Here is a 57,017-nt window from a genome sequence, read left to right on the forward strand (position 1 = left end):
ATCCAGCGGTCGGCCTGCGACAGGTCTTCGGCGTTCGGCTTGTCGGATGGCCGCACCCCGCAGTCCTTGCCCTCGGTGTTCATCAGCACGAAGCGGGTCGCGTTCCACAGCTTGTTGCAGAAGTTGCGGTAGCCTTCGCAGCGGCCGAGGTCGAAGTTGATGTTGCGGCCCAGCGAGGCGTAGCTGGCCATGGTGAAGCGCACGGCGTCGGTGCCGAAGGCCGGGATCCCTTCCGGGAATTCCTTGCGCGTGGCTTTCGCGATCTTCTCGGCGGCCTTCGGGTTCATCAGGCCGGTGGTGCGCTTGGCCACCAGCGACTCGACGTCGATGCCGTCGATCAGGTCGATCGGGTCCAGGGTATTGCCCTTCGACTTCGACATCTTCTGGCCGGAGGAATCGCGCACCAGGCCGTGCACGTAGACGGTCTTGAACGGCACCTTGCCGGTGAAGTGCGCGGTCATCATGACCATGCGCGCGACCCAGAAGAAGATGATGTCGAAGCCGGTCACCAGCACCGACGAGGGCAGGAACAGTTCCATCTCCCTGGTCTGTTCCGGCCAGCCCATGGTGGAGAAGGGCACCAGGGCCGAGGAGAACCAGGTGTCGAGCACGTCCTCGTCGCGCCGGAGTTCACCGGTGATGCCGGCGGCCGCGGCCTTTTCGCGCGCTTCCTCGTCGCTGCGGGCGACGACGATCTCGCCGTTCGGACCGTACCAGGCCGGGATGCGGTGGCCCCACCACAGCTGGCGCGAGATGCACCAGTCCTGGATGTTGTTCAGCCACTGGTTGTAGGTGGTGGTCCAGTTCTCGGGCACGAACCGGATCTCGCCGCTGGCGACTTTTTCCAGCGCCACTTCGGTGATCGATTTGCCCGGGTTGAAGCTGCCTTCCGGCGCCGGCTTGCTCATCGCGACGAACCACTGGTCGGTCAGCATCGGTTCGATGATGACGCCGGTACGGTCGCCGCGCGGCACCATCAGCTTGTGCGGCTTGACCTGTTCCAGCAGGCCCTGCGCTTCGAGGTCGGCGACGATCTTCTTGCGCGCTTCGAAGCGGTCCAGGCCGCGGTAGGCTTCCGGGGCATCGTCGACGATCTTCGCGTCGAGCGTCATGATGCTCGGCATTGCCAGGTTGTGGCGCTGGCCGACGGCATAGTCGTTGAAGTCGTGCGCCGGGGTGATCTTCACGCAGCCGGTGCCGAAGGCCTTGTCGACGTAGCTGTCGGCGATGACCGGGATCTCGCGGCCGGTCAGCGGCAGCTTCAGCATTTTGCCGTGCAGGTGGGTGTAGCGCTCGTCGGTCGGGTCGACCGCGACGGCGACGTCGCCCAGCATGGTTTCAGGACGGGTGGTGGCGACCGTCAGGTGGCCGCTGCCGTCCGCCAGCGGATACTGGATGTACCACATCGAACCGTCTTCTTCTTCCGACACCACTTCGAGGTCGGAGACGGCGGTGCCCAGCACCGGGTCCCAGTTGACCAGGCGCTTGCCGCGGTAGATCAGGCCCTGTTCGTACAGGCGCACGAAGACTTCGGCCACGGTCTGCGAACGCGGCTCGTCCATCGTGAAGTATTCGCGGGTCCAATCGGCCGACGCGCCCAGGCGGCGCATCTGGCCGGTGATGGTGCTGCCCGACTTTTCCTTCCACTCCCAGACCTTCTCGACGAAGGCTTCGCGGCCGAGGTCGTGGCGCGAGATCTTCTGCGCGTCGAGCTGGCGCTCGACCACGATCTGGGTGGCGATGCCGGCGTGGTCGGTGCCCGGGATCCAGGCGGTGTTAAAGCCACGCATGCGGTAGTAGCGGGTCAGGCCATCCATGACGGTCTGGTTGAAGGCGTGCCCCATGTGCAGGGTGCCCGTCACGTTCGGCGGCGGCAGCTGGATGCTGAACGAAGGCTTGTCGGCGTCCATGGTGGCGGTGAAGTAACCGCGCTGTTCCCATTCGGTACGCCAGAATTGTTCGATGTCGGCTGGCTCGAAAGACTTGGCTAATTCCATGATATGGCTTTGGTATCGGGGATGTTGTATGCGAAAACGATCATTATAGATTAGATGACGGCGGAGAAAAAAAAGGACGCCGGAGCGTCCTTTTGCCATACCGTAGGGTGGGCGGCCTCCGCCCCCGCGTGACGCCGGCATGATGCGAACCTCACGCATGGGCACGGCGTGCCCACCCTGCGTAAAAAGGCGCCCGCGCCTTTTTATTTGCCGCAGCCCAGCGACTTGATGCGGTCGTAGGCAGCCTTGGCCTGCACCAGGCCGTAGCCGTACTTGGTGTCGCGGCCGGCAGTGCCCAGGTCCAGCGCGCTGTTGTTCAGCGAGGTGCGGATCTGCGCGCCGGTACAGGTCGGGAAGTAGCTCCACACCAGGGCAGCCACGGCCGACACGTGCGGGGTCGCCATCGAGGTGCCGTCGAAGTAGGCGTAGTTCGATGCCTTGATGCCGACGGTCGCGCTCTGGCCCAGCTGGCCCTTCAGGGTCGCGCCCTCGGTGTCGGAAGCGCCGACCGACGGGATGGTGGTGACGGTGGTGCCCAGGGTGCCTGCCAGCGGGCCGGCCACGTTGTTGTACACGACCGCGCCGACGCCGCCGCTGTTCTGGCAGTTGGTGACCTTGGTCGCGAAGTCCACGGTGCCGCGTGCGATCAGGCAGACCTTGCCGGCGACGGCGGTGTTGACGGTGTCGCCGATGCCGAAGTCGGCCAGCGGCGCGGTCGCGGTCTTGACCGGCGAGCCTTCCATTGCCGTCGGCGCATAGGTGGTCGAACCGACGGTCAGGAACGGATCCTGGCCCACGCCCATCGGCACGGTCGACAGCACCGAGACGCCCGGACCGGCGATCTCGACGTCGCTGTTGTACTGCGAGAAGGAGGCGACGACCTTGTTTTCGTCGACCGCGGCCACCGACATCACGCTGCCGTAGCCGGCCGGGTAGGAGGTGGTCGCGTTGCCGTCGTTGCCGGCCGCGGCGATGCTCAGCACGCCCTTGGTCTGCAGGCTGTCGAAGGCGCGCTGCTCGGTCATGCTCTTGGCGCCGCCGCCCAGCGACATGGTGATGATGTTGGCGTTCGCCGCGCCGCACTTGTTGGCGGCATTCGCCAGGGTCGACGAATAGGTCCAGGCGCCGTTCGCGCCGAACACCTTCACGATGTGCAGCTTCAGGTTCCTGTTCGGGTTCACGCCGACCACGCCCAGGCCATTGTTGACGCCGGCGATGGTGCCGAACACGTGGGTGCCGTGGTGGGTTTCGTCGGTATACCACCAGCCGGTGCCGGAGTCGTACTCGCCGGTGACGTTGGCGCCGTTGTCCTTCAGGTCTTCATGGCTGAAGTCGACGCCCGAGTCGATGATGCAAATCTTGCGGTTGCCGGTGTTGGCGTCCGACAGCTGGTCGGCCTGGACCAGCTTGATGCCATAAGGGACCAGCTGGCCGCTGGTATAGGGGGTGCCGGTCGACGGCGTGGTCAGCGAGAACGGTTTGCGGATCACGTCCTCTTCGACGTATTCGACGTTCGGGTTGTTTTCGAGGCCCTTCAGCGCCACGGTCGGCACTTCGACGGCCATCGCGTTCATGTTGAAGATTTCCTGCTTGACCGAGCCCTTGGCTGCGGCCACCTGCGCCTTGATGTTCGCTGCCGCGCCCGGCTTGAAGGCGACGATCACGCGGGTGGTGCCGGGCGCGGCCGCCGAGGCGCTACCCGAAAATGCAATGGCCAGCGCCGCGGCGCAGAGGCCGAGGACAGGAACGAACTTTGATGCGCGAGTTTTCTTCTGATTCATCGGTGTTTCTCCGTTAAGTTTCTCGTTATTCGCCGCAGACTCGTGATCCGCGTGCTTTTTGATGTCACTGCTTTTAACAACAGATACAAGCACAACCGATACATCGCTGCCTTCCAGGGGCCGGGCCCAGCCGTCTGTAACAACAGCGGATTAAGTGTATTGAGGGAACTTATACAGATGCAATGGATTTTCAATCGTGCACAGGAAGTGTTGCGTGATTGTTTGTGCACATGTTTCAATTGATAAAAATCTAGATTTGTTACAAATCTACGTGCTATATTTTTGGCCGCCGGGACCCGGAATTGTGAAGACTTCGTGAAGTTCGGTGCTCCACTCCCTTCCGCTGCGAGAAAGTATCCAGAATGAGCGCGCCTGCTTCTTCCCGCCGACCGATCCTGCTGGTCGACGACGACCCCCTCCTGCTCGACTACATCACCACCGTGCTGCAGCATGCGGGCTACGACACCGTCGCCGCCGCTTCCGCGCCGGAGGCGCTGCAGCGCATCGCCGAGCGTCCCGATTTCGCGCTGGCCCTGCTCGACATCACCATGCCCGGCATGTCCGGCCTGGACCTGGCGCGGCGCCTGAAGGAGCACACCGAGGTGCCCTTCATGTTCATCTCGTCGGTGGAAGATGCCGAAACCGCGCGCCAGGCCGCCAGCCATGGCGCGGTCGGCTTCGTGGTCAAGCCCGTCGATGCGGCCCGGCTGCTGCCGGCCTTCGAGTCCGGACTGGCGCGCGCCGACGAGATCCGCCAACTGCGCCGCACCGAGGCCAACCTGAACGCGGCCCTGGCCGCCGGCCGCGAGACCAGCCTGGCGGTGGGCCTGCTGATGGCGCGCTACCAGACCGATCGCAACACCGCCTTCGAGGTGCTGCGCGACCATGCGCGCGCGAGCCGCCGCAAGGTCAACGAGGTGGCCGAGCAGATCGTGGCGGCCGAGGAGCTGCTGAACAGCCTGCACGGCGCATTTGCGGGCAGGCTGCGCGGCAAATGAGCGCTAGTCGTGCCTGGCGGCGGCCACACCGGTCGTGGCAAAGCGCTCGCGGTACAGCATGGGTGCGATGCCCATCCGCTTTTGAAAGGCGCGCCGCATTTGCGCCTCGCTGTTGAAGCCGGCGCGCGCCGCCACGGTCTTGAGCGGCAGCGCGACGTCCGCCAGCAGCTGCCTGGCGCGTTCGAAGCGGCAGGCGGCAATGAATTCCTGGGTGCTGAGGCCGACTTCCTGCAGGAATACACGGGCGAAGTGGCGCTCGCTCATCATGGCCTTTTGCGCCAGCTGGGTAACGCTCAGGCGCTCGTGCAGGTTTTCCAGGATCCATTTCTGGATCTCGCGGATGCCGGGCCGCGCCGTGCGTTCGCTCAGCAGGTGCGAACTGAATTGCGACTGCCCGCCCGGCCGTTTCAGGTACACCACCATGTCGGTCGCGACCTGGAGCGCGAGTTCCTTGCCGAAATCCTCTTCGACGAGGGCCAGCGCCAGGTCGATCCCGGCGGTGACCCCGGCCGAGGTCCACAAGTGCCCGGCGCGGACGAAGATGGCATCCGCATCGACCGCGATGTCCGGGTGGCGGGCTTGCAGGCGTTCGGCCACGCTCCAGTGCGTGGTCGCTGCCTTGCCGTCCAGGACCCCGGCCGCGCCGAGAAAAAATGCGCCTGAGCACAGGGCGGCCAGCCGCTGCAGGCGCGGGCTGGCGGCGGCGACCCAGTCGACGATGGCGCCGCCTTCGGCCAGCGCGCGATGGATGTCGCGCGCGCCGACGACGATCGCCGTATGCGGCAATGCCAGCAGGTCCAGGGCCTTGGTGGCCTGCAAGGACATCAGGGTATCCGAGGGTACATGGCCTTCGCGTATGGAGGCGATGCGGACATCGTAGCCGTCCGGCTTGCCGCTGTGCCGCAGGTGCACGTTGGCATACTCGAAGACGGACATCGGACCGATGGCTTCCATGGCCTTGAAGCCGGGATAAACAACGATGTCGACGGACAATGCCGGTGGCGCGGGCCTGTTCTGCATGGGGCTGGAGCGGTTCTTGACGGCTGACAAATCCGGTCATTATTGCACCAATTCCGGCCATCCAAGGGAACGCCTATTGGTCGCGGCGCAGCTTGTGGGGATAATGGCGGGATTGCACAACCACGTCAGGAAAGATTCCATATGAAAACCAAGGCAGCGATTGCATGGCAAGCGGGTAAGCCGCTGACGATCGAAGAAGTCGAACTCGAGGGTCCGAAGGCGGGCGAGGTGCTGGTCGAGGTCAAGGCCACCGGCATCTGCCACACCGACTGGTACACGCTGTCCGGCGCCGACCCGGAAGGCATCTTCCCGGCCATCCTCGGTCATGAAGGCGCGGGCGTGGTGGTCGACGTCGGCCCCGGCGTCACCAGCCTCAGGAAGGACGACCACGTCATCCCGCTGTACACCCCGGAATGCCGCCAGTGCAAATTCTGCCTGTCGCAGAAGACCAACCTGTGCCAGGCCATCCGCTCGACGCAAGGCCGCGGCCTGATGCCGGATGCGACCAGCCGCTTTTCGCTGGACGGCAAGCCGATCTACCACTACATGGGCACCTCGACCTTCTCGAACTACATCGTGGTGCCGGAGATCGCGCTGGCGAAAATCCGCTCCGATGCGCCCTTCGACAAGGTCTGCTACATCGGCTGCGGCGTCACCACCGGCATCGGCGCCGTCATCTTCACCGCCAAGGTGGAGGCGGGCGCCAACGTGGTCGTGTTCGGCCTGGGCGGCATCGGCCTGAACGTGATCCAGGCGGCCAAGATGGTGGGCGCCGACAAGATCATCGGCGTGGACCTCAACCCGGGCCGCGAAGCGATGGCGCGCAAGTTCGGCATGACCCATTTCATCAACCCGAGCGAGGTCGACAACGTGGTCGACGCCATCGTCCAGCTGACCGACGGCGGCGCCGACTACTCCTTCGAGTGCATCGGCAACGTCACCACGATGCGCCAGGCGCTGGAGTGCTGCCACAAGGGCTGGGGCCAGTCGATCATCATCGGCGTGGCCGAAGCCGGCAAGGAGATCGCGACCCGTCCGTTCCAGCTGGTGACCGGGCGTGTGTGGAAGGGCTCGGCCTTCGGCGGCGCCCGCGGCCGCACCGACGTGCCGCGCATCGTCGACTGGTACATGGAAAACAAGATCAACATCGACGACCTGATCACGCACCACCTGACGCTGGACCAGATCAACGACGGTTTCGAGCTGATGAAGAAGGGCGAATCGATCCGCTCCGTGGTCGTGTACTAAGCTCTGCACGTCGCCCCCGACCTCGCCGGCCGCCTTGGCCGGGGGCCAATTTAGCCGGCACCATGCCGGCTTTTTTCCATCCACTCCCGCAATTGTGCAGCCTGTCGCATCAGGCTGTCACCCATCCTCGTCTCTACCTATCCTGCCTTCATCGCTTCTTCATCCGAATATAGAAAAAAAGTTCTAGACAAATTTTTCTAGCTAACCTATTCTGGCCCCGTCGAAAGGAATCCGCATGCATCCTGCCCACCATCCTTCACGCGAAAGACAGGCGCCATGAGCGCCGCAAGCTGGATCGCCGGCCTGGCCTGGGCGCTGCTGGACTTCGTCTGGCAGGGCGCGCTGGTCGGCTGCGCCGCCGCCGTGCTGCTGGGCCTGATGGGCAGGGCGCGTCCGCAGTGGCGCTACCTGGTCGCCTGCGCCGCGCTGCTGCTGTGCGCGGCGTTGCCGCTGGCCGGCATGCTGGCGCGGGTGGCGGGGCAGGGGGCGGATGGCGCCGCCATGATGCTGCCGTTCACGCTGCCGTCCGGCGCTGCGCATGATGCCGCCTCGTCGCTGGCCGACAGCGCCGCGCTGCCGGCCGCCTGGAACGTGGCCGGCTGGCGCGAGGCATTGCAGCCGCGCCTGCCGCTGGTGATCCTGTGCTGGTCTGGCGGGGCCGCCCTGATGGCGCTGCGCCTGCTGCTGGGCCTGGCCTGGGTGCGCCGCCGCAGCCGGCCCGGCGCCTACCGGGCGGATCCGGCCTGGCAGGCCGTGCTCGACCGCCTGGCGGTGCGCATGGGGCTGGGCCGCAAGGTCATCCTGGGGCTGGTGGACGACCTCGCCAGCCCCGTGACCGCCGGCTGCCTGCGTCCACTGGTGCTGGTGCCGGCCGCGCTGGCCACCGGCATGGCGCCGCCGCTGCTCGAGGCCCTGCTGGCGCACGAGCTGGCCCATGTGCGGCGCCACGACTACCTGCTCAACCTGCTGCAGAGCGCGATCGAGATCCTGCTGTTCTATCACCCGGCGGTGTGGTGGCTGTCGCACCGCATCCGGGTCGAGCGGGAACTGGTCGCCGACGATGTGGCGGCAAGCGCGCTGGGCGAACCGCGGCGTCTCGCGCTTGCATTATCCGAGCTGGACCTGCTCCAGCTCTCCACCCCGCAACCCGCCCCTGGGGCATCTGGAGTAGGAGGTAATCTCATGTCTCGCATCAAACGCCTGGTTCGCCCGCAAGCGGAACCGCTCAGCGCATCCTTCGGCTGGAAGCTGGCCCTGCCGGCGATCGGCCTGGCCCTGACGGCCGCCATCCACGCCCACGCCGGCACCGCGCCGGAGCCTTCGGCCCAGCCGAAGCCCGGCTTCCATCACATCACGCTGCGGCCTGGCCGCGAGGATGGCTATGCCCTGGTCGGCGACGGCGAAAAGGGCGCCGCCATGACCGGCAGCAGCGCCGACTGGGACGCCATCAAACAGCTCAGGCGCAGCGTCAAGGGCGAATTCCTGTGGTTCCGCGACGGCGGCAAGTCCTGGATCGTGCAGGACCCGGACACGCTGGCGAAGGCGCGCGCAGCCTGGGCGCCGGTCAACAGGCTGGGCGAACAGATGGATGTCTACGGCAAGGAGATGGACCGGCACGGCAAGGTCATGGAAGCGCTCGGCAAGGAAATGGAGCAGGCGGCCGCAGGCATGCAGCCGGACCAGCGCCGCGTGCGCGAGGTGCAGCGCAAGATGGACGAGGTCGGCCGCAAGATGGGCCGCGTGGGCGAGCAGCTCGGCAGCGCCGGGGACAGCGAGCGCCCCCGCCTCGAAGCCGAGATGGCGGGCCTGGAAAAACAGATGAACGCACTGGGCGAGCAGATCCGCGCCGCCACCGAAGACGACATGCAGCGCCGCGAAGCCCATGCCGGCATGCGGGACATCGGCCGGCGTATGAAGGAGGCCGGCAAGCCGATGGATGCGCTGGGCAAGAAGATGGACGTGCTCGGCAAGCAGATGGACCAGGAAAGCAGGGCCGCCGACCAGGCCATGCGCGGCCTGATCCGCGATGCGATGGCGCGGGGCCTGGCGCAGCCGGCGCCGACGCAGGGCTGAGCGGCGCCGGGCCGCGGCGGCAAGCTCGATATTGCCGTGCCGGGCGCACTATGGCAGCATACGTGCTTAATCTTTTATAAAGCCTCTGCCATGCGCCCAGCCCGCTTCGCTGTCCTTGTTTCCCTCGCCGGCGCCGCTGCGCTGGCGACTGCCCAGAATGCACCCGCCGCCGCACCGGCGGCCGCGGCTGAACGTCCCGCCACCGAATTCCCTTACACGCCCGGCCTGAACCCGGCCTCGATGGACCGCAGTGCCGACCCCTGCGTCGACTTCTACCAGTACGCCTGCGGCGGCTGGATGAAGAACAACCCGATCCCCGCCGACCAGGCCCGCTGGTCGGTCTACAGCAAGCTGGCGCAGGACAACCAGCGCTTCCTGTGGGGCATCCTCGAAGACCTGTCGAAGCGCCAGGACGGCCGCAACGCCAACCAGCAGAAGATCGGCGACTACTTCGGCGCCTGCATGGACGAGCGCGCCATCGAGGCGCGCGGCGCCGCGCCGCTCAAGCCTTACTTCGACCAGATCGCGACGCTCCGTTCCAGCAAGGACCTGCCGCGCGTGCTGGCGCGCCTGCACCTGGCGCTGGCCGACCAGGGCCTGTTCTTCGGCTTCGGCTCGAGCCAGGACTTCGGCGACTCGACGCGCGTGATCGCCTTCGCCAGCGCCGGCGGCCTGGGCCTGCCGGACCGCGATTCCTACCTGAAGACCGACGCCAAGTCGAAGGAGATCCGCGCCAGGTACGTCGCCCACATCGCCAACACCTTCAAGCTGCTCGGCGACGCCCCGGACCAGGCCCGGCGCCAGGCCGATCGCGTGATGGCGATGGAAACCGAACTGGCCAAGGCCTCGCTGTCGCGCGTCGACAAGCGCGACCCCTACAAACTGTTCCACAAGGTCGATGCGAAAGGCCTGCAGGCGCTGACCCCGGGCTTCGACTGGCATGCCTACCTTGACGAGCTCGGACAGGGCAAGCAGACCGTCTTCAACGTCACCGAACCGGCCTTCTTCAAGGCGCTGGCGAAGATGTGGAAGAGCACCGACATCGAGGCGACCCGCAGCTACCTGCGCTGGCAGGTGGCGCGCGACCTGTCGCCGGCGCTGGCCTCGAACTTCGACCAGGAACACTTCGACTTCTTCAGCAAGACCCTGCGCGGCATCCAGCAGCAGCCGCCGCGCTGGAAGCGTTGCGTGGCCCTGGTCGACCGCCAGCTGGGCGAAGCGCTGGGCCAGGAATTCGTCAGCCGCGCCTTCTCGCCGGAGCTGAAGGCCAAGTCGCTGCACATGACCCGCCAGGTCGAGGAAGCGATGAAGAAGGACATCGATTCGCTCGACTGGATGAGCCCCGCGACCAAGCAGCGCGCGCAGGAAAAGCTGGCCGCGATCGTCAACAAGATCGGCTATCCGGACAGGTGGCGCGACTACGGCGCCTACACAGTGAAGCCGGGTGACTTCGCCGGCAACGTCGAGCGCGGCAATGTGTTCGAGTCGCGCCGCCAGCTGGCCAAGATCGGCAAGCCGCTCGACCGCGGCGAATGGTCGATGACCCCGCCGACGGTGAACGCCTATTTCGATCCGCAGATGAACGACATCAACTTCCCGGCCGGCGTGCTGCAGCCGCCGCTGTTCGACCCGAAGATGGACGATGCGCCGAACTACGGCAACACCGGCGGCACCATCGGCCACGAGCTGACCCACGCCTTCGACGACGAAGGCCGCCAGTTCGACGCCAAGGGCAACCTGAAGGACTGGTGGACCAGGAAGGACGCCAAGGAATACGAAGAGCGCGCCGCCTGCATCGTCGACCAGTACGCGCAGTACACGGTGGTGGACGACGTCAAGATCAACAGCAAGCTGACCCTGGGCGAGGACATCGCCGACCTGGGCGGCCTGATCCTGGGCTGGATGGCGTGGAAGACCGAGATGGCCGGCATGCCCCAGAAGGCCCAGCCGCAGGGCGAGCTGCGCGACGGCCTGAGCCCGGAGCAGCGCTTCTTCGTCGGCTACGCCCAGTGGGCCTGCGAAAACGACCGCCCCGAGAACCTGCGCGTGAAGGCGATGACCGACCCGCACTCGCCGGGCCGCTACCGCGTGAATGGCCTGGTGGTGAACATGCCGCAGTTCCAGCAGGCCTTCCAGTGCAAACCGGGGCAGCCGATGGTGAAGGAGAAGCGCTGCCGCGTGTGGTAAAGGCTAGCGGCGCCTGATCTGGTCGCTGGCCTGGGCCTGCATGTGCACCAGGTTCGCCTCGAACGACTGCATCTGCAGTCCGATGTCGCTCATGTCGGCATTGGACTGCCGCAGCCGCGGGAACAGCTGCTGCTCTTCCTCGTCGATGTGGCTCAGCACCGCATTCAGCATCTCGCGCATCATCGGCTCGGCGCGCGGGGCGTCGAGGGCCATGCCCTGCAGGGTGGCGAGCAGCTCGTCGACCTTCAGGTGGTCCTGTTCGAAATGGCCGACCAGGCCTTCGTCGATGCAGCGCACGTTCGGATAGAAGATCGATTCTTCCAGTCGCGAGTGGGTGTGGATGGCCTGCAGGAGCTGGGTCGCAGCCTGCTTCTTGACAGCCATGTCCTGGCTGTTGAGGTAAGTGTTGGCCAGCTTGCGCACCAGGTCGTGGTCGCGCACCAGGGCGTCGATCGGATCGTCAGCATTGTCCATGATTCGTCCTCCTGAAAAAGGATTGTCATCCTACGCGCGCGGCCAAGGAAGCGGCGATACGTTTAGGCGCGGCAAGCCGGAGCGGGGGGCAAAAAAAAACGCCGCCCGCAGGCGGCGCTTGCACGAGCCGGAGCCCGCTCAGTGCTGGGAGACGCTGCCGCGCCAGGCGCCGCTTTCCTTGCCGCGCGATTCCAGCATTTCCTTGAACTTCTGCAGGTTGCCGCGCAGTTCCATGCGCACGGCGCCGAAGGCGTCGCCCACTTTTTCCAGTGCGCCTTCCGGCTGGTAGTCCATCTGGACGGCTACCCGGCACACGTTGTCGGAAATCTTGTGGAAGGTCGCCACGCCGCCGTTCGGCACGCCGCTCGTGCTCTGCCAGGCGATGCGCTTGTCCGGGATCTGTTCGGTGATCTCGACGTCCCATTCCTTTTCTTCGCCGGCCACGTTGGCCTTCCAGTGCAGGTGCTTGTCGTCCAGTTGGCGGATTTCATGCACGCTGGCCATGAATTGCGGGAAGTCCTCGAACTGGGTCCACTGGTTGTAGGCGGTGCGGACCGGCACGTTGATTTCGATGGTCTCGACGATCGACGAGTCCATGCCGGAAGCACGGTTTTTCATTTTCTTCGACAGCATCATGCCGCCGACCGCGAGCGCGGCCACAGTAACGACTCGATTCAGCATTATTGCCTCCTTGTCACAAATTGAGCGTAAGTTGCGATGGTCATCCTTGGAAACACATCTGCGCTTAAATTACGATAAGACCGCTTAAGGTGGCGCTAGCGAGCCGTGAGGCAACTGTTGTGATACTGTATATATGCTCAGTAGATTTGCGGCCGAAAGCGGCCGAAGCCCCATCCCGACGTTTATAATGCCCGCATGAATCTCCTCGACAATCTGAATCCCGAACAGCTCGCCGCCGTCACGCTGCCGTCCCAGAGCGCCCTGATCCTGGCCGGCGCCGGCTCGGGCAAGACCCGCGTGCTGACGACCCGGATCGCCTGGCTGATCCAGACGGGCCAGGTCTCGCCGGCCGGCCTGATGGCCGTGACCTTCACGAACAAGGCGGCGAAGGAAATGCTGACCCGCTTATCGAGCATGCTGCCGGTGAACACGCGCGGCATGTGGATCGGCACCTTCCACGGCCTGTGTAACCGCCTGCTGCGCACCCACCACCGCGACGCCGCGTTGCCGCAGACCTTCCAGATCCTCGATTCGCAGGACCAGCTGTCGATGATCAAGCGCATGCTGAAGGCCCTGAATGTCGACGATGACAAGTACCCGGCGAAAGACCTGATGTACTTCATCAACAACGCCAAGGACAACGGCCTGCGCGCCAGCCAGGTCGAGGCCTACGACCATATCCAGCGCCGCATGGTCGAGCTGTACGACGCCTACGACCAGCAGTGCCAGCGCGAGGGCGTGGTCGATTTCGCCGAGCTGCTGCTGCGCGCCTATGAACTGCTGCAGCGTAACCACCCGCTGCGCCAGCATTACCAGATGCGCTTCCGCCACATCCTGGTCGACGAGTTCCAGGATACCAACGACCTGCAGTACAACCTGCTGAAACTGCTGGCGGGGCATCACGAGCCGGGCGGCGGCGCGATCTTCGCGGTCGGCGACGACGACCAGAGCATCTACGCCTTCCGCGGCGCCAACGTCGGCAACATGCAGGCCTTCGAGCGCGAGTTCGAGGTGAAGAACCTGATCAAGCTGGAGCAGAACTACCGCTCGCACGGCCATATCCTCGACAGCGCGAACTACCTGATCGCGAATAACACCAAGCGCCTCGGCAAGAACCTGCGCACCGATGCGGGGCAGGGCGAGCTGGTGCGCGTCTACGAAGCATCGAGCGACCTCGAAGAAGCGCAGTGGATCATCGAGGAAGCCAAGAGCCTGATGGCCGAGGGCATGCCGCGCAGCGAAATCGCGATCCTGTACCGCTCGAACGCCCAGAGCCGCGTGATCGAGCACGCGCTGTTCGCGGCCGGCCTGCCCTATACGGTGTACGGCGGCCTGCGCTACTTCCAGCGCGCCGAGGTCAAGCACGCGATCGCCTACCTGCAGCTGATGGACAACCCGCACAACGATTCGGCCTTCATGCGCGTGGTGAACTTCCCGACCCGCGGCATCGGCGCGCGCTCGATCGAGCAGTTGCAGATGGCGGCCGACAGCTATGGCGTGTCGCTGTACGCGGCGGTGCCCTACATGACCGGCAAGGCCGGCAGCGCGCTGGGCAATTTCGTCAAGCTGATCGAGAGCGCGCGCTTCGAGACCCAGCAGCTGCCGCTGCCGGAAATGGTCAAGGTGGTGCTGGAGCGCAGTACGCTGCTGAGCCACTACGAGAAGGAAAAGGAAGGCGCCGAGCGCATCGAGAACTTGCAGCAGATGGTGAGCGCCGCCACCCACTTCGTGCAGGAAGAGGGCTTCGGCATCCAGGCGCCGGCCCACCTGGGCCCGCAGGCGCTGCCGAGCAGCGGCGACGCGATCGTCAACGCCGACGGCGTCGAGGTGCTGGATGCGGACGCGCCGCTGGCGGCCGTGATGTCGCCGCTGTCGGCCTTCCTGGCGCACGCCTCGCTGGAGGCCGGCGACGCCCAGGCCCAGGCCGGCCAGGACGCGATGCAGCTGATGACGGTGCACTCGGCCAAGGGCCTGGAATTCGACGCCGTCTTCATCACCGGCCTCGAAGAAGGCCTGTTCCCGCACGAGAGCAGTTCGCGCGAGCTGGACGGCGTGGACGAGGAACGGCGCCTGATGTACGTGGCGATCACGCGCGCGCGCAAGCGCCTGTACATGAGCTTTACCCAGCAGCGCATGCTGCACGGCCAGACCCGCTTCAACATGAAGTCGCGCTTCTTCGACGAACTGCCGGAGGAATCGCTGAAATGGCTGTCGCCGCGCGTGCAGACCAACTGGTTCAGCAACCGCAAGTCGACCACGGCCTGGGACGACGCCAGCTTCCGCGAGGGCGGCAGCGACAACCAGATCGCCAAGCAGATCACCCAGAAGTCCAGCAGTGACAAGGGCATCGGCTGGCGCATCGGCGAGGCGGTGTCGCATTCGCGCTTCGGCGAGGGCGTGATCGTCAACATCGAGGGCGGGGCCGGCAGTCCGCGCGCCCTGATCAACTTCGGCGGGGCCGGCATGAAGATGCTCGACCTGTCGGTGGCCAAGCTGGAGAAGATGGCGCGCTGAAGGCGCTTAGGCCGGCTGTGCTTCCTGCACGGCCGGCTTGCCGAAGATATCGCGGTAGCCGGCGTAGATCGCGCACTGCAGGAACATGATAAACAGGAACATCACCCACATCAGCACCACCTGGGCCAGCGCGATCGCGCTGACCAGGTTCACCACCACGAAGGTGATCGCGGTGAAGATGCCGAACCAGGACAGCAGCAGCACGCCGAACACGCGCGCCGAGCGCACCACGGCGAAGAAGCTGTAGAAGGTGGCCTTGCCCGGCCCCATCCGCTTCCAGTAGGTGAGCGGGGCGGCGAAGCACAGGGTCAGCAGCGAGACGCTTTCGAGGATCAGCAGGCCGAACACGGCCATCACGTCGCCGAAGGTGAAGGGCAGCTTGTCCTTCGGGTCGAGCTTGATATTCGCCGGCAGCTGGCGCAGCGATTCCGGCGTGACCAGCAGCGCGACCAGGGTCAGCACCAGGAACACGCCCAGGTAGATCACCCCGACCTTGCACAGGCTGCCCAGCGCCGGCTTGCGGAAACCGGTCAGCAGTACGCTTGGGGTCACGCGCTCGCCGTTGTCGATCATCAGGCAGGCCTGCATGAAGGCCATCGAGAACGACGGGATCAGCACCACCACGACGATGGGGCCGATGAAGGGCACGGCGCTGATGCCGATCGCCAGCAGGATGCTGGCAAACAGCAGGGTCGTGAGCGCGGCCGGCTGCTTGCGGAACAGGCCGACGCCGCCCTTCAACCACTCCCAGCCGGTACGTGCGGGCAGTTTGTTCATGCAGTCAGGCTCGGCGCGGGAACCGCGATGCGCTCGCGCAGCACGCGTTCGAAGTGGGTCGGATCGTGCGGCGTCAGCATCTCGGCTTCGCGCGGACGATGGAAGTCGTACAGGCGCGACAGCCAGAAGCGCAGCGCCGCCGCGCGCAGCATCGCCTGCCAGGCCTGCGCTTCGGCTTCGGTGAAGGGGCGGACGGCGTGGTAGGCCCGGGTCAGGGCGCGCACCCGCTCCTGGTCGAGGCGGCCGGTGGCGAGGTCGATGCACCAGTCGTTGACGGTGACGGCGATGTCGAACAGCCAGCTGTCCCAGCCCGCGAAATAGAAGTCGAAGCAGCCGCTCAGGCGTTCGCCGACGAACATCACGTTGTTGCGGAACAGGTCGGCGTGCACCGGACCCTGCTCCAGTCCGGCGTACACCGGGCCGGCCGCGAAGGCGCGCTGGAACGCCAGTTCCGATTCCAGCAGGGCGGCTTCATCCGCACCGAGGAAGGGCAGGACCTTGGGCACGGTCTCGATCCACCAGTCCAGGCCGCGCAGATTCGGCTGGCGCAGCGCGAAGTCGCGCCCGGCCAGGTGCATCTTCGCCAGCATCGCGCCCACTTCGGCGCAATGCACGGGCTGCGGATCCATCTGCGAACTGCCGTCGAGCTTGCTGACCACGACGGCCGGCTTGCCGGCAAGCGCGACCACCAGCTCGCCCCGGTCGTTCGGCACCGGCGCCGGCACCGGCACGCCGCGCTCGGCCAGGTGCCGCATCAGCTGCACGTAGAAGGGCAATTGCTCGAAGCTGAGGTTCTCGAAGATCGTCAGGACGAATTCGCCGCGCTCGGTCGTCAGGAAGAAATTACTGTTCTCGATGCCGCTCGAGATGCCCTGGAGGTCCAGGGCTTTACCAAGGGGGAACTGCTTGATCCACTGGCTCAGGTCGTCCAGTGTGACCGAGGTGAAAACTGCCATCGTTTACGTATTTAGTCGTTGTAACAGCCGCCCGGAGGCGGCCGGCTCATTTCTGGGCTGGGCCTGCGCTGGCGTTGGCCGGCAGTGGTGGCGGCGGTGGAGCATCCGCGGTGGCCGGGGTGTTGGCGCCGGTCTCGTTGGCGGCCTTGCGCCTGCCCGAGAGGTCGAATTCGCCGACCTTCCATTGCGCCCCGGTGACCTGGTTGCCGGTCACGCTGCCCGGTACGGCATTGCCTGGCAGGTTGTTTGGTTTCAGATAATAGTGGCTGCCGCTGCTGTTGACTTCGACTTCCGTTACCTGGCCGGCATCGCGCGTTTCCTTGATCTGGGTGCGCGTGCGCGAGGGGATGTTGGTGGCCGGCACATCGCTGCCCGGCTCGACACGTTCGAGTTTCGGCGGCGCCTGGTTCGGCGCCGGCTGCTGCTGAGCTTGTGGCTGAGCCTGCTGCTGAGCCTGGGCCGACGCCGGTCCGGCCTGCGCGGCCAGCAGCAGCGTCAGGCTAGATGCGAGGAGGGGCAGGCGGGAGAAGATGCGTGGCATGGGGTTCACCTTTGTCGTTTAGTCCATTGTAACAAACGCCGCCGCCCGCCAGTAAAAAGCATATGAAAAGCGTGAACCGGCCCCATATGGAGAGCATTCCCGATTCTGCGATAATGGCACGCTCGCCGTGCCTGATTGCGTCTTCCGCGGCCCCTTTTTGCTCATTCGATCCCCATACATGGACAATACCCTGCTTCTCGTCGACGGTTCCAGCTATCTGTATCGCGCCTTCCACGCGCTGCCCGACCTGCGCAGTCCCGACGGCCACCCGACCGGCGCGATGCACGGCATGGTCAACATGCTGCGCCGCCTGCGCGCCGATTTCCCGGCCGCCTACATCGCCTGCGTGTTCGACGCCAAGGGCAAGACCTTCCGCGACGAGCTCTATCCCGAGTACAAGGCCACGCGCGCGTCGATGCCGGAAGACCTGGGCAAGCAGATCGAGCCCATCCACGAGGTGGTGCGCCACATGGGCTGGCCGATCCTGATGGTCGAGGGCGTCGAGGCCGACGACGTGATCGGTACGCTGGCGGCCCAGGCCACCGCGCGCGGCATGAACACCGTGGTCTCGACCGGCGACAAGGACCTGGCCCAGCTGGTCAACGACAAGGTCATGCTGATCAACACGATGAGCAACGAGAAGCTCGACGAAGCCGGCGTGCTGGCCAAGTTCGGGGTGCCGCCGAACCGCATCATCGACTACCTGACCCTGATCGGCGACACCGTCGACAACGTGCCGGGCGTGAACAAGTGCGGCCCGAAGACGGCCGTGAAGTGGCTGGCCCTGCACGGCTCGCTGGACGGCGTGATCGAGAACGCGCACACCATCGGCGGCGCGGTCGGCGCGAACCTGCAGGCGGCCCTGGAATGGCTGCCCAAGGGCCGCGAGCTGATCACTGTGAAGACCGACTGCGACCTGGCGAAGCACCTGGTGTCGATCGAGGAAACGCTGGTGGGCCGTCCGGAAGACAAGGACGCGCTGCGCGACTTCTTCCAGCGCTACGGCTTCAAGACCATGCTGAAGGAACTCGGCAACGGCAACCCGGGCAGGTTCGTGTCGCCCGGCTCCGCCCCTGCCGCACCCCTGAATTCGCCGGAGGGCGCGGCCGGCGAGAACGGCACGCTGCCGGGCATGGCCGTGATCAAGGGCGAGTACGAGACCGTCACCACGATGGAACAGCTGGAGCGCTGGATCGAGGCGATCGACAAGGCCGGGCTGACCTCGGTCGACACCGAGACCACCTCGCTCGACCCGATGACGGCCCAGATGGTCGGCATCTCGCTGTCGGTGGAAGCGGGCAAGGGCGCCTACATCCCGCTGGCGCACCGCTATGCCGGCGTGCCCGAGCAGCTGAACCGAGAGGAAGTCCTGGCGCGCATGAAGCCCTGGCTGGAAAACCCGGACAAGCCCAAGCTCGGCCAGAACCTGAAGTACGACACCCACATCTTCGAGAACCACGGCGTCAAGCTGCGCGGCATCGTCCACGACACCCTGCTGCAGTCCTACGTGTTCGAATCGCACAAGCCGCACGACATGGACACGATGGCGATGCGCCATCTGGGCTACACCACGATTCCTTTCGTCGACGTGTGCGGCAAGGGCGTGAACCAGATCTGTTTCGACCAGGTCGAGCTGGGGCGCGCCACCGAATACGCGGCCGAGGACTCGGACATCACGCTGCGCCTGCACCAGGCGATGATCGGCCATGTCGAGAGCGACGAGGGCCTGAATTTCATCTACCGCAAGATCGAACTGCCGACCTCCGTGGTGCTGCAGAAGATCGAGCGCAACGGCGTGCTGATCGACACCGAGCTGCTGGCCACCCAGTCGAACGAACTGGCCGTGCGCATCGCCGAGCTCGAACAGCAGGCCTATGAACTGGCCGGCGGCCCCTTCAACCTCGGCTCGCCGAAGCAGATCGGCGAGATCTTCTTCGGCAAGCTGCAGCTCCCGGTGATCAAGAAGACCGCCACCGGCGCCCCGTCCACCGACGAGGAAGTGCTGCAGAAGCTGGCCGAGGACTATCCGCTGCCGAAGATCCTGCTCGAACACCGCGGCCTTTCGAAGCTGAAGTCGACCTACACCGACAAGCTGCCGAAGATGGTGAACCCGAACACGGGACGCGTGCACACCAACTACGCCCAGGCGGTCGCGATCACCGGGCGCCTGGCTTCGAGCGATCCGAACCTGCAGAACATCCCGGTGCGTAACGCCGAGGGACGCCGCATCCGCGAAGCCTTCATCGCCAGGCCGGGCAGCGTGATCGTGTCGGCCGACTATTCGCAGATCGAGCTGCGCATCATGGCCCACATCTCCGGCGACGAAGCGATGCTGCGCGCCTTCGCGCAAGGCGAGGACATCCACCGCGCCACCGCCGCCGAGATCTTCGGCATCGCGCCGGAAGAGGTCGAGAGCGAACAGCGCCGCTACGCCAAGGTCATCAACTTCGGCCTGATCTACGGGATGAGCGCCTTCGGCCTGGCGCAGAACCTCGGCATCGAGCGCGGCGCCGCCGGCAACTACATCGAGCGCTACTTCGCCCGCTTCGCCGGCGTCAAGCAGTACATGGACGAGACCCGCCTGCAGGCCAAGGCGCGCGGCTACGTCGAGACCGTGTTCGGACGCCGCCTGTGGCTGCCGGAGATCAACTCGCCGAACGGCCCGCGCCGCGCCGGCGCCGAACGCGCGGCGATCAACGCGCCGATGCAGGGCACGGCCGCCGACCTGATCAAGCTGGCCATGATCGCGGTGCAGGACTGGATCGAGAAGGAAAACCTCGCCACCCGCATGATCATGCAGGTGCACGACGAACTGGTGCTGGACGTGCCGGAAGCCGAGCTGGAGCTGGTCAAGCAGAAGCTGCCGGAGCTGATGGCCGGCGTCGCGACGCTGAAGGTGCCGCTGGTGGCCGAGACCGGAGTCGGACCCAATTGGGAGCAGGCGCATTGAGTATGCGCCTGCGCGCATCGAGTATGCGCCTCCACGGATCGGGCCCGGGGGTGTACTAGCGCCTGGGCGTCCTGCCACCGCGCCGCCGGGCCAGGCCAGCCAGCAGCGCCAGCCCGGCCACGCACATCGATGCCGCCGACGGCTCCGGGACCGGCGATGTGAAGGCGCTCGATGCACGTCCATATACTGTGATGAACATGGCGCCGCTGGCGCTCTGCGCGCCGCTCTCGCCGCTGACCGAGACAAGCCCGCTGGCCGGGCGGTCGCCGGCTTCGAGCGCGCCGCCCGTAAAACTGATGGGAACTTCGCCTGGTACCGGGTCGATCATACCCGCCAGGCCCGCCCAGCCGGCGCCGAATCCGCCCGGCTCGACCGATTTCGCGATGGTCGCGTCGGCAGAAAAGATGACGCGGGTATTCGGCGAAAGCGTATAGAAGCCGAGGTTCTCCATGTATGCCTCTCCCGATCCCGCCACGATGCGCATGTCGAGGGTCACCGCATCCAGCGTGACCTGGCCGCTGAGCGTACTGCCGCCCATGGTCAGGTTGACGGGTTGGGCGTCCCGGTTGTCGTTTGCCGCGTACAGGCGGGTCCAGTCGGGCTGCGTGTACAGTGCGCCCTTCGGCGATAGACCCCAGTTGAACTGGATCGACGGGCTTACGCCGTCGTTGGGCGTAAGGTCGATCAGCTGATACCGGAAGTTGGTGACCGAACCGGACACCGTGACCGTGGCGGCAAAGGCGGTGCCGCTCCCGATGGCAAGCAGGGCGGCGACGAGGGATGGGACGATGCGCATGACTTCCTCCGCTGGTAGAAACTGCATCCTTCAGCAATCATCCTGCGCCGGAATCCGGTCCCAGCCAAGCCTGGCACGCCATTACCTGCCGCCAGTCGCTCCCTTACAACGTTCAATAAGCATCAGTAATGTTGCATCCTGTCTTATGCCGGAAGTCATGGACACGCTGCGTCAACATAATGATTGCCTTACGGAATGTATGTTGAATGCACCATACCCGACCGGCACCGTCGGGTACGCAGGCGCCGAGATCGCGAGGGCGCCTGTACGATCGCCGGCCTGCCGCGGGTGTTCGCTTCCGGCACCACCGTGCAGCCGGACGTGGGCAAGTACCGTGTCGAGGCTTCCGGCACCGGCTACACGGCCAAGCCGATCGACGCGGTCGACATCTCGGCCGCCAACGCGACCAAGGTCGACTTCACGCTGGCGCCCTGAATCCGGGCCTGAGGCGGGGCAGCAGGAGCAGCAGTCCTGCGAGCAGCATGGCGGCGTGCGCCGGTTCCGGGACCGGCGTCGTCGGCGGTGCGAGACTGCTGGCCCCGGCCCGGGCGACGACCGTCATATAGCCGCTGACCGGATCCGCACCGCTGGTGACGTCGACTTCGACCCAACGCTCCCGCGATCCCGGCTGGTTCGTGAACAGCATGTCATAGATGTCGGTTTCCGGGGTCGCCGAGCCGGCGAAGCGCTTGCCGGAGAGGCCGGCGTCGGCGTAGGCCTGCTCGCCGGCACCCACGGCGGTGCTGCCTGTGGCGTAGGCCAGGAACTCCAGCCGGGTATTCGGCGACAGGTCGAAATAGGCGAAGCTGGACGCTTCGGCGCGTCCCGAGCGGTCGCCGATCCCGACCGCGGCATGCCCGTTCTGCAGCGTCATGCCGGCGCTGGCCACATCGTCTCCGAATTGCACACTGACGTCCCCGTCGTCATGACGGAAATGCTGGACGAGCTGGTTCCTGTAGGCGGTATCGCTGAAGATGATCGCAAAAGGGTCGCTCGACCAGGTACCCAGCCTGAGCGAAGGCGTCTGGCCGTCGTTCGGCGTCAGGTCGATCAATCGGTAGCTGAAGTTGCCGATCGTCGCGGAAGCGGTCGCGGGGCCGGTCGCCGCGGTCGCGGGCAGGGCGGTGGCAAGGAAGAGGGCGGCCAGGCCGCCGACTGTGCGTGGGTTCATCTTGTTCTCCCCATCAAGCCGCGTCGGCGCAGCGCCATGGCGGCCCCTGCAGTATCCATCGGCTTGTGACCGGCAGGCGCACGCGTGCGCGGCTGAGTCGCGTCGGCGCAACCAGGCGCCCACTGCTAAGATAGCGGTCCTTTGTTACCCCGACCGGAGGATTGCACATGAACGACACCGTACGAGACCAGGACCGCGCCGGCTTCGCCGCCGCCACGCTGCCGGTCGCGGCCCGGTCCGTGATCACGACCGATACCGCGGGCCTGGATGCGGGCACCGTCAGCCTGACCGTGAACGGCCAGGCCTTCCCCGTCTATCATGCCCGGCCCGAGGGCAAGTCGACGCTGCCGGTGATCCTGGTGATCTCCGAGATCTTCGGCGTGCACGAGCACATCGCCGACGTCGCGCGCCGCTTCGCGAAGCAGGGCTACCTGGCGCTGGCGCCGGACCTGTTCGTGCGCCAGGGCGATCCGTCGACGATCGCCGACATCCCCACGCTGCTGAAGGACATCATCTCGAAGACCCCGGACGCCCAGGTAATGGCCGACCTCGACGCCTGCGTGGCCTGGGCCGCGGAGAACGGCGGCGATACCGGCCGGCTGGGCGTCACCGGCTTCTGCTGGGGCGGACGGGCCACCTGGATGTACGCGGCCCACAACCCGGAGGTCAAGGCCGGCGTGGCCTGGTACGGCCGCCTGGCGGGCGAGGCGACCGCGAATACGCCGAAGCACCCGGTCGATATCGCCGCCGGCCTGACGGTGCCGGTGCTCGGCCTGTACGGCGGCAAGGACACCGGCATTCCGCTCGACACCGTCGAGAAGATGGAGGCCGCGCTCGCGCAGGGCGCGAGCGGCTCGCAATTCGTGGTCTATCCGGACGCCGGCCATGCCTTCCATGCCGACTACCGTCCGAGCTACGACGAGAAGGATGCGAAGGATGGATGGACGCGCGCGCTGGCCTGGTTCCGGCAGCACGGCGTGGCCTGATCGCGCACGCCCCACGTAGGCAAGCCGGGCGCGGTACAATGCCCGGCTTGCGCGCCATCCGCGCGAACCAAGAATAACAAGAGGCTTCACGATCGATCCCGTTCTCATTTCCATCCTGCTGGCGACTGGACTGGCAGGCGTCGTCAGCATCACGGCTGCTGCGGTGTTTTCGTTTACCGTGCTCTCGAAAGTCGTCGAGCGCATGGTCAGCCTGTCGGTCGGCATCATGCTCGCGACCTCGCTGCTGCATGCGCTGCCGGAAGCCTTCGAATCGCATGTCGACCCGCGCGCCCTGTTCGGGACCCTGCTGGGCGGGCTGCTGGCCTTCTTCCTGCTGGAGAAGGTAGCGCTGCTGCGCCATTCGCACCACCACGAGGGCGACGGCCACCATCACCATCACGGGCATGACGCGCACCAGGCGGGCAAGGCTGGATGGATGATCCTGATCGGCGACGGCATGCACAACTTCACCGACGGGATCCTGATCGCGGCGGCCTTCCTCGCCAACCCGCAGTTGGGTATCGTGACCGGCGTCGCCATCATCGCCCACGAGATCCCGCAGGAGATCGGGGACTTCATCGTGCTGCTGAACGCGGGTTTTTCGCGTACCCGCGCCTATGTCTTCAACCTCTTGTGCAGCCTGCTCGCCGTGGTCGGCGGCCTGCTCGGCTACTACACCCTGGACCGGGCCAGCGGCCTGATTCCCTACGTGCTGGTATTCGCTTCCTCCGGCTTCATCTACATCGCCGTGAGCGACCTGATGCCGCAGATGCAGCGCCGCGCCACCGTGCGCGAGTCGATTCCCCAGGTGCTGTTGATCGGTCTCGGCGTGGTGATCGTGCTGTTCCTGACGCACGGGCATTGACGAAACTTGCGCTTGCAGCCTATGCTGGGCCATCCCTACATGGAGGAAGCATGGCAAGGCTGGTCAATCAATTGGTTGTGGCGCTGCGCGAAAAGCCGATCCGGTTCGGCTATGTACTCTGCGTGCTGGTGCTGTCGGTCGTCGTATTTACGCTGGCGGACTTCCTGCCGGCGCCCTACGATTTCAGTCACTGAGTCTCACTGAGTCTCACTGGGCACCCGTCGCCACCGGCCGCGCCGCGTCGGCGCTCCATTCGCTCCACGAACCCGGATACAGGGCCGCGCCCGGCATGCCGGCCACTTCCAGCGCCAGCAGGTTGTGGCAGGCCGTGACGCCGGAGCCGCACTGCATGATGGCGTTTTGCGGGTCGCCCACCGCCGCCCCCAGCTCGGCCTTCAGCTGATCCGGCGCCTTGAAGCGGCCGTCGGGCTGCAGGTTGTCCTTGAAGAAGCGGTTCTTCGCGCCAGGGATGTGGCCGCCGACCGGGTCGATGGTCTCGTTCTCGCCGCGGAAGCGGTCCGGCGCGCGCGCGTCGACCACCGTGCGGCCGCCATGTTCCACGTTGTGCAGGACCGTATTGACGTCCACGGACGTCACCAGCGGCGCGCGTGCGGCGATCGTGCCGCGCGCGCGCGGGGCAGGCGCGTCGATCGATACCGGCAGCCCGGCCGACTGCCAGGCCGGCAGGCCGCCGTCCAGCACCGCCACCGCTTCGTGTCCGACCCAGCGCAGCATCCACCACAGGCGGGCCGCGAACATGCCGCCGTGCGCGTCGTAGGCCACGACCTGCGTGGCATCGTTCACGCCCCAGGCACGCAGCAGCTCGACGAAGGCGTCCTTCTCCGGCAGCGGATGGCGGCCGCGGAAGGCGCCGCCGGCGTCGCGCTTGGTGCCGGAGAGCTCGTGCTCGATGTCGGCGAAGACCGCGTTCGGCAGGTGGCCGCCCGCATAGGCGTCGCGCCCGGCAGCCAGGTTCACCAGGTCGTGGCGGCAGTCGACGATCAGCCAGTCGGCGTCGTCGGTATGGGCGGCCAGGGCGGCGGGGTCGATCAGGGTCGTGTACACAGGCTTCTCCTTACAGTTCGCTGGCGATGGGATCGGTTTCCTCGACGACGGCGCCGCGCGCCGTGCGCTTGGTATTGTAGAACGTCGCGGCGATGCCGGAGGCCAGGATCACGCCCATCCCCAGCCACACGTGCCAGTCGAACACGTCGCCCCACAGCAGCATCCCCCACAGGCTGGAGAAGATGATGCCGGTGTACTGCAGGTTGGCCACCACCAGCACCTTGCCGAGGCGGTAGGCGCGCGTCATCGCCATCTGGGCGAGCAGGGCGGGAACGCCGATCGCCAGCAGCAGCAGGCCGCTGTGCCAGGTGTGCGCGTGGAAGGGCGTGGCGGGGCCGTTCTCGAACAGGGTGCCGATGAAGCCGGCGATGGTCGTGGTCAGCGAAAAGAAGAACACCACGCGGTATTCGGGTTCGCCCATCTGGCCCAGGTGTCGCACCTGCATATAGGCCATCGCGGAGATGACCGAGGACAGCAGGCCGATCGCGCCGCCCATCCACTGGTTCATCTCGACCGCCGGGCGCAGCACCAGGGTCACGCCGACGAAGCTCATGCCGATCGCCATCACCAGCGGCCATTCGGTCGAGCCCTTCGCATGCCACCAGCCAAGGAAGAACATGTAGGTGGCGATCCAGATCGGCGCCATGTAGTTGAGGGTGACGGCGGTGGCGAGCGGCAGCTTGCCGATCGCGTAGAACCACATCCACAGCGACGTCACGCCGACCAGGCTGCGGATCAGGTGCTCCTTCGGGAACCTGGTCCTGAAGCTGCCGCCCTGCAGCTGCACCGTCAGGAACAGGATCACGGTGCCGACCAGGCCCCGGTACATCACGATTTCGGAGGTCGAATAAAACGACGACGCCAGCTTCACGCCCGCGCCCATGGCGGCGAACGCGAAGCTGGCGAACAGCATCCACAAAGCTGGCATTAAATATTTTCCAACTTGCTGCGATACCACTCATGGAAGTGCTGCATGCCGTCTTCCATCGGTGACTGGTAGGGCCCGACCTCGTTGACGCCACGGTCCAGCAGGATCTTGCGGCCGGCGTCCATGCGCAGGGCGATCTCGTCGTCCTCGACGCAGGTTTCCATGTAGGCCGCCCGTTCGGCCTCGACGAACTCGCGTTCGAACAGCACGAACTCCTCGGGGTAGTAGAACTCGACCACGTTGCGGGTCTTCTGCGGGCCCATCGGCCACAGGGTCGACACCACCAGCACGTTCGGATACCACTCGACCATGATGTTCGGATACAGCGTCAGCCAGATCGCGCCATATTTCGGCGCTTGTCCGTTGTTGAACTTCAGGACCTGTTCCTGCCACTTGCGGTAGGCCGGCGAGCCGGACTTCTGCAGGCCGCGGTGCACGCCGACAGTCTGGACGCTGTAGTCGGTGCCGAATTCCCAGCGCAGGTCATCGCAGCTGACGAAGTTGCCCAGGCCCGGATGGAAGGGCTCGACGTGGTAGTCCTCCAGGTAGACCTCGATGAAGGTCTTCCAGTTGTAGTCGCACTCGTGGACTTCGACGTGATCGAACATATAGCCCGAGAAGTCGAGGTCTTTCGTCACCGACAGCTTGCCCAGCTTGTCCATCACGTCGTAGCCGTTCTGTTCGAACAGCAGGCCGTTCCAGTTCTGCAGCGGCGTCTTCGACAGGTTCAGGCAGGGCGTGTCGGCGAAATGCGGCGCGCCGATCAGTTCGCCCTTCAGGTCGTAGGTCCAGCGGTGCAGGGGACAGACGATATTGCTGGCATTGCCGCGGCCATTGAACATCAGCGCCTGGCGATGACGGCAGACGTTGGACATCAGTTCGATGCCTTGCGCATTACGCACCAGCATGCGGCCTTCGTTCTCCGATCGCAGGGTCGCGAAATCGCCCTGCTCGGGAACCATCAATTCATGCCCGACGTAGCGGGGGCCCTTCAGGAACAGGTGCTGCATTTCGCGCTGCAACAGCGCTTGGTCGAAGTAGACATCTACCGGAAGCTGCGCGCACGAGCGAGCCAGCTTGGCGTGGGTAGCCAGATCGGACATCCCAACCCCCCTTTACACAAATTTCAGCCAAAGAAGAGAAAGAATCCGAGAACCGATTTTTAAAGAACGGAATACGGTATTTCGGAGACAGAACCGGAGATTATAGCCTGTAAAGGCTCATCCGGTCTCGGTCCGGCACGTGGAAGCGGCGAAAAACCTGCTGTGCGTCGCATTTTGGGATGAGGACGCCTGATCCTGCGATGGACGCCGACCATGCGGAGCCGCTTCCCGGACTTGGCGTCTGCCGCCAAAACTGGCGCATGGGCTGGTGCGGCTTGCCTGACAGGCATCGTTTTCATGAATCGGTGGACGCTTTGCGATAAAATGTGTCTTTGCGTGCAAGATGTCGGCGACAAGTCGCGCCGTCATGCCGGGGTAGGATTGTTTACAATAAGCGATTAGACTGTCGCGCCGCGTGCAAGTGCCATCGCACATGTCGCCAGGCAAGTCGAGCCCCGAACCGATCAAAGTCATTATGCCAAATAAAACAAGCGCGGAGAGCGCCGCAGCGCCGGCCGCCACCGCGGCACCTCCGGAGTCGTTCGAGCAGGCGATGGCCGAGCTGGCACAGCTCGTCACGCAGATGGAAGGCGGACAACTGCCGCTGGAAGCATCGGTGGCCGCCTATGCGCGCGGCTCCGAACTGGTGCGCTATTGCGCGGCCCAGCTCGAAAAAGTCGAATCGCAGGTCAAGGTCCTCGAAGGCGAGATGCTCAAGCCCTTCAGCACCGACGACGAGGACGCGGAATGAGCACCGCAGTCAGCCCGGCCATGAGCCCGCAGCCCGGTTTCCGCGCCTGGATGGAAGGCGTGCAGGCGCGCACCGAAGCGGCGCTCGAGCGCTTCCTGCCCGAGCCCACGCTGGTGCCGTCCAGGCTGCATGAAGCGATGCGCTATACCACGCTGGGCGGCGGCAAGCGCGTGCGCCCGCTGCTGGCCTATGCGGCCGGCGAACTGTTCGGCGCCGGTGAGGATGCCGTCGCGCGCGCGGCCTGCGCGGTCGAGATGATCCACGTGTATTCGCTGGTGCACGACGACATGCCCTGCATGGACGACGACGCGCTCCGGCGCGGCAAGCCGACCGTGCACGTGGCCTACGACGAAGCCACCGCGCTGCTGGTCGGCGACGCGCTGCAGGCCCAGGCCTTCGAAGTGCTGGCGGGCGGCACGGACGTGGCGCCGGGGCGCCAGGTGCAGATGCTGCGCCTGCTGGCCGAAGCGGCCGGGACCAAGGGCATGTGCGGCGGCCAGGCGATCGACCTCGACAGCGTCGGCCTGAGCCTCACGCTGGAAGAGCTGGAGCGCATGCACCAGCTCAAGACCGGCGCCATGCTGCGCGTGTCGGTGCTGCTGGGCGCACTCGCCGGGCGCGAGCTCGCGCCGCAGGAGCAGGACGCGCTGGCTGCGTACTCGCGTGCGATCGGCCTGGCCTTCCAGGTCGTCGACGACGTGCTGGATGCGACCGCGGACTCCGCCACCCTCGGCAAGACCGCGGGCAAGGATGCGGCGGCGAACAAACCGACTTACGTATCGATTCTGGGGCTGGAGCCGTCCAAGGCGCTGGCCGAACAACTGCGGCGGCAGGCGCACGAGGCGCTGGCGCCGTTCGGAGAACAAGCACTGCGGCTGCGCGAACTGGCAGACCTGATCGTGCAGCGGAAGGCCTAAATGAAACTGCTAGAGACCATCAACGACCCGGCGGACCTGCGCAAGCTCCCGCGCCACCAGCTCACCCCGCTGGCAAACGAACTGCGCCAGTTCCTGCTCGATTCGGTATCCAAGACCGGCGGCCACCTGTCGTCCAACCTCGGCACCGTCGAGCTGACGATCGCGCTGCACTACGTGTTCAACACGCCGGAAGACCGGATCGTGTGGGATGTCGGCCACCAGACCTATTCGCACAAGATCCTGACCGGCCGCCGCGGCCGCATGCCGACGCTGCGCCAGCACAACGGCCTGTCCGGCTTCCCGAAGCGCGACGAGAGCGAGTACGACACCTTCGGCACCGCCCACTCGTCGACCTCGATCTCGGCCGCGCTGGGCATGGCGCAGGCGGCCAAGCTGAAAGGCGAGAAGCGCAAGGCGATCGCCGTGATCGGCGATGGCTCGATGACGGCCGGCATGGCGTTCGAGGCCCTGAACAATGCCGGCGTCGAGGACGATTGCGACCTGCTGGTGGTCCTGAACGACAACGACATGTCGATCTCGCCGCCGGTGGGCGCGCTGAACCGCTACCTGGCGCGCCTGATGTCGGGCCAGTTCTACGCCGCCGCCAAGAACGTCGGCAAGAGCGTGCTGCCGGCCCCGATGCTGGAACTGGCCAAGAAGCTGGAAGAGCACGCGAAGGGCATGGTGGTCCCGGCCACGATGTTCGAGGAGTTCGGCTTCAACTACATCGGCCCGATCGACGGCCACGACCTCGATTCGCTGATCCCGACCCTGGAAAACATCCGCAAGCTGAAGGGACCGCAGTTCCTGCACGTGGTGACCAAGAAGGGGCAGGGCTACAAGCTGGCCGAGGCCGAACCGATCCTGTACCACGGCACCGGCAAGTTCAACCCGAGCGAGGGCATCAAGCCGGCCACCGCACCGGCCAAGATCACCTACACCGAGGTATTCGGCAACTGGCTGTGCGACATGGCTGCAAGCGACAAGCGCCTGGTCGGCATCACGCCGGCGATGCGTGAAGGCTCGGGCATGGTGCGCTTCCACCAGCAGTACCCGGAGCGCTACTTCGACGTCGGCATCGCCGAGCAGCATTCCGTCACCTTTGCCGCCGGCATGGCGACCGAAGGCGTCAAGCCGGTGCTGGCGATCTACTCCACCTTCCTGCAGCGCGGCTACGACCAGCTGATCCACGACGTGGCGCTGCAGAACCTGGACGTGACCTTCGCCCTGGACCGCGCCGGCCTGGTCGGCGCCGACGGTGCGACCCACGCCGGCAACTACGACATGGCCTACCTGCGCTGCATCCCGAACATGGTCGTGATGGCGCCGTCCGACGAGAACGAATGCCGCCAGATGCTGACCACGGCCTACCACTACCCGGGCCCGGCGGCGGTGCGCTATCCGCGCGGCGCCGGCGTCGGCGCAGTCATCCAGCAGGAGCTGACGTCGATCGAGATCGGCAAGGGCGTGGTGAAACGCGAAGGCAAGGGCGTCGCCATCCTGGCCTTCGGCTCGATGGTCGCCCCCAGCCTGAAGGCGGCCGAAGGCTTGAACGCGACCGTCGCCGACATGCGCTTCGTGAAGCCGCTCGACGTCGAACTGGTGAAGCGCCTGGCCAGGGACCACGACTACCTGGTGACGGTGGAGGAGGGCTGCACCATGGGCGGCGCCGGTTCCGCCGTCGCCGAAACCCTGGCGGCGGAAGGCCTCGTCAAGCCACTGCTGATCCTGGGCCTGCCGGACCGCTTCATCGACCACGGCGACCCGGGCGTGCTGCTGGCGTCCGTCGGCCTGGACGCGCACGGCATCGGCAAGTCGATTCGCGAGCGTTTCGGCGTCGGCGAGCCGCGCCTGGTCGTGAACAACTGAGCGGCGCGGCCATGCTGATCGTCACCCACGGCGGCAAATTCCACGCGGATGACGCCTGGGCCGTCGCCGTCATCAAGGTGCTGCACCCCGAGGCGGCGCTGGTGCGCACGCGCGACCCCGCCATCATCGACAGCGCCGATATCGTGATCGACGTCGGCGGCGTCTGGGACCCGGCCAGCGGCCGCTTCGACCATCACCAGAAAGGCTTCAGCGGAGCCCGTCAAAGCGGCGTGCCGTATGCCAGCGCCGGCCTGGTATGGCGCGAATACGGCGGCCGCTGCGTCGCCGCGCTGGCAGCGGCGCACACCGGCGCGCAGCTGAGCGAGGACACGGCCCAGCAGATCGCCTACGCCATCGATGCGGACATCGTGCAGTACCTCGACCTGTCCGACGTCGGCGCCGCCAAGAATGCGCCCGGCGGCTACGGCATGTCGGCGGTGGTCTCGGGCTACAACCCGAACTGGCTGGACGAAGAGCGCCTGGGCTATGGCGAGGCCGCCGACGCTCACCGCCTGGACCAGTTCCGCCGCGCGATGGACTTCCTGATCGACGTGATGGCGAACGCCGTCAAGTACCGCGTCGGCGCCATGCTGGCGCTGGAGCAGGTGCGCCAGGCCGAGGCGCTGGAAGGCGGGCGCCTGCTGTACCTGAAGAACAGCGCGCTGCCCTGGAGCTCGGTGGTGCGCAAGGAAATGCCGAAGGTCCTGTTCGTCATCAGCCATAACCTCGGCGAGCAGCGCTACATGCTGCACACGGTGCCGGCCACCGCCGACACCTTCGAGGCGCGCGCCGACCTGCCGGCTTCCTGGGCCGGCCTGCGCGACGCCGAACTGGCCGCCGTTACCGGCGTGCCGGACGCCGGCTTCTGCCACAACGGCCGCTTCATCGCCGCCGCCAAGTCCTACGAGGGCATCTACGCGATGGCGCTGCAGGCGCTGAGGGAAGTGGAGCCGGGCTAGCCTGCCTGGGTGCGCTAGTAGCCGAGCAGGTTGTGGCGGATGCGCACCAGATGCTCGGTGGTGAGAAGCCTGGCCCGTTCCTCGTCGCGGTCCTTCAGCGCGTCGACCAGGGCGCGATGCTCCTGCTGGTAGGCATGGCGCCGCTCGGGCGTGAGACTCTTCATTTTCAGCGAGCCCCATTCGCCCTGTTCGCGCGCCTTGCTCATCAGCTGGAACACGCTCTTGATCAGGTTGTTATGGGTGGCATCGGCAATCGCCTGGTGCAAGGCGCCATCCCATACCTCGAACTGTTCCATGGAGCCGGCGTTTTCGGCGTGCGTGCAGCACTCTTCCATGCGCAGGAAATCCGCACTGGTCGCATTGCGCACGACCAGGTTCGCGATCATCGGTTCGATCACCATCCGTGCTTCCATCAGCTCGGCCGGACTGATGTGCAGCTCCTGCGCCTGCATTTCGGTCGACCGTACCAGCGCGCTGGCGTCCTTGGCGACAAAGGTGCCGCTGCCCACCGTTTGCGTGATCAGGCCGCGCTCCTTGGCTTCGGCGAGGATGCGGCGGACCGCGCCACGGCCGATCCCGTAGCTCGCACACAGCTCCCGCTCAGTGGGAAGCTTTTCTCCGGCTTTCCAGTGCCCCGAGCCGACATTTGCCAGCAGCTCTGCACGCAATGTCGCGGCCCCGTTCGGGTTTTTCATCGATTGGCATTCTTCATGGTGTAATTGGTTCGCATTATAGACCAATTGAGCTCCCATTATCGGTGGCGCCACACCCGGACAAAAAGCCGCCTTGATTGTTGACTCCAGCGCAACATTGGCGTAATTTGGTTACTGCAGTAAAACCAATTAAAACCAATAAGGGACAAAGAATGCGCATTGCCACCATCGAAGTGGACTCGAAAACGCGTGTCGTCATCGTCGACGACACTGGTGAGAATTACTGGCATGTCGAGGATATCCTGCCCGGATTCGAAGGCGATATGCTGGACCTGGTCGAGGCGGTATCCGCCCCCGCCAGCATGCTGAAAACAGCCGGCCCGGGACAGCCGCTGGCCGGACGCCGCCTGCTGGCGCCGATGCAGAGGACGGTGCGCAATCTCTTTTTGGTCGGTAAAAACTACCACGAGCACGCCAAGGAATTCAGCGGGTCCGGCTTCGATTCGTCGGCCCAGGTCGTGCCGACGGCCCCGAACGTTTTCACCAAGCCGGCGAGCACCATCGTCGGCACCGGTGCGGATGTCCATTCCCATCCCGAAGTGACGCAGCAGATGGATTACGAGGCGGAACTCGCCGTGATCATCGGCAAAGGCGGCCGCGGCATCGACAAGGCGGATGCCTATGCCCACGTATGGGGCTACACCATCGTCAACGATGTGACCGCGCGCGACCTCCAAAAGAAGCATGGCCAATGGTTTCTCGGTAAATCGCTGGATACCTTCTGCCCGATGGGGCCATGGATCGTGACCGCCGATGCGATCGATCCGCAGAATATCCGGATCCAGTGCTGGGTCAATGGCGAACTGCGCCAGGATGCGAATACGGCGGACCTGATCTTCGACATTCCCACGCTGATCGAAACCATCTCCGCCGGCATCGAACTGAAACCGGGCGACATCATCGTCACCGGCACGCCGGTCGGCGTCGGCATCGGCTTCAATCCGCCGAAATTCCTGAAAGCCGGGGACGAGGTACGGATCTCGATCGAAGGTATCGGGACGCTCAATAACAGCATCGTGTGAGATTATGAAAATTCCATTTTTGAGAACGTCGATTGTTGTTGCAGGCATCCTGTGGACCGCCATGTCGGGCGTGGCGTATGCCGACGACGCCTGGCCCGCCAAGATGGTCACGATGGTCGTGCCTTTTCCGCCGGGCGGGGTGGCCGATACCGTTGCGCGCCCGGTGGCGCAAGCGATGGGACGCTATCTCAAGCAGACCGTCATCGTCGAAAACAAGGGCGGCGCCGGCGGCGCGATCGGCATGGGGCAGGTGGCGCGGGCCAAGCCCGACGGCTATACGGTATTGATGGCGCTGTCCTCGATCGCCATCATTCCGGAAGCCGACAAGATCACCGGGCGCAAACCGCTGTACCAGATGGCGCAACTGAAACCGGTTGCCCGCTTCACCGCCGATCCGACGGTGCTGGTCGTGCGTGCGGACAGTCCCTGGAAAACCGTGGGCGATTTCGTCACCGCGGCGCGCAGCAAGCCGGGCGCATACAGCTATAGCTCGTCGGGCAATTACGGCACCATGCACGTGCCGATGGAAATGCTGGAATCGAACGCAAAGATCAAGCTGCTCCACGTACCGTTCACGGGAGCGGGACCGGCGGTGCTGGCCCTGCTGGGCGGGCAGGTGGACGCGATCTCGACGGGGCCGGCCAGCGTGGCGCAACAGATCAAGGCCGGCAAGCTGCGGGCGCTGGCGCATTGGGGCAAGGAGCCGCTGGCCGCCTTGCCGGGTGTGCCAAGCCTGACGGAGGCAGGGTTCCCGGTCGAATTCGCGCAATGGTCCGGACTGTTCGTGCCGAGCGACACGCCGGAACCGGTGGTGGCGAAACTGCGCGAGGCGGCGCGCGTCGCCGCCAACGATCCCCAGGTGCGGCAGACCATCTCCCAGGCCGGCAGCCCGATCGAGTACCTGGACACGCCGGACTTTCAAAGCTATATCGCAAGCGAATCCAAAAAGCTGAAGGAAGCGGTGCAGAAGATCGGCCGCGTCGAGTAAGCACGGCGATGCCTGCCTGCCGGTTGCGCCGACGCGCCGGCAGGCAGGAAAGCGCGGGAAAGCGCGTCGGCCATGACATCAAAATGATAAGAAGCGGGAGACGGCGGTGAACAACTCAAACTTGGCAAGGGGACTGTGCCTGATGGCGATTTCCCTTGTCTTCGGTATAGCGGCGCTCCGGCATCGTGTCGGCGACTTCAGTAATGCCGGGCCCGGATTATTCCCTCTGCTGATAGGGAGCCTGTTGTTCCTGATCGGCGTGCTCACGGTCGTGCGTTCGCGTTTCGTGAAACCCGAACCCATCGACCGCAAGGTAAAAAACATCGCCCTGGTCCTGCTGGGCCTGTGCGGTTTCGCGGCGATTTCGCATTACCTGAACATGATCGCCGCCATCGTGTTCCTGGTGTTTGTCGTCGGCTTCGGTGCGACCACGTATTCCGTCGCACGGAATATCAAGATCGCGGCCGGCCTGATCGCGTTCGCCTTCATGTTCCGTAACCTGCTCGGCTTGAACCTGCCCCTGTTCTGATGGATATCCTGCACAACCTCGCGTTCGGCTTCGAGACTGCACTGACCATGCAGAACCTGATGTACTGCGCCATCGGCTGCATCGTCGGCACCCTGATCGGCATGTTGCCGGGACTCGGTCCCTTGTCCACCATCAGCCTGCTGCTGCCGCTGACCTATTCAATTCCGGCGGATGGCTCGCTGATCATGCTCGCCGGGATTTACTACGGCGCCCAATATGGCGATAGCGTCAGCGCCATTACCATGAAGATTCCGCATGCAAGCAGTATCGTGGCCTGCATCGACGGCTACCAGATGACGCTGAACGGCAAGACCGGGCTGGCTTTGTTCACTGCCGGTATTTCGAGCTTCATCGGCGGCACCGTGGCGATCGTGGTCCTGTCCACGCTGGCGCCGGTATTGGGCGAGCTGGCGTTCAAATTCGGCCCGGCCGACTACTGCGCGCTGATGCTGTTCGGCTTCCTGTGCGTGAGTTTCGTTACCACGGGCAATCTGCTCAACGGCCTGGCGATGACGCTCATCGGCGTCCTGCTCGGCACGATCGGCACGGATGTGAACACCGGCACCACGCGCTTCACCATGGACCTGCCGTTCCTGACCGATGGGGTCAACCTGATCAGTATTGCGCTCGGCTGCTTCGGCATTGTCGAGGTCGTCAAAAATCTCGACAGGGGCAACCAATACACCCCATTCAACGGCACGATCAAGTTAATGCCGAGCTGGCCCGAATTCAAGCGCATCATTCCAAGCGCCTTGCGCGGCAGTGCAGCGGGCTCGGTGCTGGGCCTGTTGCCCGGCGGCGGACCGACGATCGCGCAATTCATGGCCTATGCGCTCGACAAGCGTTTCAGCAAATACAGGCATGAAATCGGCCACGGCGCGATCGAGGGCGTCGCGGGGCAGGCCGCGGCCGACGAAGCGGCCGCACGCACCAGCTTCATTCCGCTGATGGCCATCGGCATTCCCGAGAATGCGGTCATGGCCCTCATGATGGGCGCCTTCATCATCAAGGGCGTCCAGCCCGGTCCGACCATGATTCCGGACCATCCCGAGCTGTTCTGGGGACTGGTCGCCAGCATGTGGGTGGGCAGCATTTTCCTGGTGGTGCTGAACGTGCCGCTGGTACGCTACTGGCTGTCGATCTTCAAGATCCCCTTCAATGTGCTGTTCCCGGCGATCCTGTTTTTCTGCTGCGTCGGCACATACAGCATCAACAACAGCCTGGACGATATCTACATCACCGCGTTTTTCGGCGCCTGCGGCTACCTGTTCATGCGCCTCGGCCTCGAGGCGGCACCGCTGATGCTGGGTTTTATCCTCGGTCCCATGTTGGAAGAAAACTTCCGTCGCGCGATGATGCTCGGCCGCGGGAGCTTTCACGCTTTTTACACCCGGCCGATCAGCGCCACCCTGCTCGCCATTGTCGGCCTGTTCATCGCCTGGCAGGTCCGGGTATTCTTCCGCCAGCCGAGACCGGCGGCGGACAGTGGCGCGTCCATGGCGGGAAGCTGATCAGCGCTGTCCGAACAGCTCTTCCGCGCGCCGATACAGGATCCACGAGGTCGCCACGTACTTGTCGCCGCTGTGCGACACGTGGCCCTTGTGGGTATGCGTGAAGCCGGCCGGGGCGATGACCAGCCGTCCCTCTTTTGCTTTTACTTTCCTGCCCTGGTACAGGAACTCCGTCTCGCCGCCTTCTTCGACGTCGTTCAGGTAGAACTGGAACAGCAGCACCCGGTGCAGGGTCTCGCAGCTGGCGTTCTGCGGATAGATCTCGGAATGCCAGTGGTGGTAGCCGCCGCTGCCGCGCAGGTACTTCTGCAGGTTGATCGGGCCGCAGCGGTACATCGCCTGTACCAGCGCATCGAGGTGGGGACGGCCGCATTCGTCGAAGTTGTCGAGCGAGAGCGCAACCGGCTGCCCGGTGGACGGGTGCGCGACCATCGGCGCCAGCGCGCCCAGCACCAGCGCGCGGTAGCGGTCCACGTACTGCGCCAGGTGGCGCCGCAGCGCCGACGCCATCAGGCCGGCGACGTCCTGCCACTCCGGATACTGGGTGAGGGTGAGGTCCCAGCTGTCCTTCTTCGCCACGTCCACGCCGTTGCCGGTGCGGCCGCGCACGAGCTTGCCGCTGGTCTCGAAGCGTTCGATGATGCGCGCGCACTGCTCGGCGCCAAGGACCTGGTCGTAGATGCCGATGAAGTCGTCTATCATGATCGTCAGGAAAAGTTTTTGCGAGCATACGCGAAATTTGCGCCCGTCTGCGATTTGCAACACGGTCGCAGGATTTTCATGGCAAGACGATAATCTTTGTGTTCCAAAAGTAACATCCGCACTACTCGAGATAGCTTGTCAGTTCGCCATACGGTAGGCTTGCATATCCCTTTTATCCGGGTTATGCCTTCTCCGTGTTCCGATTCATCCAGCCTTCCGTTACGCCCGAGCCGTTTTCCCCCGCGCTCGAAGATGCCTACCAGGCCGACCTGGCCGGCGACAAGCTGCGCATCTTCTATGTCGCCAGCACCTTGTGTTGCGTGCTGTTCCTGTGCTTCGGCTTCCTCGACGCCGTCGTCCTGCCGAGCAATGTGACCGGCGCCTGGACGGTGCGCGCCATCATGATCCTGGGGACGATGGCGGTCACGGTGGGCGTGCGCCTGCGGCCCGCGGTCTTCCTGCGCCGGTACACGCTCTGCATGCCGATGATCTCGCTCGCCTGGGCGGCGGGCATCGACGCCATCATCGTGCAGTCGAGCCCGACCGACCTTGCCTGGAGCACGTATTACGCCGGCCTGCTGATCGTGTCGATGGCCCTGTATGCCTGGACCTATCTGCCGTCCCTGCATGCGGCCCTCACCGGCGCCCTCGTGGTCGCCAGTTATGCGGTAGTGGCCCTGTACGCGCAGGGGATGGGCAGCGGCGGGCATTGGCCGCTGCTGGCGCAGAACTGCTTCTTTCTCGTTTCCGCCAACCTGATCGGGATCGTGTCGCTGGTCTTGCGCGAGCGCTTTTCGCGCCAGGCTTTCCTGCTGAAGCACGCGCTGGCGCACGACCTCGAGCGCGAAGGGGAGGCCAAGCGCCAGAGCCAGCACCGCTCCGAGCATGACGTCCTGACCGGGCTGCCCAACCGGGTGCGCTTCCTGCGCGGACTGGACGAGATGCTGGCGACGCGCCAGGGAACGGCCGCGGTGGCGGTGCTGTTCCTGGACCTGGACGGCTTCAAGCCCGTCAACGACCGTTACGGCCACGCCGCCGGCGACCAGGTGCTGACCGCGGTCGCCGAGCGCATCCGCGGCGCGATCCGCGTGTCCGACCTGGCGGCGCGCCTGGGCGGCGACGAGTTCGTGGTCGCGGCGCCGCTGGCCGACGTCAACGGCGAGCTCGTGGTGCGCCGGATGAGCGCCGCCCTGTGCGCGGCCATCGCCGAGCCGGTGGAGGTCGGCGGCCACCTGCTGCGCGTGTCGGCCAGCATCGGCGTGGCGCTGGCGCCGCGCGACGCCGCCGGCGCCGCGGAACTGGTCCACCTGGCCGACCAGGATATGTACGAATCGAAGCGTCTGAGCAAGCGCCTGGCGTCCTAGCCTTGCGTCAAGCCGCGCGCTGCGCCGGCACGTGCAGCGAGCGCGCCAGCAGGTGGCCGGCCAGCCAGCCGCCGGCCAGGCCGCCGATGTGGGCCGCGTTGTCGGTGTGCGGATACAGGAAGCCGGCGCCGATATTGAACAGCAGGAAAGGCGCGATCGAACTGCGCAGGTCGCGCACCACGGTCGGCGGCACGCCGCTGTGCTCGCGGCCGATGAAGGCGAACAGGCCGCCGATGATGCCGAAGATCGCTCCCGAGGCGCCGACGCTGTTCACCGGATGATGCGTCAGCAAGCCCCACAGCAGGCTGCCCAGGCTGCCGCCGAGGCCGGCCAGCAGGTACAGGCCGGCAAAGCGCAGGCTGCCGAAGATGCGCTCGACCAGCTGGCCGGCCTGCCACAGCGCGAACATGTTCATCGCCAGGTGCAGCAGGTTGCCGTGCACGAAAGCTGAGCTCAGCAGGCGCCACCATTGCCCGGCGCCGAGCGTCATGCGCGGCACGTTCGAGCCCCATTTCACCAGCTGTTCCTGCAGCAGGGCAGGGCGCAGCTCCGGTCCCCAGCCGATGAAGGAGGCCAGCGACAGCTTCCACTGCCCGTTGCCGAGCACGTTCAGCAGGCCCTGCTTCCACAACTGCAGGTGCGCCTGCAGCGCGGCCAGCGAGTTCCAGCCGGGCAGGAACCTGGACGAGATCGGCCCCATGCCCTGGCGCTCCAGCCACATCAGGAAAAAGATGGCGATGTTCGCCGCCAGCAGGATCCGGATCACCGGCGTCGACGGGCTCCAGTAGTCGATGCGGTCATGGAAGACCTCGCGCTCGGCGTGGGCCACTGCGAACTCGGGCGTGCAGCGCGTGGGGAGCGCGGCCGCGATCGTCCTGGCAAGCGCCGGACTGGCCGCCGAAAAGCCGAGCTCCTGCATCTTCTCGACGCCGACCACGTCGAAGATCACGTCCTCGCCGGCGGTCCGCACGTTGACGATGTCGACCATGCGCAGGCGCTGCTCTTCCGTCTTCGGGAAGCGGAACGAGCGGTGGCTGCTGCCGCGCACGGTCACGAAGTCGGGCTCGATCGCGATCTGTCCCTGGCCCTGGAAGCGGAAGGGATTGGATGGCCAGTTCGGACCGCCGCGGTAGAAGCGGACGGCGAAAAGCTCGTCCTTGACCTGCACGGCCATCCTCAGCCGCGCTTGCGTTCGTGCTGCCACAGCACGTCGCTGCCGCCAGCGTGGCGGTTCAGCACGCGCGCCAGCACGAACATCAGGTCGGACAGGCGGTTCACGTATTGACGCGGCTGGGCGTTGATCGTGTCCGTTTTCGACAGCGCGACGATGCTGCGCTCGGCGCGCCGGCACACGGTGCGGCACACATGGGCAAGGGAAGCGGCGCGCGAACCGGCCGGCAGGATGAATTCCTTCAGGACCGGCAGGTCGGCATTGTATTTCTCGAGCAGGCCGTCGAGGCGGGCGACGTGCGCGTCCTTGATCATCTGGTAGCCGGGGATGCACAGCTCGCCGCCCAGGTCGAACAGGTCGTGCTGGATCGAAACCAGCTCTTCCCGCAGATCGGCCGGCATGTCCTCGCACAGCAGCAGGCCGACGAAGGAGTTCAGTTCGTCGACGTCGCCGAGCGCGGCAATGCGGGCGCTGTCCTTGCCGGTGCGGCTGCCGTCGCCGAGTCCGGTGCTGCCGTCGTCGCCGGTGCGGGTCGCAATTTTCGAGAGTCGATTGCCCATGCTTATGCCCTGCCTATAAAAAAAGATAGCGCGAGCATACGCCAAAATAGTGCAATAGTGCTTACAATCGTCTTATGATCCCCGCCATACCCGTCGACCCAGAGCGCCGCCGTGCGGTGGCCTCAGCACTGCGTGCGGTGCTGCCCGAGCGCTGCGTCCTGCACGATCCCGAAGACACGCGCCCCTACGAATGCGACGGCCTGGCGGCCTATCGCCAGCTGCCGATGATCGTCACGCTCCCCGACAGCGAGGAGCAGGTGCTGGCGATCCTGAAGGTGTGCCGCGAGCTGCAGGTGCCGATCGTGCCGCGCGGCGCCGGCACCGGGCTGTCGGGCGGCGCCCAGCCGCTGGCCGACGGCGTGGTGATCTCGACCGCCCGCCTGAACCGCATCCTGCGCGTCGAACCGTATTCACGCAGCGCCGTGGTCCAGCCGGGCGTGCGCAACCTGGCGATCTCGGAAGCGGCGGCGCCGTTCGGTCTGTATTACGCGCCCGATCCGTCCTCGCAGATCGCCTGCACCATCGGCGGCAACGTCGCCGAGAACTCGGGCGGCGTGCACTGCCTGAAGTACGGCCTCACCGTGCACAACGTGCTGCGCGTGCGCGTCTGCACCATCGAAGGCGATGTCATCGAGCTGGGCGGCGACGCGCTCGATGCGCCCGGCCTCGACCTGCTGGCCGTCTTCATCGGTTCGGAAGGCATGCTCGGCATCGTCACCGAAGTCACCGTCAAGCTGGTGCCGAAGCCGGCGCTGGCCCAGGTGATCATGGCCTCCTTCGACGACGTGGTCACCGGCGGCAACGCGGTCGCCAGCGTGATCGCGGCCGGCATCATCCCCGCCGGCCTGGAAATGATGGACCGCACCTCCTCGCGCATGGTCGAGCCTTTCGTGAAGGCCGGCTACGACCTCGACGCCGCCGCGATCCTGCTGTGCGAAGCGGACGGCACCAATCTCGAGTTGGCCGAGGAAATCGAGCGCATGACCGAGGTGCTGCAGCAGGCCGGCGCCAGCAGGATCGCGGTCTCGCAGAACGAGGCCGAGCGCCTGCGTTTCTGGTCGGGCCGCAAGAACGCCTTCCCGGCCGCCGGCCGCATCTCGGCCGATTACTACTGCATGGACGGCACCATCCCGCGCAAGCACCTGGCCCACGTGCTGACCCGTATCGAGGAGATGCAGGACGTGTACGGCCTGCGCTGCGCGAACGTGTTCCACGCCGGCGACGGGAACATGCACCCGCTGATCATGTTCGACGCCAACAAGCCGGGCGAGCTGCAGCGCGCGGAAGATTTCGGCGCCGCCATCCTTGCCCTGTGCGTGGAAGTGGGCGGCACCATTACCGGCGAGCATGGGGTCGGAGTCGAGAAGATCGACTCCATGTGCGTGCAGTTCGGGGCGAAGGAGCTGGAAGCCTTCTTCGCCGTCAAGCGCGCTTTCGACCCCGGCATGCTGCTGAATCCGAACAAGGCGGTGCCGACCCTCCAGCGCTGCGCCGAAATGGGCAAGATGCGGGTGAGCGGTGGCGTGCTGCCTTTCGCGGACCTGCCGCGCTTTTGAAAAGACGACACCAGACATGCAGCAGATTCTCGAACAGTTCCAGGACCAGGTGCGCAGCGCAGCGAATGACAAACGCGCGCTGCGCATCCGCGGCGGCGGCACCAAGGACTGGTACGGGCAGCGTATCGAGGGCGAGATCCTCGATACGCGGCCGTACGCCGGCATCGTCGACTACGAGCCGACCGAGCTGGTGATCACCGCGCGCTGCGGCACGCCGCTGGCCGAGATCGAAGCGCTGCTGGCTGAACGCAAGCAGATGCTGGCTTTCGAGCCGCCGCATTTTGGCGAGGGCGCGACCCTGGGCGGCGCGATTGCCGCCGGCCTGTCCGGTCCGCGCCGCGCCAGCAGCGGTGCGCTGCGTGACTTCGTGCTCGGCGCGAAACTGGTGGACGGGAAGGGCGAGCTGCTGACTTTCGGCGGCCAGGTGATGAAGAACGTGGCCGGCTACGACGTTTCGCGCCTGCTGGCCGGCTCGCTCGGTACCCTCGGCCTGCTGCTGGAAGTCTCGGTCAAGGTACTGCCGCTGGCCTACCGCGAAGCCACGCTGCGCTTCGAGATGAGCGAGGTCGACGCGATCCGCACTCTGAACGAATGGGCCGGACAGCCGCTGCCGATCTCGGCGAGCTGCTGGATCGACGGCGTGCTGGCGCTGCGCCTGTCCGGCGCGCAGGCGGCGGTCGACGCCGCGATCCGCTCGCTGGGCGGCGCGCATGGCGGACCGCATGGTGATTACCTGATGCCCGACTGCGCCGCTTTCTGGGCCGGCCTGCGCGAGCAGCGCCATGCCTTCTTCGATGGCGACACCCCTTTGTGGCGCTTGTCGGTGCCGCCGACCGCCAGCGCCCTGGTGCTGGGCGGGCCGCAGCTGATCGAGTGGGGCGGCGCGCAACGCTGGCTGCGCGCGGACGGCGACGCCATCACGGCCCAGCGCATCCGCGCTACCGTGTCGGCCTGCGGCGGCCATGCGACCCTGTTCCGCGGCGGCGACAAAAACGTCGGCGTGTTCCAGCCCTTGGCGCCGGCCATCGCGAGAATCCACGAACGCCTGAAGGCCGGATTCGATCCGGCGAATATCTTCAACCCCGGCAGGATGTACTGACATGCAAACCAATCTGGCCGATTTCATCAAGGACACGCCCGAAGGCCGGGAGGCCGACGCCATCCTGCGCGCCTGCGTGCATTGCGGTTTCTGCACCGCGACCTGTCCCACTTACCAGGTGCTGGGCGACGAGCTCGATGGGCCGCGCGGCCGCATCTACCTGATCAAGCAGGTGCTGGAGGGCGTCGAGCCGACCCGCAAGACCCAGCTGCACCTGGACCGCTGCCTGACCTGCCGCAACTGCGAGACCACCTGTCCGTCGGGCGTCAAGTACGGGCGGCTGGTGGATATCGGCCGCAGGGTGGTCGAGGAACGCGTCGCGCGTCCGTTCACGGACCGCGCCAAGCGCACCATGCTGAAGGAATTCCTGCCGCGGACCGGGCTGTTCAAGCCGGCCTTCAAGGCGGGGCAGCTGGCGCGTCCGCTGCTGCCCTATGAGCTGCGCGACAAGCTGCAGCCGGCGCGCGCTGCCGGGCCTTGGCCGCGCCGCGAGCACGCGCGCAAGATGCTGGCGCTGGCGGGCTGCGTGCAGCCGGCGATGGCGCCCGACATCAACGCCGCCACCGCGCGCGTGCTGGACTCGCTCGGCGTGCAGCTGATCGAGGCGCCCAGGGCCGGCTGCTGCGGCGCGGTGCGCTACCACATGAACGACCAGGACGGCGGCCTGGACGACATGCGCCGCAACGTCGACGCCTGGTGGCCCTATGTGGAAAACGGCCAGGTCGAGGCGATCGTGATGACGGCCTCGGGCTGTGGCGTCACCGTCAAGGAATACGGCCACCTGCTGGCGCAGGACCCGCAGTATGCCGCGAAGGCCGAGCGGATCAGCGCGATCACGCGCGACCTGTCGGAAGTCATGCAGGACTTCGAGGGCGAGATCGGCGCGCGCATGGCGGGCTGGCTTAGTCAGCACATGGGCGAGCGCATCGCCTTCCACCCGCCGTGCACCCTGCAGCACGGCCAGCAGATCCGCGGCAAGGTCGAGGGCGTGCTGCGCGCCGCCGGCGTCGACGTGGTGCTGTGCGCGGAAAGCCACCTGTGCTGCGGCTCGGCCGGCACCTATTCCGTGCTGCATCCCGAGATCGCACACGCGCTGCGCGACCGCAAACTGGCCAACCTGGAGGCGACCGGCGCCAAGGAGATCGTGTCCGCCAACATCGGCTGCATTTCCCACCTGCAGTCGGGAACGGAAACGAAAGTGGAGCACTGGATCGAGCTGGTCGACCGCGCCCTTGCCGGGGCGGCGGTCCAATGAGGGGCGTGGCAGCGTCGCTGCTGGTCGCCACGCTCGCATGCAGCCTGCCGGCCGGCGCGGCCACGCCGGAAGGGCAGGCGCACAAGCCGGTCCACAAGGAAGTCCACAAGGCGCCGCACAAGCAGGCGGCCACGCAGTCGTCCAGGCTCGCGAAGAAGCCCGAGCCAAAGAAGGCCGTGGCGAAGAAGCCGGTGCAGAAAGTGGCGCAGAAGCCGGTACCCGGGCCGGCCGTGCCGGCGGACGAGAGCGCCGACGGCTTCCTCAACCTGTACGTCGAGCTCTGCGTGCGCCATTTCAGCGACCTCGATGACTTCCGTGCGCGCCTGCTGCGCGACAAGGTCCCCAGGCTGCCGGCGGAAGACGCGAAGTTGTTCCTGTCCGGGATGGAAGGCGACGCCTGGCCGGTGCCGTACAAGGGCAAGATGGGGAATTACGTGCTGGCCCTGCCGGCCGGGAAGAACCTGTGCCTGCTGCATGCGCACCGCGCCAACGCCGCCGCGGTCGAGAAGGGCTTCCTCGACATCGTGGCCGACGCCCCCGAACCGATGGTGGCGCAGCGCGGTCCCAGCCGGGAAGCGCTGAGCCCGGACAAGATCAGGACCCGGACCGTGTCCTCCACCTGGGCCCCGCCGGGCGCACGCCGCAAGATGGAGTTCATGCTGACCACCACGGCATCAAGCAAGGCCGAGCTGCAGGCGATGGGGTCGGTGGCGATGGTGGCCGGCACCACCCCTTGAGCGCGGCGCCGTCCGACGCGAAACCACATGCCGTGTTAGCATCGGCCCCCCATGTTTGAACGATGGAGTGAATCGTGAGTTTCGTGTTTCGCCTGATCTCCCAGGACGAGGACGCGGCGCCGTCGGTCGCGTTCCAGGACTCGATCGGCCCTGGCTACGTCGCGCTGTGGGAAGCGCTCGGGGTCTACGACGCGCTCTACAACAGCGACGGGCGCGAGGCGCGCGAGGTGTCGCGGTCCATCGCCTACGGCATCGACCAGCTGAACGAGGATGAAGCGCTGGGCCGCCTGCTGCCGGCCAGCGCAAGGCTGGGCGAGGCGATCCGCTTCCTGGAAAACGTGCACCGCGGCTGTACCATCCATGCCTCGGCGCGGATCGAGACCCACTAGAGACAATGAGTATGCAGTCGGCCATGTCGCAAGCCACCATCACCATCACCGGCGAAACCATCGGCCGGGATCGCATCGAAGCGCTGCTCGCGGAGCAGGCCCTGCTCATCTTCGAGGAATGCGATTTCCAGCAGGCCGACCTGTCGCGCCTGAACCTGCAGGACTGCAGCTTTGCCAACTGCGCGGTGGCCGAGGCCTCGTTCTACGCGGCCAGGCTGGCGCGCACGCGCTGGCGGCGTTGCCGCGGCGGCCATGCCGACTTCGAGGCCAGCGACCTGGTCGACGCGCGCTTCGAATCCTGCGACCTGAACAACGCCAACTGGCGCCGCGCCAAACTGGCGTCCGTCAGCTACCGCGGCTGCAAGCTGACCGGCGCCAGTTTCGAGGAAGCCGGCCAGCTCGGCCTGAGCTTCGAGGATTGCCTGCTGGTCGGCGCCGACCTGCGCCGCATGTCGTTCAGGAAGGCGAAGCTCGCCGGCCTCGATTTCTCGGATGCGGATTTGTCGGGCTGCGACTTCCGCGAAGCCGTGTTCGAAGGCGGCAGCCTGCGCGACGCCCACATCAAGGACACCCGCTTCGACCATGCCGACCTGCGCGAGGCGGACCTCGGCGGCCTGAAACTTTCTAACGCCAGGCAGTTCGCCGGCGCGACGATCTCGCCGCGCCAGGCGGCCGAGCTGGTGAGGGCGATGGGCCTGAATGTCGGCTGAGCTTCCAGCGCGGCTGTAGTAAAATTACACCTCTTTATGGAGGTGTCTGCGATGCGCGTTCGTTCCAGTTCCAAGCCGGGTTTCCGTTTGTTTGCCGCGTCCGTCCTGATCGCCGGCAGCCTGGCCGGCCAGTGCGCCTGGGCGCAGGCCGTGGTCGCCAGCGCAGCCTCGCCCGGCGAGGTCCTCGACGTCGAGGTGCAGATCGACGGCATGGGGCATCTGGGCTACGACATCAAGCGCCGCGGCAAGGAGATCATCGGCCTGTCGCGCCTGGGCTTCAACCTGGCCAACGCGCCCAAGCTGGACGGCGGTTTCAGCCTGCGCGCAAAGAAGGTCAGCGAGCATGACGACACCTGGGAACAGCCCTGGGGCGAGCGCCGCTTCGTGCGCAACCATTATCGCGAGCTGCGGGTCGAAGTGGAACAGAAAGGCGGTCCGAAAAACGTCGCCGGGCGCGCGCTGGCGATCGTGTTCCGCATCTACGACGACGGCGTCGGCTTCCGCTACGAGTTCCCCGACCAGCCGCAGCTGCGCGACACCGCCATCCTCGATGAGTTGACCGAATTCGCGGTCGCCCAGCCGGCCACCGCCTGGTGGATCCCGGCCGGCGAATTGCCCGGCCTGGAAGAGCTGGTCCAGAAGGCGCCGCTCGCCGAAATCGGCACTGCCAATACCCCGCTGACCATGCGCCTGCAGGACGGCACCCACGTCGCCCTGCACGAGGCGGCGCTGGTCGACTATGCCTCGATGTGGGTGCGCAAGGTCGAAGGCCAGAAGCTGCGCGCGCAACTGGCGCCGTCGAGCATCGGCCCGGCGGTGGTCAGGCATGGGGCCTTCACGACGCCGTGGCGCACGCTGCGTATCGCCGACGATGCGGCGGGGCTGTACATGTCCGACCTCGAACTCAACCTGAACGAACCGAACAGGCTGGGCGACGTGTCGTGGGTGCACCCGTCGAAGTTCATCGGCGTCTGGTGGAGCATGCACCTGCAGCAGACCAGCTGGAACGCGGGGCCGAAGCACGGCGCCAACACCGCCAACGTGAAGAAGTACATCGACTACGCGGCACAGAACGGCTTCCGCGGCGTGCTGGTCGAAGGCTGGAACCAGGGCTGGGAAAGCGACTGGGGCCATGGCGGCGCCGACTTCAGCTTCACCAAACCCTACCCCGACTTCGACCTGCCTCTGCTTGCCGCCTACGCGAAAGAGAAGGGCGTGCGCCTGATCGGCCACCACGAGACCGGCGCCAACCTGCCGGCCTACGAAAAGCAGATGGACGCGGCGTACAAGCTGTATGCGAAGCTGGGCGTGGACAGCGTGAAGTCCGGCTATGTGCACGAAGCGGGCAGCATGCAGTTTGCGGGACCGGACGGCAAGATCCACTACGGCCACTACGATTCGCAGGAAGGCGTGCGCCACTTCCTGAAGGCCGTCACCGAGGCCGCGCGCTACAGGATCGCCGTCGACACCCACGAGCCGATCAAGGACACCGGCCTGCGCCGCACCTATCCCAACTGGATCTCGCGCGAGGGCGCGCGCGGCGTCGAATACAACGCCTGGGGCAACCCGGTGAACCCGGTCGACCACGAGGCCAAGCTGGTGTTCACGCGCATGCTGAGCGGCCCGATGGACTACACGCCGGGCATCGTCAGCCTGATGGGCGCCGACAACAAGGTATTCAACTCGACCCAGGCCAAGCAGCTCGCCAACTTCGTCGTCATCTATTCGCCAATCGTGATGGCGGCCGACCTGCCGGAGCACTACGCCAAGTACCCGGCCGCCTTCAAGTTCATCCGCGAGGTGCCGACCGACTGGTCCGAGACCAAGGTCGTCAACGGCGCGGTGGGCGAGTACGCCAGCATCGCGCGCAAGGACCGCAAGTCGGATGACTGGTACGTCGGCGCCGTCACCGATGGCCAGGCGCGCACGCTGCCGTTCCCGCTGTCCTTCCTCGACCAGGGCAAGACCTATGTGGCCGAGATCTACCGCGACGGCGATGCGGCCGATTACCGCAACGAGCACCGCTTCGACCTCGTCACCGAGACCCGCACGGTGACGGCGAAGGATGTGCTGCAGCTGAAGCTGGCGCCGGGCGGCGGGCAGGCGATCCGCTTCACGCCGCAGCGGTGACAGTTCGATAGATTCAAACGCCGGATTTGATGTCACTATCCGGGGTCCGGATCCTTCGAAAGGCAATCGTGAAAAGCAGTCTGCTGTTGGCCGCCATGCTGGCCTGCGCCGGCGTCCATGCGGCGAATCCGAGCGCACAGGAAGAGCGCTTCGAGGCGAACGGGCTGGCGCTGTCCCGCGTGACGCTGCAGGGCGGCGCCGGTGCGCCGGTCCGGTATTTCCTGTCCCGGCCCGCATCGCGGTCGCCGCTGGTGCTGTTCATCCAGGGCTCGGGATGCGTCCCGTCCTTCCTGATGGATGGCCAGGAGCGCAAGTCCTCGATTCCTTATTGGGCGACGCTGGCGTCCCGGGGACGGTATGCCGTGATGGCGGTCGACAAGCCCTACCAGTCGGACGAGCCGCAACAGGGCCCGTTCGGCTCCGCGATCGGCTGCGCCGGCGAATTCAATGCCCACTTTTCCTATGAGACCTGGCTGGCCACGCTGAAGGATGCGCTGCGCCATGCCCTGTCGCGCCCGGAAGTCGACCCGCGGCGCGTGCTGCTGGTCGGGATTTCCGAGGGCGCGCCGATGGCGGCCGGCCTGGCGCGCGAGATGCCCGAGGTGACGGACGTGGCCCTGGTCGGCGCCACCGGGACGACCCAGCTGTTCGATTTCGCCGCCGGCATCCAGCGCTCGACGGACAGCGACGACAAAAAGATCGAACGGCTGAAGGAACTCGACGACACCTTCAGCGCGGTCGCGGCCGATCCGAAAAGCACCAGTAAATTCCTGTGGGGCCATACCCATCTGCGCTGGAGCAGCTTCTTTGCCCAGTCCACGATAGACCACCTGTCGCAGTCGCGTGCGCGGGTCTACCTGGCGAGCGGCATGCAGGACAGGGCCGTGCCCATCCTGTCGACCGAAGTGCTGTATGCGCAGCTGCGCGTGCAGGGCAGGGACGTGAGCTTCCGCCGCGTGCCGGATGCCGGCCACGGCCTGGTGAAGGATGGACTGTCGCGCGAGGAAGCCGGCAAGGCAGGCGTGAAGGAATACGACGCCATCATGGCCTGGTTCGAACGGCCTTAAGCCGACTGCCCCAGCGCCTTTTCGATATCTCCCGCAATCTCCTCCGGCCTGGTCTGCGGCGCATAGCGCTTGACGACCTTGCCGTCGCGCCCGATCAGGAACTTGGTGAAGTTCCATTTGATGGCCTCAAGGCCGAGTATCCCCGGCGCTTCCGCTTTCAGGTGCTTGTACAGGGGATGTGCGGCGTCGCCGTTGACGTCGACCTTGGCGAACATCGGAAAGCTCACGCCATAGTTCTTTTCGCAGAAGGCGCCGATCTCTTCCTCGCTGCCCGGCTCCTGCGAACCGAACTGGTTGCAGGGGAAGCCCAGCACTTCCAGGCCGCGGCCGTGCAGCTCGCGGTAGACGGTTTCCAGGCCCTGGTACTGCGGGGTGAAACCGCATTTGCTGGCGGTGTTGACGATCAGCAGGACCTTGCCGCGGTACCGGGCAAGGTCGACCGGCTTGCCGTCGAGGGCGGCGGCCTGGAAATCGAAGACGTTCACGGAGCACTCCTGCATGAGGGTTGGCCAAGATGCATGAGTGTACGGCAAAGCGCTGCGGGCTGCCGTACCCGCGGCGCTCTGGAGACAGCCTTCAGGCAGCCTGGCGCACGGCGTCCGTCGCGTTCGAAGGCCGGGCAACGGCCGGGCGCGCCAGCGCTTCCTCGATGAACTCGATCCAGTGGCGCACCGGCAGCGCGGTGCCGCCCTGGATGTGGCTCAGGCAGCCGATATTCGCCGAGGCAATCTCCTGGGCGCCGGTGGCTTCCAGGTTGGCGACCTTGCGCTCGCGCAGCTGGGCCGACAGCTCGGGCTGCAGCACGGAATAGGTGCCGGCCGAGCCGCAGCACAGGTGGCTGTCCCTGCACAGCTGGACGTCGACGCCGGCCAGCGCCAGCAGGCGTTCCGCGTGGCCGCGGATCTTCTGCCCGTGCTGCAGCGTGCACGGCGGGTGATAGGCGACGCGCGGTCCCTCGCGGCCGGCGAGGCGGGTGGCCAGCTGCGCTTCGAAGCGCGCCAGCACCTCGGACAGATCCAGGGTCAGCGCCGAGATGCGTTCGGCCTTCGCCGCGTAGGCGGAATCGTGCGCCAGCAGGTGGCCGTAATCCTTGACCATCACGCCGCAGCCCGAGGCCGTCATCACGATCGCCTCGACCGCCGCGCCGTTCTCGCCCTGGACGTAGGGCCACCAGGCGTCGATGTTGCGGCGGGCGTCGTCGAGCGCGGCTTCCTGCGCGTCGAGGTGGTGGCGCAGGGCGCCGCAGCAGCCGGCCTTCGGCGCCGCCACCAGCTGCACGCCGAGCTTGTCGAGCACGCGCGCGGTGGCCGCGTTGATGTTGGGCGCCATCGCCGGCTGCACGCAGCCGTCCAGCACCAGCATGCGGCGCGCGTGCACCGTGCCCGGCCACTCGGTGCGCGCGGCCGGCGGCGCGACCTTCTGGCGCAGCGCCGCCGGCAGCAGCGGACGCAGGGCCTGGCCCGCCTTCATGGCCGGTGTGAAGATCCAGCGCCGCGGCAGCAGCTCGGCCAGCGCCTGGCGCGCAATGCGCTGGCGCAGCGGGCGCGGCACCTGGCGGTCGACGACCTTGCGGCCGATGTCGAGCAGGCGCGCGTACTGCACGCCCGAGGGGCAGGTGCTTTCGCAGTTGCGGCAGGTCAGGCAGCGGTCCAGGTGTTCCTGCGTCTTGGCGGTCGCAGGCTGCCCTTCGAGTACCTGCTTGATCAGGTAGATGCGTCCGCGCGGGCCGTCGAGCTCGTCGCCCAGCAGCTGGTAGGTCGGGCAGGTGGCGGTGCAGAAGCCGCAGTGCACGCAGGCGCGCAGGATGGCTTCTGCCTGGTCGCCGTCGGCGCTGCCCTTGATGAAGTCAGCCAGATTGGTTTGCATAATTTAAAAACTCGCAGGACGCGTCAAAATTCGTTGTACATGCGCGCGGGATTGAAGATCCCCGCGGGATCGAAGGTTTCCTTGAGGCGCTGGTGGATGCGCGCGAGGGCGGGCTGCAGCGGCGCGAAGACGCCGAGGCGCTTGTCGCCGCCACGGAACAGGGTCGCATGGCCGCCGCGCGCGGCCGCCATCCTGCGGATCTCCGTGGCCTCGATGTCCAGGTTGGAACTGCCGAGCACCCAGCGCTGGCCGCCGCCCCATTCGATCAGCTGGCGCCCCGGCAGGTCCAGCGCCGGGGTGGTCGACGGCAGGGCGAGGCGCCACAGGCCGGTGCCGTGGGCGCCGATGAAGAAGTCGGCGTTCTGCTCGCGCAGGTCGTGCCAGAAGCAGTCGGCATTCGCCATCGTTTCACCGCCGAGTTCGCGCGCAGCGGCGTCGACCGCCGCGCCGGCGCCCGACAGGCGCAGCGCCAGCCTGCCGCCCTGCCAGGCGCTTGCCGAGATCGGCAAGGCGCGCCCGCTCCAGTCATTGAGGCAGTCCAGCGCATCCTGCTGGCCGAGCTCGAACTGCAGCGTGGTCTCGCGCACCGGGCGCGGCAGGACTTTCAGCGACACGCTGGCCACCAGGCCGAGGGTGCCGAGCGAACCGGCCAGCAGGCGCGAGACGTCGTAGCCGGCGACATTCTTCATGACCTTGCCGCCGAAGTGGAGCAGCTCGCCGCGCCCGTCCACCAGGTCGGCGCCGAGGACGAAGTCGCGCAGGGCGCCGGCGCCCTGGCGCCGCGGGCCCGACAGGCCGCTGGCGACCATGCCGCCGACGGTGGCGCCGGGACCGAAGTGGGGTGGCTCGAAGGCCAGCATCTGGTTCTGCGCGGCCAGCACCTCTTCGAGTTCGGCCAGCGGGGTGCCGCAGCGCACCGTCACCACCAGTTCGGAAGGTTCGTAGTCGACGATGCCGCGGTACGGGCGCGTATCGAGGACCTCGCCCTCGACCGCCTGTCCGTACCAGTCCTTGCTGCCGCCGCCGCGCAGGCGCAGCGGCGTGCGCGCGGCGTGCGCGGCGGCGATGCGTTCGCGGAATTCCTGAAGTACCTGTTCCATTCGTGTTCGATCCTCTCAGAAGCGCGGCAGGTGCGCGAAGCGGGTGACGCCGCCGGACACGTGCATCCTGCCGAATTCGGCGCAGCGGTTCAGCGTCGGAATCGCCTTGTCGGGGTTGAGCAGCCGGTGCGGGTCGAAGGCCCGCTTGACGGCGTGGAAGGCGTCCAGCTCGGCGCTCGAGAACTGCACGCACATCGAGTTGATCTTCTCGATGCCGACCCCGTGCTCGCCGGTGATGGTGCCGCCGACCTCGACGCACAGCGCCAGGATGTCCGCGCCGAAGGCCTCGGCGCGTTCGAATTCGCCGGGCTGGTTGGCATCGAACAGGATCAGGGGGTGCATATTGCCGTCGCCGGCGTGGAATACGTTCGCGCAGCGCAGGCCATAGGTGGTCTCCATCTTCTCGATGCTGGTCAGCACGTGGGCCAGCTGCTTGCGCGGGATGGTGCCGTCCATGCAGTAGTAGTCCGGCGAGATGCGGCCGGCGGCCGGGAAGGCGTTCTTGCGGCCGGACCAGAAGCGCAGGCGCTCGGCCTCGTTCTGCGAGACCGTGATCGCGCTTGCGCCGGCGGCCTGCAGCACCTCGGCCATGCGCTCGATCTCCTCGGCGACTTCGAGCTCGGTGCCGTCCGCCTCGCACAGCAGGATCGCGGCCGCCTCGGTGTCGTAGCCGGCCTTCACGAAAGGCTCGACCATGCGCGAGGAGGTGCGGTCCATCATTTCCAGGCCGGCGGGGATGATGCCGGCCGCGATCACGCTGGCCACCGCGTTGCCGCCGGTGACCACGTCATCGAAGGAAGCCATGATCACGCGCGCCGCGGCGGGCTTGGGCACCAGCTTGACCGTGACTTCGGTGACCACGCCCAGCATGCCCTCCGAGCCGATGAAGACGGCCAGCAGGTCGAGGCCGGGCGCGTCCGGCGCCTCGCTGCCCAGTTCGACGACGTCGCCGTCGATCGTCACGACGCGCACGCGCAGCACGTTGTGCACGGTGAGGCCGTACTTCAGGCAGTGCACGCCGCCCGAGTTCTCGGCGACGTTGCCGCCGATGCTGCAGGCGATCTGCGACGAGGGGTCCGGCGCGTAGTACAGCCCGAGCGGCGCGGCGGCCTCCGAGATGGCGAGGTTGCGCACGCCCGGCTGGGCCACCGCCGTGCGCGACGCCAGGTCGACGCGCACGATCCTGTTCAGCTTCGCGGTGGACAGCACCACGCCGTCGGCGATCGGCATGGCGCCGCCGGACAGCCCGGTGCCGGCGCCGCGCGGCACGATCGGCACCTGCAGCGCGCGGCAGACCGCCAGGATGTCGATGACCTGCTGCTCGGTCTCGGGCAGGACCACCACCATCGGCAGCTGGCGGTAGGCCGACAGGCCGTCGCACTCGTAGGGCCGGGTGTCCTCCGGCTCGGCCAGCAGGCAACGGTCCGGCAGTACCGGACGCAGGGCCTGCACTACCTGGCGGCGCCGTGCCAGCAGGTTTTCCGGATCGGGAGACATCTTCATGGTTTCCTCTTGAAATGGCCGCGCTTACCTGACCAGCGCGGTGAACGGATAAACGTAGGCCTGCAGCGTCACCAGGATGCCGACCAGGCAGGCCAGGGCGATCGAATGGAAGAACACGTAGCGCAGGATGTCGCCTTCATGGCCATACCATTTGGTCGCGGTGGACGCCACCACGATCGACTGGGCGTCGATCATCTTTCCCATCACGCCGCCCGACGAGTTGGCCGCCGCCATCAGCACCGGATTCAGGCCGAGCTGGGTGGCCGAGGTCTTCTGCAGGCCGCCGAACAGCACATTGGAGGCGGTGTCGGAGCCGGTCAGCGCGACGCCGAGCCAGCCGAGCAGGGTGCCGAAGAAGGGATACAGCACGCCGGTATGCGAGAACGCCAGGCCGAGGGTCGAGTCGAGGCCCGAGTAGCGGGTGGTGTAGCCAAGCGCCAGCATGGCGGCGATGGTCAGCAGCGAGAAGCGCAGCAGCTTGATCGTGGCCCAGTACACGGCGAACAGCTCGCGCACCTTGTAGCCCATGATCAGGCCGGAAATGATGGCGGCGGCCAGGATGCCGGAGCCGGTGGCGGACAGCCAGTTGAGCGTGTAGACGGCCGCTTCGGCGGTCGGCTTGCTGGCGACCGGCGGCATCTTCTGCACCACCTTGTGCAGGGCGGGCCAGTCGTACTTGAAGACCGACAGGCCGTCGAGCATCTTCTTCCACTCGGGGATACCCCACAGGAACACCAGCACCGACAGGATCAGCCACGGCATCCAGGCCTTCAGCACGGCCGCGCGCGGGTGGTTATGGACGATCGGTGCGGGATCCGGCTCATCGCCGTTGGCAAACGCAGGGGCATTCGCGCCGGCGGTGGCCTTGAACTTGCCTGCGGTATTGGTCCAGATCTTGGCCGGCTTCCAGACCTTGAGGAACAGGGTCAGGAACAGCATCGACGAGATCGAGGCGCCGACGTCGACCAGCCACGGGCCGTGGAAGTTCGAGATCAGGTATTGCGGGATGGCGAAGGCGGCGCCCGCGACCAGGATGGCCGGCCAGATCGCGGCCATGCCGGCGAAGCCGCAGAAGGCCCAGATCAGCCAGAACGGCACCAGGATCGAGAAGAAGGGCAGCTGGCGGCCGACCATGCCCGACAGCTGCAGCAGGTCGAGGCCGGTGACGCCGGCCAGTGCGATCAGCGGGGAGCCGAGCGCGCCGAAGGCCACTGGCGCGGTATTCGCGATCAGCGACAGGCCGGAGGCGGCCAGCGGGGCGAAGCCCAGGCCGATCAGCATGGCGCCGGTCACGGCCACCGGGGTGCCGAAGCCGCCCGCGCCCTCGAAGAAGGCGCCGAAGGAAAACGCCACCAGCAGCAGTTGCAGGCGGCGATCGGTAGTGATGCCGGTGATCGATTCCTGCAGGACCTTGAAGTAGCCCTTGCGATCGGTCAGCTGGTACAGGAAGATCACGTTCAGGATGATCCAGCCGATCGGCAGCAGGCCGTTGGCGGCGCCGTACAGGGCGGCCGAGACCGCGGTCTGGGCCGGCATCGCATACGCGAAAATGGCCACCAGCAGCGCGGCGGCCAGGCCGAGCAGGGCGGCTATGTGGGCCTTGATATGAAAGAAAGCGAGCGCCGCCAGCATCACGGCAACGGGGATGGCTGCCGCTAGCGTCGATAGGACGGCGTTGCCCAACGGGTCATACACTTGACTCCACATCTTTTAATTCTCCTCAGATAGTCATTTGACCAACCCGTGTGTTTGTTTTATTGCCGGGCCGGTTGTCTCCAACTTGTATGACAATAACATGTCATACAAGTTGGTTTCCAGTGTAGGCAAGTGCCTATATAATTGTCAATCGCGTTTTACTGGTCGATCAATGTAGTAAGGAGTCATGCATGGCGCATGCAGGTACATCAAAAGAAGCAATCGTGGCTCCAGGCACGCTGTCAGACCGTGTTACCGAGGTTCTTCTGGAGAAAATCAGAAGTGGCGAATTTGCCACAGGGACGCGCCTGCCGGCCGAGGCGGCGCTGGCCGAGCGTTTCGGCGTCAGCCGGACCGTGATCCGCGAAGCCGTCTCGCGCCTGAAGGCCGAGGGACTGGTCGCCACCCACCAGGGCAAGGGCACGCTGATCGTCGGCGCGAGCCAGCCGGCGCGCTTCCAGATCGATGTCGACGTCGAAAGCTCGGTGCAGGCCGTGCTGCGGGTGATGGAACTGCGCGGCGGCCTCGAAGCCGAAGTGGCGGCGCTGGCGGCCGAGCGCCGCACCGAGGCCCAGAACGACGAGATCCAGCAGGCGCTGGTGGCGATCGACAAGGCGGTGTCGGCGGGCAGGGATGGCGTCGACGAGGACCTGGCTTTCCACAATGCGATCGCCAACGCGACCGGGAATCCGCTCTACACCTCGCTGCTGGGCTTCCTGCGCCAGTTCCTGCACGAAGCCGTCACCCTCGGCCGCATGAGCCAGCCGCGCTTCGGCGACATCAAGACACAGCTGCGCAACGAGCACTGGGCCGTTGCCGAGGCCATCGCCCGGCAGGACGGGGAAGGGGCGCGCAATGCGGCGCGCCAGCACGTCGCGAATGTCGCGGCGCGCATCCGCGGCGTCGACGTCGACTTCTGGAGCGGCGCCGGACGCGACGTGGTGCGGCGCCTGGCGGAATCGGAAGAGCAGGTGCTGAAGCAGGCCGGCAAGCGTTAAGTACGTCGGCCCCTCGGGCGCCGGGCCTCAGACGATCCCGAGGTGTTCCGTCCCGGCCGTCAGGTCGCGGTTCTTCGCGTGCTTGCTGTTGAGTTTGATGTTCAGGCGCAGGTCGTTGACGGAATCGGCGTTGCGCAGCGCATCCTCGTAGCTGATCTTGTCCGCTTCGTAGAGGTCGAACAGGGCCTGGTCGAAGGTCTGCATGCCGAGCTCGCGCGACTTCTTCATGATCTCCTTGATCTCGTGGACTTCGCCCTTGAAGATCAGGTCGGAAATCAGCGGCGAGTTCAGCATGATCTCGATCGCGACCACGCGGCCCTTCGCTTCCTTCTTCGGGATCAGGCGCTGCGAGATCAGGCCCTTCAGGTTCAGCGACAGGTCCATCAGCAGCTGCTGCCGGCGTTCTTCGGGGAAGAAGTTGATGATGCGGTCGAGCGCCTGGTTGGCGCTGTTGGCGTGCAGGGTCGCCAGGCACAGGTGGCCGGTCTCCGCAAAGGCGATCGCGTGCTCCATGGTCTCGCGGTCGCGGATCTCGCCGATCTGGATCACGTCCGGCGCCTGGCGCAGGGAGTTCTTCAGCGCGGCCTCGAAGCTGTCGGTGTCCACGCCCACTTCGCGCTGGGTGATCACGCAGTTGCGGTGCGGGTGGACGAATTCGACCGGATCCTCGATGGTGATGATGTGGCCGTAGCTGTTCTCGTTGCGATAGCCGACCATCGCCGCCATCGTCGTCGATTTGCCGGAG

Annotated in this window: 51 protein-coding genes (2 of these 51 running past the window's edge); 28 read left to right on the top strand and 23 right to left on the bottom strand. The window is 66.1% G+C overall.

Annotated features, from left to right (window positions below; all coding sequences use genetic code 11):
• Positions 1 to 1,997, bottom strand: the 5' portion of a protein-coding gene (locus tag AM586_RS19315; RefSeq protein ID WP_052233590.1) for a valine--tRNA ligase. Its footprint begins 817 nt before the window's first position; the window shows 1,997 of its 2,814 coding nt (coding positions 1-1,997); it begins with the start codon at positions 1,995 to 1,997; its stop codon lies beyond the left edge, outside the window.
• Between the two features lie 203 nt (positions 1,998 to 2,200).
• A complete protein-coding gene (locus AM586_RS19320; RefSeq protein WP_052233589.1) occupies positions 2,201 to 3,778 on the bottom strand; it encodes a S8 family serine peptidase in 1,578 nt (525 codons plus the stop codon).
• A gap of 362 nt (positions 3,779 to 4,140) precedes the next feature.
• On the opposite strand from AM586_RS19320, the gene AM586_RS19325 reads away from it, so the two are divergent.
• Positions 4,141 to 4,776: an ANTAR domain-containing response regulator gene (locus AM586_RS19325; RefSeq protein ID WP_052233588.1), complete on the top strand. Its 636-nt coding sequence runs from the start codon at positions 4,141 to 4,143 to the stop codon at positions 4,774 to 4,776.
• Between the two features lie 3 nt (positions 4,777 to 4,779).
• Here the strand turns inward: AM586_RS19325 and AM586_RS19330 are convergent, their stop codons facing one another.
• Positions 4,780 to 5,796, bottom strand: coding sequence for a GlxA family transcriptional regulator (locus tag AM586_RS19330; protein ID WP_052233587.1), 1,017 nt, complete (start codon positions 5,794 to 5,796; stop codon positions 4,780 to 4,782).
• Positions 5,797 to 5,937: 141 nt separating this feature from the next.
• Between AM586_RS19330 and AM586_RS19335 the strand changes: the two genes are divergently transcribed.
• The 3 genes from AM586_RS19335 to AM586_RS19345 all read left to right on the top strand — a co-directional run bounded on the left by AM586_RS19335 (position 5,938) and on the right by AM586_RS19345 (position 11,304).
• The gene (locus AM586_RS19335) at positions 5,938 to 7,044 is read left to right on the top strand and encodes an S-(hydroxymethyl)glutathione dehydrogenase/class III alcohol dehydrogenase (protein WP_052233586.1); all 1,107 of its coding nucleotides are present in this window, start codon (positions 5,938 to 5,940) and stop codon (positions 7,042 to 7,044) included.
• 276 nt (positions 7,045 to 7,320) lie between these two features.
• A complete protein-coding gene (locus tag AM586_RS19340; RefSeq protein WP_052233585.1) occupies positions 7,321 to 9,117 on the top strand; it encodes a M56 family metallopeptidase in 1,797 nt (598 codons plus the stop codon).
• A gap of 90 nt (positions 9,118 to 9,207) precedes the next feature.
• Entirely contained in the window at positions 9,208 to 11,304 is a 2,097-nt protein-coding gene (locus tag AM586_RS19345) for a M13 family metallopeptidase (protein ID WP_052233584.1), read from the top strand.
• A gap of 3 nt (positions 11,305 to 11,307) precedes the next feature.
• Here the strand turns inward: AM586_RS19345 and AM586_RS19350 are convergent, their stop codons facing one another.
• Both AM586_RS19350 and AM586_RS19355 read right to left on the bottom strand, forming a co-directional pair.
• Positions 11,308 to 11,778: a hemerythrin domain-containing protein gene (locus AM586_RS19350; protein WP_052233583.1), complete on the bottom strand. Its 471-nt coding sequence runs from the start codon at positions 11,776 to 11,778 to the stop codon at positions 11,308 to 11,310.
• Between the two features lie 138 nt (positions 11,779 to 11,916).
• Positions 11,917 to 12,459, bottom strand: a complete 543-nt coding sequence (locus AM586_RS19355; protein ID WP_082439407.1) for an SRPBCC family protein — start codon at positions 12,457 to 12,459, stop codon at positions 11,917 to 11,919.
• Positions 12,460 to 12,654: 195 nt separating this feature from the next.
• Here AM586_RS19355 and AM586_RS19360 point away from each other — a divergent pair, with 195 nt between their 5' ends.
• A complete protein-coding gene (locus tag AM586_RS19360) occupies positions 12,655 to 14,973 on the top strand; it encodes a UvrD-helicase domain-containing protein (protein ID WP_052233582.1) in 2,319 nt (772 codons plus the stop codon).
• Between the two features lie 6 nt (positions 14,974 to 14,979).
• Here the strand turns inward: AM586_RS19360 and AM586_RS19365 are convergent, their stop codons facing one another.
• Genes AM586_RS19365 through AM586_RS19375 form a run of 3 tightly spaced genes read right to left on the bottom strand, consistent with a single transcriptional unit; the run spans position 14,980 to position 17,247 of the window.
• On the bottom strand, positions 14,980 to 15,750 hold the full coding sequence (locus AM586_RS19365; protein WP_052233581.1) for a BPSS1780 family membrane protein: 771 nt from the start codon (positions 15,748 to 15,750) through the stop codon (positions 14,980 to 14,982).
• The gene (locus AM586_RS19370; RefSeq protein WP_052233580.1) at positions 15,747 to 16,706 is read right to left on the bottom strand and encodes a homoserine kinase; all 960 of its coding nucleotides are present in this window, start codon (positions 16,704 to 16,706) and stop codon (positions 15,747 to 15,749) included. Before AM586_RS19370 ends, AM586_RS19365 begins: the two co-directional genes overlap by 4 nt.
• Positions 16,707 to 16,752: 46 nt before the next feature.
• Positions 16,753 to 17,247 carry a hypothetical protein gene (locus AM586_RS19375; RefSeq protein ID WP_052233579.1) on the bottom strand — a complete coding sequence of 165 codons (495 nt, stop codon included), beginning with the start codon at positions 17,245 to 17,247 and terminating at the stop codon, positions 16,753 to 16,755.
• A gap of 178 nt (positions 17,248 to 17,425) precedes the next feature.
• On the opposite strand from AM586_RS19375, the gene polA reads away from it, so the two are divergent.
• A complete protein-coding gene (polA, locus tag AM586_RS19380) occupies positions 17,426 to 20,197 on the top strand; it encodes a DNA polymerase I (RefSeq protein ID WP_052233578.1) in 2,772 nt (923 codons plus the stop codon).
• Positions 20,198 to 20,252: 55 nt separating this feature from the next.
• On the opposite strand, the gene AM586_RS19385 is transcribed toward polA, so the two are convergent.
• Positions 20,253 to 20,993 (bottom strand): PEP-CTERM sorting domain-containing protein, encoded by a 741-nt coding sequence (locus AM586_RS19385; RefSeq protein ID WP_052233577.1) that lies wholly within the window; start codon positions 20,991 to 20,993, stop codon positions 20,253 to 20,255.
• Positions 20,994 to 21,281: 288 nt separating this feature from the next.
• Here AM586_RS19385 and AM586_RS28270 point away from each other — a divergent pair, with 288 nt between their 5' ends.
• Positions 21,282 to 21,428, top strand: coding sequence for a hypothetical protein (locus AM586_RS28270; protein WP_156328156.1), 147 nt, complete (start codon positions 21,282 to 21,284; stop codon positions 21,426 to 21,428).
• Here AM586_RS28270 and AM586_RS19390 read toward each other — a convergent pair.
• On the bottom strand, positions 21,412 to 22,164 hold the full coding sequence (locus tag AM586_RS19390) for a hypothetical protein (protein ID WP_052233576.1): 753 nt from the start codon (positions 22,162 to 22,164) through the stop codon (positions 21,412 to 21,414). The genes AM586_RS28270 and AM586_RS19390 overlap by 17 nt on opposite strands.
• A gap of 167 nt (positions 22,165 to 22,331) precedes the next feature.
• Between AM586_RS19390 and AM586_RS19395 the strand changes: the two genes are divergently transcribed.
• The 3 genes from AM586_RS19395 to AM586_RS28275 all read left to right on the top strand — a co-directional run bounded on the left by AM586_RS19395 (position 22,332) and on the right by AM586_RS28275 (position 24,209).
• On the top strand, positions 22,332 to 23,150 hold the full coding sequence (locus tag AM586_RS19395) for a dienelactone hydrolase family protein (RefSeq protein ID WP_082439408.1): 819 nt from the start codon (positions 22,332 to 22,334) through the stop codon (positions 23,148 to 23,150).
• Positions 23,151 to 23,313: 163 nt separating this feature from the next.
• Positions 23,314 to 24,015 carry a ZIP family metal transporter gene (locus tag AM586_RS19400; protein WP_052233574.1) on the top strand — a complete coding sequence of 234 codons (702 nt, stop codon included), beginning with the start codon at positions 23,314 to 23,316 and terminating at the stop codon, positions 24,013 to 24,015.
• Between the two features lie 50 nt (positions 24,016 to 24,065).
• Positions 24,066 to 24,209 (top strand): hypothetical protein, encoded by a 144-nt coding sequence (locus AM586_RS28275; RefSeq protein WP_156328155.1) that lies wholly within the window; start codon positions 24,066 to 24,068, stop codon positions 24,207 to 24,209.
• Between the two features lie 13 nt (positions 24,210 to 24,222).
• Here AM586_RS28275 and AM586_RS19405 read toward each other — a convergent pair whose 3' ends face one another.
• Genes AM586_RS19405 through AM586_RS19415 form a run of 3 tightly spaced genes read right to left on the bottom strand, consistent with a single transcriptional unit; the run spans position 24,223 to position 27,111 of the window.
• Positions 24,223 to 25,080, bottom strand: a complete 858-nt coding sequence (locus AM586_RS19405; protein ID WP_052233573.1) for a sulfurtransferase — start codon at positions 25,078 to 25,080, stop codon at positions 24,223 to 24,225.
• 10 nt (positions 25,081 to 25,090) lie between these two features.
• Entirely contained in the window at positions 25,091 to 26,008 is a 918-nt protein-coding gene (locus AM586_RS19410; RefSeq protein WP_052233572.1) for a DMT family transporter, read from the bottom strand.
• The gene (locus AM586_RS19415; protein WP_052233571.1) at positions 26,008 to 27,111 is read right to left on the bottom strand and encodes an aromatic ring-hydroxylating dioxygenase subunit alpha; all 1,104 of its coding nucleotides are present in this window, start codon (positions 27,109 to 27,111) and stop codon (positions 26,008 to 26,010) included. The genes AM586_RS19410 and AM586_RS19415 overlap by 1 nt, the downstream gene beginning before the upstream one ends.
• 475 nt (positions 27,112 to 27,586) lie before the next feature.
• On the opposite strand from AM586_RS19415, the gene AM586_RS19420 reads away from it, so the two are divergent.
• The 4 genes from AM586_RS19420 to AM586_RS19435 are packed head-to-tail and all read left to right on the top strand — an operon-like array spanning position 27,587 to position 31,607.
• Positions 27,587 to 27,862, top strand: coding sequence for an exodeoxyribonuclease VII small subunit (locus AM586_RS19420; RefSeq protein WP_052233570.1), 276 nt, complete (start codon positions 27,587 to 27,589; stop codon positions 27,860 to 27,862).
• Positions 27,859 to 28,779: a polyprenyl synthetase family protein gene (locus tag AM586_RS19425; protein WP_373887928.1), complete on the top strand. Its 921-nt coding sequence runs from the start codon at positions 27,859 to 27,861 to the stop codon at positions 28,777 to 28,779. The genes AM586_RS19420 and AM586_RS19425 overlap by 4 nt, the downstream gene beginning before the upstream one ends.
• Complete coding sequence (gene dxs, locus AM586_RS19430; protein ID WP_052233568.1) at positions 28,780 to 30,648, top strand: 1-deoxy-D-xylulose-5-phosphate synthase; 1,869 nt, start codon at positions 28,780 to 28,782, stop codon at positions 30,646 to 30,648. It begins immediately after the preceding gene.
• A gap of 11 nt (positions 30,649 to 30,659) precedes the next feature.
• On the top strand, positions 30,660 to 31,607 hold the full coding sequence (locus AM586_RS19435; protein WP_052233567.1) for an MYG1 family protein: 948 nt from the start codon (positions 30,660 to 30,662) through the stop codon (positions 31,605 to 31,607).
• A gap of 14 nt (positions 31,608 to 31,621) precedes the next feature.
• Here AM586_RS19435 and AM586_RS19440 read toward each other — a convergent pair whose 3' ends face one another.
• Positions 31,622 to 32,302: a FadR/GntR family transcriptional regulator gene (locus AM586_RS19440; RefSeq protein WP_052233566.1), complete on the bottom strand. Its 681-nt coding sequence runs from the start codon at positions 32,300 to 32,302 to the stop codon at positions 31,622 to 31,624.
• A gap of 170 nt (positions 32,303 to 32,472) precedes the next feature.
• Here AM586_RS19440 and AM586_RS19445 point away from each other — a divergent pair, with 170 nt between their 5' ends.
• The 4 genes from AM586_RS19445 to AM586_RS19460 all read left to right on the top strand — a co-directional run bounded on the left by AM586_RS19445 (position 32,473) and on the right by AM586_RS19460 (position 36,370).
• Positions 32,473 to 33,342, top strand: a complete 870-nt coding sequence (locus tag AM586_RS19445) for a fumarylacetoacetate hydrolase family protein (protein WP_060566694.1) — start codon at positions 32,473 to 32,475, stop codon at positions 33,340 to 33,342.
• A gap of 19 nt (positions 33,343 to 33,361) precedes the next feature.
• Positions 33,362 to 34,330, top strand: coding sequence for a tripartite tricarboxylate transporter substrate binding protein (locus AM586_RS19450; RefSeq protein ID WP_307163833.1), 969 nt, complete (start codon positions 33,362 to 33,364; stop codon positions 34,328 to 34,330).
• A gap of 142 nt (positions 34,331 to 34,472) precedes the next feature.
• On the top strand, positions 34,473 to 34,859 hold the full coding sequence (locus AM586_RS19455; RefSeq protein ID WP_052233563.1) for a tripartite tricarboxylate transporter TctB family protein: 387 nt from the start codon (positions 34,473 to 34,475) through the stop codon (positions 34,857 to 34,859).
• Positions 34,859 to 36,370, top strand: a complete 1,512-nt coding sequence (locus AM586_RS19460) for a tripartite tricarboxylate transporter permease (RefSeq protein WP_052233562.1) — start codon at positions 34,859 to 34,861, stop codon at positions 36,368 to 36,370. The genes AM586_RS19455 and AM586_RS19460 overlap by 1 nt, the downstream gene beginning before the upstream one ends.
• Here AM586_RS19460 and AM586_RS19465 read toward each other — a convergent pair whose 3' ends face one another.
• Entirely contained in the window at positions 36,371 to 37,072 is a 702-nt protein-coding gene (locus tag AM586_RS19465) for a 2OG-Fe(II) oxygenase (RefSeq protein WP_229411123.1), read from the bottom strand.
• Between the two features lie 194 nt (positions 37,073 to 37,266).
• Here AM586_RS19465 and AM586_RS19470 point away from each other — a divergent pair, with 194 nt between their 5' ends.
• Positions 37,267 to 38,436: a GGDEF domain-containing protein gene (locus AM586_RS19470; RefSeq protein WP_052233561.1), complete on the top strand. Its 1,170-nt coding sequence runs from the start codon at positions 37,267 to 37,269 to the stop codon at positions 38,434 to 38,436.
• A gap of 7 nt (positions 38,437 to 38,443) precedes the next feature.
• On the opposite strand, the gene AM586_RS19475 is transcribed toward AM586_RS19470, so the two are convergent.
• A complete protein-coding gene (locus AM586_RS19475) occupies positions 38,444 to 39,604 on the bottom strand; it encodes a rhomboid family intramembrane serine protease (protein WP_162600564.1) in 1,161 nt (386 codons plus the stop codon).
• A gap of 8 nt (positions 39,605 to 39,612) precedes the next feature.
• The gene (locus tag AM586_RS19480) at positions 39,613 to 40,167 is read right to left on the bottom strand and encodes a cob(I)yrinic acid a,c-diamide adenosyltransferase (protein WP_052233559.1); all 555 of its coding nucleotides are present in this window, start codon (positions 40,165 to 40,167) and stop codon (positions 39,613 to 39,615) included.
• 74 nt (positions 40,168 to 40,241) lie between these two features.
• On the opposite strand from AM586_RS19480, the gene AM586_RS19485 reads away from it, so the two are divergent.
• The 8 genes from AM586_RS19485 to AM586_RS19520 all read left to right on the top strand — a co-directional run bounded on the left by AM586_RS19485 (position 40,242) and on the right by AM586_RS19520 (position 49,110).
• Complete coding sequence (locus tag AM586_RS19485) at positions 40,242 to 41,723, top strand: FAD-linked oxidase C-terminal domain-containing protein (RefSeq protein WP_052233558.1); 1,482 nt, start codon at positions 40,242 to 40,244, stop codon at positions 41,721 to 41,723.
• Between the two features lie 16 nt (positions 41,724 to 41,739).
• Entirely contained in the window at positions 41,740 to 42,822 is a 1,083-nt protein-coding gene (glcE, locus tag AM586_RS19490; RefSeq protein WP_052233557.1) for a glycolate oxidase subunit GlcE, read from the top strand.
• Between the two features lies 1 nt (position 42,823).
• On the top strand, positions 42,824 to 44,077 hold the full coding sequence (gene glcF, locus AM586_RS19495; RefSeq protein ID WP_052233556.1) for a glycolate oxidase subunit GlcF: 1,254 nt from the start codon (positions 42,824 to 42,826) through the stop codon (positions 44,075 to 44,077).
• 5 nt (positions 44,078 to 44,082) lie between these two features.
• Entirely contained in the window at positions 44,083 to 44,814 is a 732-nt protein-coding gene (locus AM586_RS19500) for a hypothetical protein (protein ID WP_052233555.1), read from the top strand.
• A 74-nt stretch (positions 44,815 to 44,888) separates the two neighbouring features.
• Positions 44,889 to 45,203, top strand: a complete 315-nt coding sequence (locus tag AM586_RS19505; protein WP_052233554.1) for a hypothetical protein — start codon at positions 44,889 to 44,891, stop codon at positions 45,201 to 45,203.
• Positions 45,204 to 45,226: 23 nt separating this feature from the next.
• Positions 45,227 to 45,913, top strand: coding sequence for a pentapeptide repeat-containing protein (locus AM586_RS19510; RefSeq protein ID WP_109370587.1), 687 nt, complete (start codon positions 45,227 to 45,229; stop codon positions 45,911 to 45,913).
• A 51-nt stretch (positions 45,914 to 45,964) separates the two neighbouring features.
• Positions 45,965 to 48,043 carry a glycoside hydrolase family 97 protein gene (locus AM586_RS19515; protein WP_109370490.1) on the top strand — a complete coding sequence of 693 codons (2,079 nt, stop codon included), beginning with the start codon at positions 45,965 to 45,967 and terminating at the stop codon, positions 48,041 to 48,043.
• Positions 48,044 to 48,111: 68 nt separating this feature from the next.
• Positions 48,112 to 49,110 carry a S9 family peptidase gene (locus tag AM586_RS19520; protein WP_229411122.1) on the top strand — a complete coding sequence of 333 codons (999 nt, stop codon included), beginning with the start codon at positions 48,112 to 48,114 and terminating at the stop codon, positions 49,108 to 49,110.
• Here the strand turns inward: AM586_RS19520 and AM586_RS19525 are convergent.
• From AM586_RS19525 to AM586_RS19545, 5 genes are all read right to left on the bottom strand, one after another.
• Positions 49,107 to 49,595: a glutathione peroxidase gene (locus tag AM586_RS19525; protein WP_197416408.1), complete on the bottom strand. Its 489-nt coding sequence runs from the start codon at positions 49,593 to 49,595 to the stop codon at positions 49,107 to 49,109. The two genes, AM586_RS19520 and AM586_RS19525, sit on opposite strands and share 4 nt — an antisense overlap.
• A 91-nt stretch (positions 49,596 to 49,686) precedes the next feature.
• Positions 49,687 to 50,976 (bottom strand): glycolate oxidase subunit GlcF, encoded by a 1,290-nt coding sequence (gene glcF, locus AM586_RS19530; protein WP_052233549.1) that lies wholly within the window; start codon positions 50,974 to 50,976, stop codon positions 49,687 to 49,689.
• Between the two features lie 23 nt (positions 50,977 to 50,999).
• On the bottom strand, positions 51,000 to 52,076 hold the full coding sequence (gene glcE, locus AM586_RS19535) for a glycolate oxidase subunit GlcE (RefSeq protein WP_052233548.1): 1,077 nt from the start codon (positions 52,074 to 52,076) through the stop codon (positions 51,000 to 51,002).
• 15 nt (positions 52,077 to 52,091) lie between these two features.
• Positions 52,092 to 53,579: an FAD-linked oxidase C-terminal domain-containing protein gene (locus tag AM586_RS19540; protein ID WP_052233547.1), complete on the bottom strand. Its 1,488-nt coding sequence runs from the start codon at positions 53,577 to 53,579 to the stop codon at positions 52,092 to 52,094.
• Between the two features lie 24 nt (positions 53,580 to 53,603).
• Positions 53,604 to 55,286, bottom strand: coding sequence for an L-lactate permease (locus AM586_RS19545; RefSeq protein ID WP_052233546.1), 1,683 nt, complete (start codon positions 55,284 to 55,286; stop codon positions 53,604 to 53,606).
• Between the two features lie 212 nt (positions 55,287 to 55,498).
• Between AM586_RS19545 and AM586_RS19550 the strand changes: the two genes are divergently transcribed.
• Positions 55,499 to 56,272, top strand: coding sequence for a FadR/GntR family transcriptional regulator (locus tag AM586_RS19550; protein WP_229411121.1), 774 nt, complete (start codon positions 55,499 to 55,501; stop codon positions 56,270 to 56,272).
• A gap of 27 nt (positions 56,273 to 56,299) precedes the next feature.
• Here AM586_RS19550 and AM586_RS19555 read toward each other — a convergent pair whose 3' ends face one another.
• Positions 56,300 to 57,017: the 3' portion of a PilT/PilU family type 4a pilus ATPase gene (locus AM586_RS19555; protein ID WP_052233544.1), read on the bottom strand. Its footprint extends 419 nt past the window's final position; only the last 718 of its 1,137 coding nucleotides appear in the window; the start codon falls outside the window, past its right edge; it ends in the stop codon at positions 56,300 to 56,302.

Origin of the sequence: Massilia sp. WG5, assembly GCF_001412595.2 — a bacterium.
GTDB lineage: Bacteria > Pseudomonadota > Gammaproteobacteria > Burkholderiales > Burkholderiaceae_D > Telluria.

Excerpts from the sequence above, each read along its gene's own strand:
- AM586_RS19320 (WP_052233589.1), bottom strand. The coding sequence starts at position 3,778 with ATGAATCAGAAGAAAACTCGCGCATCAAAGTTCGTTCCTGTCCTCGGC.
- AM586_RS19325 (WP_052233588.1), top strand. The coding sequence starts at position 4,141 with ATGAGCGCGCCTGCTTCTTCCCGCCGACCGATCCTGCTGGTCGACGAC.
- AM586_RS19330 (WP_052233587.1), bottom strand. The coding sequence starts at position 5,796 with ATGCAGAACAGGCCCGCGCCACCGGCATTGTCCGTCGACATCGTTGTT.
- AM586_RS19335 (WP_052233586.1), top strand. The coding sequence starts at position 5,938 with ATGAAAACCAAGGCAGCGATTGCATGGCAAGCGGGTAAGCCGCTGACG.
- AM586_RS19340 (WP_052233585.1), top strand. The coding sequence starts at position 7,321 with ATGAGCGCCGCAAGCTGGATCGCCGGCCTGGCCTGGGCGCTGCTGGAC.
- AM586_RS19345 (WP_052233584.1), top strand. The coding sequence starts at position 9,208 with ATGCGCCCAGCCCGCTTCGCTGTCCTTGTTTCCCTCGCCGGCGCCGCT.
- AM586_RS19350 (WP_052233583.1), bottom strand. The coding sequence starts at position 11,778 with ATGGACAATGCTGACGATCCGATCGACGCCCTGGTGCGCGACCACGAC.
- AM586_RS19355 (WP_082439407.1), bottom strand. The coding sequence starts at position 12,459 with ATGCTGAATCGAGTCGTTACTGTGGCCGCGCTCGCGGTCGGCGGCATG.
- AM586_RS19360 (WP_052233582.1), top strand. The coding sequence starts at position 12,655 with ATGAATCTCCTCGACAATCTGAATCCCGAACAGCTCGCCGCCGTCACG.
- AM586_RS19365 (WP_052233581.1), bottom strand. The coding sequence starts at position 15,750 with ATGAACAAACTGCCCGCACGTACCGGCTGGGAGTGGTTGAAGGGCGGC.
- AM586_RS19370 (WP_052233580.1), bottom strand. The coding sequence starts at position 16,706 with ATGGCAGTTTTCACCTCGGTCACACTGGACGACCTGAGCCAGTGGATC.
- AM586_RS19375 (WP_052233579.1), bottom strand. The coding sequence starts at position 17,247 with ATGCCACGCATCTTCTCCCGCCTGCCCCTCCTCGCATCTAGCCTGACG.
- polA (WP_052233578.1), top strand. The coding sequence starts at position 17,426 with ATGGACAATACCCTGCTTCTCGTCGACGGTTCCAGCTATCTGTATCGC.
- AM586_RS19385 (WP_052233577.1), bottom strand. The coding sequence starts at position 20,993 with ATGCGCATCGTCCCATCCCTCGTCGCCGCCCTGCTTGCCATCGGGAGC.
- AM586_RS19390 (WP_052233576.1), bottom strand. The coding sequence starts at position 22,164 with ATGAACCCACGCACAGTCGGCGGCCTGGCCGCCCTCTTCCTTGCCACC.
- AM586_RS19395 (WP_082439408.1), top strand. The coding sequence starts at position 22,332 with ATGAACGACACCGTACGAGACCAGGACCGCGCCGGCTTCGCCGCCGCC.
- AM586_RS28275 (WP_156328155.1), top strand. The coding sequence starts at position 24,066 with ATGGCAAGGCTGGTCAATCAATTGGTTGTGGCGCTGCGCGAAAAGCCG.
- AM586_RS19410 (WP_052233572.1), bottom strand. The coding sequence starts at position 26,008 with ATGCCAGCTTTGTGGATGCTGTTCGCCAGCTTCGCGTTCGCCGCCATG.
- AM586_RS19415 (WP_052233571.1), bottom strand. The coding sequence starts at position 27,111 with ATGTCCGATCTGGCTACCCACGCCAAGCTGGCTCGCTCGTGCGCGCAG.
- AM586_RS19420 (WP_052233570.1), top strand. The coding sequence starts at position 27,587 with ATGCCAAATAAAACAAGCGCGGAGAGCGCCGCAGCGCCGGCCGCCACC.
- AM586_RS19425 (WP_373887928.1), top strand. The coding sequence starts at position 27,859 with ATGAGCACCGCAGTCAGCCCGGCCATGAGCCCGCAGCCCGGTTTCCGC.
- dxs (WP_052233568.1), top strand. The coding sequence starts at position 28,780 with ATGAAACTGCTAGAGACCATCAACGACCCGGCGGACCTGCGCAAGCTC.
- AM586_RS19435 (WP_052233567.1), top strand. The coding sequence starts at position 30,660 with ATGCTGATCGTCACCCACGGCGGCAAATTCCACGCGGATGACGCCTGG.
- AM586_RS19440 (WP_052233566.1), bottom strand. The coding sequence starts at position 32,302 with ATGAAAAACCCGAACGGGGCCGCGACATTGCGTGCAGAGCTGCTGGCA.
- AM586_RS19445 (WP_060566694.1), top strand. The coding sequence starts at position 32,473 with ATGCGCATTGCCACCATCGAAGTGGACTCGAAAACGCGTGTCGTCATC.
- AM586_RS19455 (WP_052233563.1), top strand. The coding sequence starts at position 34,473 with ATGGCGATTTCCCTTGTCTTCGGTATAGCGGCGCTCCGGCATCGTGTC.
- AM586_RS19460 (WP_052233562.1), top strand. The coding sequence starts at position 34,859 with ATGGATATCCTGCACAACCTCGCGTTCGGCTTCGAGACTGCACTGACC.
- AM586_RS19465 (WP_229411123.1), bottom strand. The coding sequence starts at position 37,072 with ATGATAGACGACTTCATCGGCATCTACGACCAGGTCCTTGGCGCCGAG.
- AM586_RS19480 (WP_052233559.1), bottom strand. The coding sequence starts at position 40,167 with ATGGGCAATCGACTCTCGAAAATTGCGACCCGCACCGGCGACGACGGC.
- AM586_RS19485 (WP_052233558.1), top strand. The coding sequence starts at position 40,242 with ATGATCCCCGCCATACCCGTCGACCCAGAGCGCCGCCGTGCGGTGGCC.
- glcE (WP_052233557.1), top strand. The coding sequence starts at position 41,740 with ATGCAGCAGATTCTCGAACAGTTCCAGGACCAGGTGCGCAGCGCAGCG.
- glcF (WP_052233556.1), top strand. The coding sequence starts at position 42,824 with ATGCAAACCAATCTGGCCGATTTCATCAAGGACACGCCCGAAGGCCGG.
- AM586_RS19510 (WP_109370587.1), top strand. The coding sequence starts at position 45,227 with ATGTCGCAAGCCACCATCACCATCACCGGCGAAACCATCGGCCGGGAT.
- AM586_RS19515 (WP_109370490.1), top strand. The coding sequence starts at position 45,965 with ATGCGCGTTCGTTCCAGTTCCAAGCCGGGTTTCCGTTTGTTTGCCGCG.
- glcF (WP_052233549.1), bottom strand. The coding sequence starts at position 50,976 with ATGCAAACCAATCTGGCTGACTTCATCAAGGGCAGCGCCGACGGCGAC.
- glcE (WP_052233548.1), bottom strand. The coding sequence starts at position 52,076 with ATGGAACAGGTACTTCAGGAATTCCGCGAACGCATCGCCGCCGCGCAC.
- AM586_RS19540 (WP_052233547.1), bottom strand. The coding sequence starts at position 53,579 with ATGAAGATGTCTCCCGATCCGGAAAACCTGCTGGCACGGCGCCGCCAG.
- AM586_RS19545 (WP_052233546.1), bottom strand. The coding sequence starts at position 55,286 with ATGTGGAGTCAAGTGTATGACCCGTTGGGCAACGCCGTCCTATCGACG.